The organism is Marinomonas balearica (genome assembly GCF_004362145.1).
Classification (GTDB): Bacteria; Pseudomonadota; Gammaproteobacteria; order Pseudomonadales; family Marinomonadaceae; genus Marinomonas; species Marinomonas balearica.
Genome location: NZ_SNXC01000010.1, coordinates 288,358 through 346,028, shown reverse-complemented (window position 1 = coordinate 346,028; position 57,671 = coordinate 288,358). Strand labels below are relative to the sequence as shown.

48 protein-coding genes and 8 tRNA genes (2 of these 56 only partly in view) are annotated in these 57,671 nt (G+C 44.8%); 26 read left to right on the top strand and 30 right to left on the bottom strand.

From position 1 onward, the window contains the following. On the bottom strand, positions 1 to 2,193 hold the 5' portion of the coding sequence (locus DFP79_RS06725; protein ID WP_133503164.1) for a bifunctional diguanylate cyclase/phosphodiesterase. The gene continues 57 nt to the left of window position 1, outside the view; the window shows 2,193 of its 2,250 coding nt (coding positions 1-2,193); its start codon is at positions 2,191 to 2,193; its stop codon lies beyond the left edge, outside the window. Between the two features lie 397 nt (positions 2,194 to 2,590). Here DFP79_RS06725 and DFP79_RS06720 point away from each other — a divergent pair, with 397 nt between their 5' ends. Further along, the gene (locus DFP79_RS06720) at positions 2,591 to 3,274 is read left to right on the top strand and encodes a nucleotide-binding protein (protein ID WP_133503163.1); all 684 of its coding nucleotides are present in this window, start codon (positions 2,591 to 2,593) and stop codon (positions 3,272 to 3,274) included. A 185-nt stretch (positions 3,275 to 3,459) separates the two neighbouring features. Then, on the top strand, positions 3,460 to 4,440 hold the full coding sequence (gene acuI / locus DFP79_RS06715) for an acrylyl-CoA reductase (NADPH) (RefSeq protein ID WP_133503162.1): 981 nt from the start codon (positions 3,460 to 3,462) through the stop codon (positions 4,438 to 4,440). 86 nt (positions 4,441 to 4,526) lie between these two features. Here acuI and DFP79_RS06710 read toward each other — a convergent pair whose 3' ends face one another. Beyond that, on the bottom strand, positions 4,527 to 6,143 hold the full coding sequence (locus tag DFP79_RS06710) for a sensor histidine kinase (RefSeq protein WP_133503161.1): 1,617 nt from the start codon (positions 6,141 to 6,143) through the stop codon (positions 4,527 to 4,529). Between the two features lie 44 nt (positions 6,144 to 6,187). After that, positions 6,188 to 7,003 (bottom strand): phosphate/phosphite/phosphonate ABC transporter substrate-binding protein, encoded by an 816-nt coding sequence (locus DFP79_RS06705; protein ID WP_133503160.1) that lies wholly within the window; start codon positions 7,001 to 7,003, stop codon positions 6,188 to 6,190. A gap of 284 nt (positions 7,004 to 7,287) precedes the next feature. Between DFP79_RS06705 and DFP79_RS06700 the strand changes: the two genes are divergently transcribed. The 7 genes from DFP79_RS06700 to efpL all read left to right on the top strand — a co-directional run bounded on the left by DFP79_RS06700 (position 7,288) and on the right by efpL (position 14,654). Then, a complete protein-coding gene (locus tag DFP79_RS06700; RefSeq protein WP_133503159.1) occupies positions 7,288 to 9,108 on the top strand; it encodes an ABC transporter permease in 1,821 nt (606 codons plus the stop codon). Positions 9,109 to 9,112: 4 nt separating this feature from the next. Then, complete coding sequence (locus DFP79_RS06695; protein ID WP_133503158.1) at positions 9,113 to 10,291, top strand: ABC transporter ATP-binding protein; 1,179 nt, start codon at positions 9,113 to 9,115, stop codon at positions 10,289 to 10,291. After that, positions 10,288 to 11,394 (top strand): ABC transporter substrate-binding protein, encoded by a 1,107-nt coding sequence (locus DFP79_RS06690; protein WP_133503157.1) that lies wholly within the window; start codon positions 10,288 to 10,290, stop codon positions 11,392 to 11,394. The genes DFP79_RS06695 and DFP79_RS06690 overlap by 4 nt, the downstream gene beginning before the upstream one ends. A gap of 82 nt (positions 11,395 to 11,476) precedes the next feature. After that, positions 11,477 to 12,286: an inositol monophosphatase family protein gene (locus DFP79_RS06685; RefSeq protein WP_133503156.1), complete on the top strand. Its 810-nt coding sequence runs from the start codon at positions 11,477 to 11,479 to the stop codon at positions 12,284 to 12,286. Then, a complete protein-coding gene (locus DFP79_RS06680; RefSeq protein ID WP_133503155.1) occupies positions 12,283 to 12,924 on the top strand; it encodes a dual specificity protein phosphatase family protein in 642 nt (213 codons plus the stop codon). Before DFP79_RS06685 ends, DFP79_RS06680 begins: the two co-directional genes overlap by 4 nt. A gap of 3 nt (positions 12,925 to 12,927) precedes the next feature. Continuing rightward, positions 12,928 to 14,052, top strand: coding sequence for a LacI family DNA-binding transcriptional regulator (locus DFP79_RS06675; RefSeq protein WP_133503154.1), 1,125 nt, complete (start codon positions 12,928 to 12,930; stop codon positions 14,050 to 14,052). A gap of 35 nt (positions 14,053 to 14,087) precedes the next feature. Continuing rightward, on the top strand, positions 14,088 to 14,654 hold the full coding sequence (efpL, locus tag DFP79_RS06670; RefSeq protein ID WP_133503153.1) for an elongation factor P-like protein EfpL: 567 nt from the start codon (positions 14,088 to 14,090) through the stop codon (positions 14,652 to 14,654). Positions 14,655 to 14,774: 120 nt separating this feature from the next. Here the strand turns inward: efpL and DFP79_RS06665 are convergent, their stop codons facing one another. The 5 genes from DFP79_RS06665 to DFP79_RS06645 form a co-directional block, all read right to left on the bottom strand. Continuing rightward, entirely contained in the window at positions 14,775 to 15,530 is a 756-nt protein-coding gene (locus tag DFP79_RS06665; protein ID WP_133503152.1) for a GntR family transcriptional regulator, read from the bottom strand. A gap of 73 nt (positions 15,531 to 15,603) precedes the next feature. After that, positions 15,604 to 16,698, bottom strand: coding sequence for an ABC transporter ATP-binding protein (locus DFP79_RS06660; RefSeq protein ID WP_133503151.1), 1,095 nt, complete (start codon positions 16,696 to 16,698; stop codon positions 15,604 to 15,606). Positions 16,699 to 16,728: 30 nt separating this feature from the next. Then, the gene (locus tag DFP79_RS06655; protein ID WP_133503150.1) at positions 16,729 to 17,592 is read right to left on the bottom strand and encodes a carbohydrate ABC transporter permease; all 864 of its coding nucleotides are present in this window, start codon (positions 17,590 to 17,592) and stop codon (positions 16,729 to 16,731) included. Between the two features lie 11 nt (positions 17,593 to 17,603). After that, complete coding sequence (locus DFP79_RS06650; RefSeq protein WP_133503149.1) at positions 17,604 to 18,539, bottom strand: carbohydrate ABC transporter permease; 936 nt, start codon at positions 18,537 to 18,539, stop codon at positions 17,604 to 17,606. Positions 18,540 to 18,611: 72 nt separating this feature from the next. After that, complete coding sequence (locus DFP79_RS06645; protein WP_133503148.1) at positions 18,612 to 19,877, bottom strand: ABC transporter substrate-binding protein; 1,266 nt, start codon at positions 19,875 to 19,877, stop codon at positions 18,612 to 18,614. Between the two features lie 204 nt (positions 19,878 to 20,081). Here DFP79_RS06645 and nagB point away from each other — a divergent pair, with 204 nt between their 5' ends. Genes nagB through nagA form a run of 3 tightly spaced genes read left to right on the top strand, consistent with a single transcriptional unit; the run spans position 20,082 to position 22,886 of the window. Continuing rightward, positions 20,082 to 20,867, top strand: a complete 786-nt coding sequence (gene nagB / locus DFP79_RS06640; protein ID WP_133503147.1) for a glucosamine-6-phosphate deaminase — start codon at positions 20,082 to 20,084, stop codon at positions 20,865 to 20,867. A gap of 10 nt (positions 20,868 to 20,877) precedes the next feature. Then, positions 20,878 to 21,759, top strand: a complete 882-nt coding sequence (locus DFP79_RS06635) for a glucosamine kinase nucleotide-binding domain-containing protein (RefSeq protein WP_133503146.1) — start codon at positions 20,878 to 20,880, stop codon at positions 21,757 to 21,759. Beyond that, complete coding sequence (nagA, locus tag DFP79_RS06630) at positions 21,756 to 22,886, top strand: N-acetylglucosamine-6-phosphate deacetylase (protein ID WP_133503145.1); 1,131 nt, start codon at positions 21,756 to 21,758, stop codon at positions 22,884 to 22,886. The genes DFP79_RS06635 and nagA overlap by 4 nt, the downstream gene beginning before the upstream one ends. A 151-nt stretch (positions 22,887 to 23,037) precedes the next feature. Here nagA and recD read toward each other — a convergent pair whose 3' ends face one another. The 4 genes from recD to DFP79_RS06610 all read right to left on the bottom strand — a co-directional run bounded on the left by recD (position 23,038) and on the right by DFP79_RS06610 (position 32,293). After that, positions 23,038 to 24,975: an exodeoxyribonuclease V subunit alpha gene (gene recD, locus DFP79_RS06625; RefSeq protein ID WP_166637660.1), complete on the bottom strand. Its 1,938-nt coding sequence runs from the start codon at positions 24,973 to 24,975 to the stop codon at positions 23,038 to 23,040. After that, positions 24,962 to 28,678, bottom strand: a complete 3,717-nt coding sequence (gene recB / locus DFP79_RS06620) for an exodeoxyribonuclease V subunit beta (RefSeq protein WP_133503143.1) — start codon at positions 28,676 to 28,678, stop codon at positions 24,962 to 24,964. The genes recD and recB overlap by 14 nt, the downstream gene beginning before the upstream one ends. Continuing rightward, positions 28,675 to 32,124, bottom strand: coding sequence for an exodeoxyribonuclease V subunit gamma (gene recC / locus DFP79_RS06615; protein ID WP_133503142.1), 3,450 nt, complete (start codon positions 32,122 to 32,124; stop codon positions 28,675 to 28,677). Before recC ends, recB begins: the two co-directional genes overlap by 4 nt. Positions 32,125 to 32,217: 93 nt before the next feature. Further along, positions 32,218 to 32,293 (bottom strand) — tRNA-Ala (locus tag DFP79_RS06610). Between the two features lie 241 nt (positions 32,294 to 32,534). Here DFP79_RS06610 and DFP79_RS06605 point away from each other — a divergent pair. Both DFP79_RS06605 and DFP79_RS06600 read left to right on the top strand, forming a co-directional pair. Next, on the top strand, positions 32,535 to 33,767 hold the full coding sequence (locus tag DFP79_RS06605; RefSeq protein WP_133503141.1) for an EAL and HDOD domain-containing protein: 1,233 nt from the start codon (positions 32,535 to 32,537) through the stop codon (positions 33,765 to 33,767). A gap of 104 nt (positions 33,768 to 33,871) precedes the next feature. After that, positions 33,872 to 33,956: transfer RNA gene (locus tag DFP79_RS06600), tRNA-Leu, on the top strand. Positions 33,957 to 34,017: 61 nt separating this feature from the next. On the opposite strand, the gene DFP79_RS06595 is transcribed toward DFP79_RS06600, so the two are convergent. Next, on the bottom strand, positions 34,018 to 34,443 hold the full coding sequence (locus DFP79_RS06595) for an acyl-CoA thioesterase (protein ID WP_133503140.1): 426 nt from the start codon (positions 34,441 to 34,443) through the stop codon (positions 34,018 to 34,020). A gap of 309 nt (positions 34,444 to 34,752) precedes the next feature. Between DFP79_RS06595 and DFP79_RS06590 the strand changes: the two genes are divergently transcribed. Both DFP79_RS06590 and DFP79_RS06585 read left to right on the top strand, forming a co-directional pair. Beyond that, positions 34,753 to 36,384 (top strand): methyl-accepting chemotaxis protein, encoded by a 1,632-nt coding sequence (locus tag DFP79_RS06590; protein ID WP_133503139.1) that lies wholly within the window; start codon positions 34,753 to 34,755, stop codon positions 36,382 to 36,384. A gap of 309 nt (positions 36,385 to 36,693) precedes the next feature. Beyond that, the gene (locus DFP79_RS06585; RefSeq protein WP_133503138.1) at positions 36,694 to 38,340 is read left to right on the top strand and encodes an SNIPE associated domain-containing protein; all 1,647 of its coding nucleotides are present in this window, start codon (positions 36,694 to 36,696) and stop codon (positions 38,338 to 38,340) included. Positions 38,341 to 38,805: 465 nt separating this feature from the next. Here the strand turns inward: DFP79_RS06585 and DFP79_RS06580 are convergent. From DFP79_RS06580 to DFP79_RS06530, 11 genes are all read right to left on the bottom strand, one after another. Next, a tRNA-Leu gene (locus DFP79_RS06580) sits at positions 38,806 to 38,892 on the bottom strand. 13 nt (positions 38,893 to 38,905) lie between these two features. Then, positions 38,906 to 38,979 (bottom strand) — tRNA-Cys (locus DFP79_RS06575). Positions 38,980 to 39,008: 29 nt separating this feature from the next. Continuing rightward, positions 39,009 to 39,083, bottom strand: a tRNA-Gly gene (locus DFP79_RS06570). 86 nt (positions 39,084 to 39,169) lie between these two features. Then, positions 39,170 to 39,256, bottom strand: a tRNA-Leu gene (locus tag DFP79_RS06565). Between the two features lie 14 nt (positions 39,257 to 39,270). Further along, positions 39,271 to 39,344 (bottom strand) — tRNA-Cys (locus tag DFP79_RS06560). 23 nt (positions 39,345 to 39,367) lie between these two features. Further along, a tRNA-Gly gene (locus tag DFP79_RS06555) sits at positions 39,368 to 39,442 on the bottom strand. A gap of 73 nt (positions 39,443 to 39,515) precedes the next feature. Further along, entirely contained in the window at positions 39,516 to 40,097 is a 582-nt protein-coding gene (pgsA, locus tag DFP79_RS06550; protein ID WP_133503137.1) for a CDP-diacylglycerol--glycerol-3-phosphate 3-phosphatidyltransferase, read from the bottom strand. A gap of 126 nt (positions 40,098 to 40,223) precedes the next feature. Continuing rightward, positions 40,224 to 42,047, bottom strand: coding sequence for an excinuclease ABC subunit UvrC (gene uvrC / locus DFP79_RS06545; RefSeq protein ID WP_133503136.1), 1,824 nt, complete (start codon positions 42,045 to 42,047; stop codon positions 40,224 to 40,226). A gap of 53 nt (positions 42,048 to 42,100) precedes the next feature. Continuing rightward, entirely contained in the window at positions 42,101 to 42,742 is a 642-nt protein-coding gene (locus DFP79_RS06540) for a response regulator (protein WP_133503135.1), read from the bottom strand. Between the two features lie 148 nt (positions 42,743 to 42,890). Next, positions 42,891 to 43,670, bottom strand: a complete 780-nt coding sequence (locus tag DFP79_RS06535; RefSeq protein ID WP_133503134.1) for a replication protein P — start codon at positions 43,668 to 43,670, stop codon at positions 42,891 to 42,893. After that, positions 43,621 to 44,592, bottom strand: coding sequence for a DnaT-like ssDNA-binding domain-containing protein (locus DFP79_RS06530; protein WP_133503133.1), 972 nt, complete (start codon positions 44,590 to 44,592; stop codon positions 43,621 to 43,623). The genes DFP79_RS06535 and DFP79_RS06530 overlap by 50 nt, the downstream gene beginning before the upstream one ends. A gap of 190 nt (positions 44,593 to 44,782) precedes the next feature. Here DFP79_RS06530 and hpf point away from each other — a divergent pair, with 190 nt between their 5' ends. From hpf to DFP79_RS06500, 6 genes are all read left to right on the top strand, one after another. Then, positions 44,783 to 45,100, top strand: coding sequence for a ribosome hibernation-promoting factor, HPF/YfiA family (gene hpf / locus DFP79_RS06525; RefSeq protein ID WP_133503132.1), 318 nt, complete (start codon positions 44,783 to 44,785; stop codon positions 45,098 to 45,100). A 257-nt stretch (positions 45,101 to 45,357) separates the two neighbouring features. Next, positions 45,358 to 46,014 (top strand): Bax inhibitor-1/YccA family protein, encoded by a 657-nt coding sequence (locus tag DFP79_RS06520; RefSeq protein ID WP_133503131.1) that lies wholly within the window; start codon positions 45,358 to 45,360, stop codon positions 46,012 to 46,014. Between the two features lie 101 nt (positions 46,015 to 46,115). Then, positions 46,116 to 46,559 (top strand): sulfurtransferase complex subunit TusD, encoded by a 444-nt coding sequence (gene tusD, locus DFP79_RS06515; protein ID WP_243730216.1) that lies wholly within the window; start codon positions 46,116 to 46,118, stop codon positions 46,557 to 46,559. Positions 46,560 to 46,585: 26 nt separating this feature from the next. Continuing rightward, positions 46,586 to 46,939: a DsrE family protein gene (locus DFP79_RS06510; protein ID WP_133503130.1), complete on the top strand. Its 354-nt coding sequence runs from the start codon at positions 46,586 to 46,588 to the stop codon at positions 46,937 to 46,939. 10 nt (positions 46,940 to 46,949) lie between these two features. Further along, positions 46,950 to 47,243, top strand: coding sequence for a DsrH/TusB family sulfur metabolism protein (locus DFP79_RS06505; RefSeq protein ID WP_166637659.1), 294 nt, complete (start codon positions 46,950 to 46,952; stop codon positions 47,241 to 47,243). A gap of 79 nt (positions 47,244 to 47,322) precedes the next feature. Further along, positions 47,323 to 47,649: a TusE/DsrC/DsvC family sulfur relay protein gene (locus tag DFP79_RS06500; RefSeq protein ID WP_133503128.1), complete on the top strand. Its 327-nt coding sequence runs from the start codon at positions 47,323 to 47,325 to the stop codon at positions 47,647 to 47,649. A 21-nt stretch (positions 47,650 to 47,670) separates the two neighbouring features. Here DFP79_RS06500 and DFP79_RS06495 read toward each other — a convergent pair whose 3' ends face one another. The 5 genes from DFP79_RS06495 to DFP79_RS06475 all read right to left on the bottom strand — a co-directional run bounded on the left by DFP79_RS06495 (position 47,671) and on the right by DFP79_RS06475 (position 53,106). Further along, positions 47,671 to 48,363 carry a 4'-phosphopantetheinyl transferase family protein gene (locus DFP79_RS06495; RefSeq protein WP_133503127.1) on the bottom strand — a complete coding sequence of 231 codons (693 nt, stop codon included), beginning with the start codon at positions 48,361 to 48,363 and terminating at the stop codon, positions 47,671 to 47,673. 94 nt (positions 48,364 to 48,457) lie between these two features. Continuing rightward, entirely contained in the window at positions 48,458 to 49,279 is an 822-nt protein-coding gene (dhbA, locus tag DFP79_RS06490; RefSeq protein ID WP_133503126.1) for a 2,3-dihydro-2,3-dihydroxybenzoate dehydrogenase, read from the bottom strand. Next, positions 49,276 to 50,172 (bottom strand): isochorismatase, encoded by an 897-nt coding sequence (locus DFP79_RS06485; RefSeq protein ID WP_133503125.1) that lies wholly within the window; start codon positions 50,170 to 50,172, stop codon positions 49,276 to 49,278. The genes dhbA and DFP79_RS06485 overlap by 4 nt, the downstream gene beginning before the upstream one ends. A 37-nt stretch (positions 50,173 to 50,209) precedes the next feature. Continuing rightward, positions 50,210 to 51,943: a (2,3-dihydroxybenzoyl)adenylate synthase gene (locus DFP79_RS06480; protein WP_133503124.1), complete on the bottom strand. Its 1,734-nt coding sequence runs from the start codon at positions 51,941 to 51,943 to the stop codon at positions 50,210 to 50,212. After that, positions 51,940 to 53,106, bottom strand: a complete 1,167-nt coding sequence (locus DFP79_RS06475; RefSeq protein WP_133503123.1) for an isochorismate synthase — start codon at positions 53,104 to 53,106, stop codon at positions 51,940 to 51,942. The genes DFP79_RS06480 and DFP79_RS06475 overlap by 4 nt, the downstream gene beginning before the upstream one ends. A gap of 246 nt (positions 53,107 to 53,352) precedes the next feature. Between DFP79_RS06475 and fepB the strand changes: the two genes are divergently transcribed. The 4 genes from fepB to DFP79_RS06455 are packed head-to-tail and all read left to right on the top strand — an operon-like array spanning position 53,353 to position 57,375. Then, positions 53,353 to 54,459: a Fe2+-enterobactin ABC transporter substrate-binding protein gene (gene fepB / locus DFP79_RS06470; RefSeq protein WP_133503122.1), complete on the top strand. Its 1,107-nt coding sequence runs from the start codon at positions 53,353 to 53,355 to the stop codon at positions 54,457 to 54,459. After that, on the top strand, positions 54,446 to 55,522 hold the full coding sequence (locus DFP79_RS06465) for a Fe(3+)-siderophore ABC transporter permease (RefSeq protein ID WP_133503121.1): 1,077 nt from the start codon (positions 54,446 to 54,448) through the stop codon (positions 55,520 to 55,522). Before fepB ends, DFP79_RS06465 begins: the two co-directional genes overlap by 14 nt. Beyond that, on the top strand, positions 55,519 to 56,580 hold the full coding sequence (locus DFP79_RS06460) for a FecCD family ABC transporter permease (RefSeq protein ID WP_243730215.1): 1,062 nt from the start codon (positions 55,519 to 55,521) through the stop codon (positions 56,578 to 56,580). The genes DFP79_RS06465 and DFP79_RS06460 overlap by 4 nt, the downstream gene beginning before the upstream one ends. Positions 56,581 to 56,592: 12 nt before the next feature. Beyond that, positions 56,593 to 57,375, top strand: a complete 783-nt coding sequence (locus tag DFP79_RS06455) for an ABC transporter ATP-binding protein (RefSeq protein ID WP_133503120.1) — start codon at positions 56,593 to 56,595, stop codon at positions 57,373 to 57,375. A gap of 127 nt (positions 57,376 to 57,502) precedes the next feature. Here DFP79_RS06455 and dnaQ read toward each other — a convergent pair whose 3' ends face one another. Continuing rightward, positions 57,503 to 57,671, bottom strand: the 3' end of a protein-coding gene (dnaQ, locus tag DFP79_RS06450) for a DNA polymerase III subunit epsilon (protein WP_133503119.1). It continues 539 nt past the right edge of the window; only the last 169 of its 708 coding nucleotides appear in the window; its start codon lies beyond the right edge, outside the window; it ends in the stop codon at positions 57,503 to 57,505.

Here is a 57,671-nt window from a genome sequence, read left to right as displayed (position 1 = left end):
TCCTCTGATATCGAGATCCATTCGACTAAACTCAGGCTCACGAACCGCCTTACTCACTAAGTATCCCTGCCCTGTGTCGCAGCAATAGCCTTCTAACATTTGCATCTGTTCTGGCGTCTCGATGCCTTCTGCTATTACTTCGATATTCAGCTTATGCGCCATCGCAATGATCGCTTCAACAATCATGCGATCGTTTTGATCGTGTTCGATGTCTTTCACAAAACTGCGATCAATTTTAAGGATGTCGACCGGTAAATTCTTTAACTGACTCAAAGAAGAAAAGCCTGTTCCAAAATCATCAATCGCAATACGCACTCCCAGCGCTTTAATCGCACAGAGAACTTTCACGGCTTGATTTAAATCTTCAACCAACACGGTCTCAGTAATTTCTAGGCCAATAAGATCACCGGGCACTTGGTACAGGTAGATCATCTTTTTCACGAAATCGAGCAAATGAGGGTCATTCACGTGGATAGGTGACACGTTAATATGCAAGCACATCGGCGGCATACCTTGCGCCATTCTTTTCGCCTGATATTGAAAGGTTTTTTCAATAACATAATTACCCAACGCAACGATTAACCCAGTTTCTTCTGCGGTAGAAATAAAGCTGTCTGGAAACAAAAGTCCGCGTCTAGGGTGATTCCAGCGAATAAGCACTTCAGCACTGACAATACTCTTACTGGCTAAATCAAATTGAGGTTGGTAATACAGCTCTATTTGTGAATTTTGAATGCCGCGTTCTAATGTTATCCGACCTTGGTTTAACTCTACTGTGCATAAGCGCATACCTTCCGTGAATACTTCGTAACGATTCCTTCCTTTGCGTTTTGCTTGATACAGAGCCATGTCTGCGTTTTGCATTAGACTGAGTACCTTTGAACCGTGTTGAGGGATATACGCAATACCAAGAGAAGTGCTTAGCCTAAACTCTCTTTGACGTATTTTTAACGTATATTGGACGGAATCCAATATGGTATCGGCCATTTTTAGGATGCTTTGTTCGTCTTTGGCGCTTTCTAACAGAATGCCAAACTCATCCCCGCCCAATCGGATCACTTTGCCCGTGTCGCCCACGACATTTTTTAACCTTGCAGCCACTTGCGTAAGCACTTCATCGCCAATATCGTGACCGATCGAGTCATTGATCGACTTAAAATTATCAAGATCAAAATAGATGAACGCACCCAGTTTCTTATGCTTAATGATATGCTGTATTAACGAAGGCACCCGTTCATTGAGATACCGGCGATTAGGAAGCCCAGTTAGAGGGTCGCCGTGTGCCAGCTCCTGAAGCTCTTTGGTTTTATTTATTACTTGTTCTTTGAGTCGACGCGGTTGTAGCAATATAGAGTACAGCGCGATGGAAAATCCTAACGCGACTAAAAATGAAATCAATGCTCCGTTGACTGAACGACCGTAAATAGCCTGTTGAGCACTCAGTGACAATGTTAATGTCCAAGTTGTAGATGGCAGCTTAATTTGAGACGTTGCAACAACATCATGCTCAAGATCCGCTTTTGAACGATAGATCTCTAATGGCTCATGCGTATCGCTGTGTTCGCGAGTTAGCCTAAAGCTATACCCTTCACTCTCCAGCTGATCAAAACCAGAATCTTTTAACAGTGTGTCTAACCTTACCAGCGCTGTCGAAAAACCCCAAAATGATTCCTCACCGTGCTCATCTTCCATAAAAATGGGATAGCGCCCGATAACGGCAACACCACCCTGACGCAACGGTACAGGACCCACAGTTATCATATTTTTGGTTTTGATCGAGTGGGTAGCCGCTTCACGATACTTCGGATCTTTCATAACATTAATGCCTAACGCTATACGGCTCGTCTCCAATGGGTAAACCTGCGTTATCACTCCGTTAGGCGCGAGATTCAAACTGGCGACGCCTTCTATTGAGCGGCTGATGTTTCGCGCATAATCTTCAAAATCCGGTAACGTGCCTCCCGCTCGCTTCACCTCGTGGGCCAACACACGAACAGAGGTAAAGGAATATGAGATTCGTCTTTCAATATTTGATGCTTTTGAACGTGAGATTCCTGAAAGAAGCAATCGCTGACTGCTTAAAAAATTATCGTTTGATAACTTGGTGATATATAAACCAGCAGCCAGTATAGAAAAAAAGACGGTGAAGGCGATGATCAACTCTCTTACATTTTTAGGCAATTGTTCGACCATATTTCTCTTTCCAACTATAAGCAAAATTTTTCACTCGAGTGTACTTAACGACTGGCGAATCGCCTATCCCCTCCTGAACGAGCATTGATCCACGTCAGTGTTATAGCATGGTGTTATCCGCCTTATGTGGGTTGTCTATTCAACTAACGTCTTAACATCACGGTTATTGAAGGCTCATGAACAAGTTAGAAAAAGTAGAAACACGAAGGCTCGTCTCTGAATCGACATTTGATAACGAAACGTTCTTATCGATTTTATTCGTCACATTCTTACTGTATGGTGGTTAGAGGTCTCACACCTACATTGCTTACGTACCGCAAAGCAGGCTGTTGTAAAAGGTTTTCGAGACGGCTGCCAAGCGGTGCCTCGCATTAAATACAATATAAAGGAGCAAAAAATGCGTAAGGTACATTTTATTGGTGGAGAAAAAGGCGGTGTTGGCAAATCCATGACAGCCCGTTTACTGGCTCAATATCACATCGACAAAGATCTGGATTTTGTGGGATTCGATTGCGATTCCTCCCACGCAACCTTCTCTCGTTTCTACAGCGACTTCGCTTCTTCTGTGGTTATTGGCGACGACGACAGCTTGGATGGAATGTTAGCCACAATTGAAGAATTCCCTGAAAAAGACCTGATTATCGATCTAGCAGCACAGTCTGCGAAACCACTCGATAAATGGATTGCCGAAACCGATGTGTTTGGATTACTTGACGAGCTAGGCTATCAAGTGTGTCTATGGCATGTAATGGATGACGGTGCAGATTCTGTCTCTTTACTCGATAAATTACTGAATCAATACAAAGATTCGGAAGTGGATTTTGTCGTTGTACAAAACTACGGGCGTGGATCAGACTTTTCTCGTTTCAAGGCTTCCGCTACGTTTAAAGCAGCCGAAAAACAGGACGCCCTAATACTCGATCTGCCAAAGCTGCAAACCAAGCTCACCCAAAAGATGGATTTCAATAACAGCAGTTTTTGGGCCGTTGCAAATAATAAAAGCCTGATGAATATCGCAGAGCGCCAACGTATGCGAGTATGGCTGCGCAATGCGTATGAACAACTGGATCAGCTCGGTTAACCCGCTCATAACCCCCAACCAAAGAAAGCCTCAGCTTTCTTTGGTTACTGTTTTTTTTATAACCTATCTGAATAAAGATCCTAATTCCTTACTAATTATTGTCTACTAATATACCCCTGCAACAACATCGTTTGATGTAAGCTTTTCCCTGCAACTTAAAGTTAAAGGTTTATGGAGTAACTTAGATGAAAGCTTTGCTAATTGAAAACAACAACAATGAATATCAAACAGAATTAAAAAACTTCGATGAAAATTTATTACCAGAAGGTGATGTCACCGTCGAAGTTGAGTACTCGGGCCTAAATTACAAAGACGCGTTGGCTATTACTGGTAAATCCCCCGTTGTTCGTCAATTCCCAATGATTCCCGGGATTGATTTCGCAGGCAAAGTTATTCAATCCGATTCTCCGAATTTCAAAGAAGGCGACACTGTCGTTTTAAATGGCTGGGGTGTCGGCGAACGCCATTGTGGCGGTTTAGCTGAACGAGCACGAGTAAAATCGGATTGGCTTATTCCTCTACCCGCGGCGTTTAATGCCCGTCAAGCGATGGCAATTGGCACCGCAGGTTACACTGCCATGCTATGTGTTTTAGAGCTTGAAAAGCACGGCGTTAAACCTGAAGACGGAGAAATTCTGGTAACGGGCGCTGCCGGCGGTGTAGGCAGTGTGGCCATCGCAATCCTTGCTAAATTAGGCTACAAAGTTATTGCGCTAACAGGACGTGCATCACAGGCTGATTACCTTAAATCACTTGGCGCGCACGATATTTTAGATCGAGCAGAAATGTCTCAACCGGGACGTCCTCTTGGCAGAGAGCGCTGGGCAGGTGTCATCGATGTTGTTGGTTCTCATGTACTAGCAAACGCGTGCGCAACAACCCAATACGGTGGTGTAGTCGCGGCCTGCGGACTGGCTGGCGGTATGGATTTCCCAGCGTCTGTTGCTCCGTTTATTTTACGTGGCGTGAAACTGGCTGGGGTCGACAGCGTTATGTGCCCTTATGAGAAACGCATGGAAGCATGGTCGCGTTTGGCTACGGACCTTGATTTAGAGTTGCTTGAATCACTGACAACAGACATCGCTCTGGATGAGGCCATCGAGAAATCCGAAGCGCTTCTCGCGGGTGAAGTTAGAGGCCGACTGGTCGTAAAAACAATGTCGTAGTACAGCGTTAAGATTAGAGTGTAAGTAATACGATACAGGTCGCTTACACTCTTCTCCCTCATCGCTAAGATGCGGTTTTCCCAAGCTTAGATGTGACTTTGGATCGGAAAATACAGCGTAAACTTTGAGCCTTTTTTGGGGGTACTTTCCAGATCGATCCTTCCTCGATGATCTTTCATAATGCCATAAACAATGGACAGCCCAAGACCTGTGCCTGACCCAACGCCCTTGGTAGTAAAAAACGGATCAAAGATTTTCTTCTTAATTTCAGCCGGAATTCCGCAACCATTGTCCCGCACAGACACAAATACGTCTTGGCCTGAAACACCACTTCTAATCTGAATTAAACCGTTTTCTTCGACCGCATGATTCGCATTGATCACCAAATTCAACAGCACTTGCTGAATTTGACCTATATTGCATTCGATAGGCGGTATCTCAGCAAGAGATGTCGTTACACGAGATTTGTATTTAAGCTCATTGTGCGCGACTTTTAGTGTTCGCTCTATTGCCTCATTTAGATTCGCAAGCTGCATAACTTTGTCTGGCGCAGAGTGGGAAAACTCTTTCAGACCAGAAACGATATCGCGAATTCGCTCTGTGCCATCTACCGTATCTTTGATTAACGATGCGGTATCCGATTGAATAAATTCGATGTCTTGCTCTTTTAGCCACTCCTCAATGTTTTCAATGGCTTCTATTAGTTCAAGTTCGGAGGATTGACTGTCTAAAGCCTGCAATTTAGTAATTGTCTCACTGTAGATGCCTACATATTCGCCCAGCGTTCTAACATTGCTCATCACATAGCCGACCGGATTATTGATCTCATGCGCGACCCCGGCAGCCAAGGTGCCTATTGATGCCATTTTCTCAGACTGGATCAATTTAGCGTGCGTCTGCTGCAATGCGTCATTGGTTTTTTCAAGCTTGGCAACGTTATCTTGCAACTGCAAAGTTCGACGCTCGACGCGTGTCTCTAACGAGCTGTTGAGGGATTTCAATTCTCGCTCGTAAACACTTCTCCGCTGAGATTCTCGTTTCAAACGCGATGACATTTGAATAAAAGCCTGTGCAACTTCTGCAACCTCATCACTCCCCTTAGTGTCCAACTTTATGTCCATATTGTCATGCGAAATGTCGTTGGCGGCTTGCCTGAGTTTACTTAAACGATTGGTAAGATAAGAACCTAGGATGTAAGAAAAAAGCGCCACCAGCAGCATTTCACCGAAAGCGATAGTAGCACTCCAGTATCGCGCTTCGGTAAGGGCTTGAGTTAAACCTGACGTATCGATCCCAATACGTATTTCTCCAAAAGATTGCCCTCCTTCGTTAATTTCAGCGCGCACATCAAACACACCGTCGTTGATCATTGCCACATCAGTATCTTCAATAAAATCTCTTTCTAGGTATTTTTTTTCGCCCGCTTGAGCAAAGATCTGCCCGTCGGGGTTGAGCACCTTAACGTAGACTAAATCAGGGTTTTTCATCAGCTCACTTGAGAAGGCATCCAGTGACGCAAGATCATAGGAAATAACGGCGTCTTTTGTGGTTGTAGAAAATAAAGTCGCCGTTGTGGTTGCTCGTTTATAAAGCCCCTCATAGTTGGTCGTTTCTAAATAGTTCAGTGTCATCGAGATCAACACTGCAAGTAGAATCGCTTCTATAAAAGCGACTCCTAGAATCGTTTTAAGCTTGAGAGACATCGTTGTATTCCTATCTTGCTTTTACATCCTGCCTTTGCTTGAAGTCATTCCTCAATCATGTGCTCCAGTAGATGTATGTTTAAGCCTCTAATATCATCCCAGCGGTCATTGGTTGCTTCCTCTAATCCCTTAAAATTTAGTGTTTTTAATAACGCAATGCCTTGTGGGTCATCGTTCATCTGCAGCATAGCCTGTAAAATTTTCTGCACTTTTTCCTTTGCCACACGCGGATGAGCCGCAATAGCATGAGACGTGTACGGCTGCGTGGTCCAAAGAACTTTCAACTGTTTACGAACCTCAGGAGAGGTGTTGTTGAATGTGCGCAACACGCCACCGCCTGCCGGAAAAAAGCCTTTCGAGACATTTAAATACACGGAATCATGAGAAGACACGTATCGCGGAGTAAACGCAATATTGTCTTTCGCTAGTTGAGCACGGGGCAAAATACTCGCGGCAAACGCCGCAGGCGACGGGAACGCTAATTGCGCGTCTTGTAATTCCGATAAACTATTAATCGTGCTGTCTTTGCGGACAACTACAATTCCTTTAATTTGCTTATTCTTTTGCTTAGCGACCGCTTCGTATCCCGGTTTTTCATGAAAAACGATGTAGTGATATGGGTTCATATAAGCAAGATCATATTCTCCCGCCAACAAACGTTTTTCAAATTCAGGGATATTTTTCGCAGTTGTAAACTGTATATCGACACCTGAGGCATCGCTGATGTACTTCAAAACAGGCGACCACTTTGCCGCCAGCTTTTTAGCAGACTGTTGGGGGACAACGCCAAAGGTCAAGCCTTGTGCACTCACAACTGCTGAGAATAACAATGAAACCATCATCAAAATACGAATCGTCATATTTCCTCCTTTTGCATGACATGCTTGCGACTGAATCGTCGTTTTGTATTCTAACTATAGATTCCCTTCACCAAATTTCCTGCAATATAACAATACTTTACATGATCAAAGCGCTAAGGAAGCTTATACCCGTAACGCATGCGCCCTTCGGTATAAATCCGACGAGCAAAGAACCCTAATTGCAACTAGTTTCACCTTGTTTTGCATCTAGTTGCAAAATGTCACGTCTCTGCAACATTCAGCTTCTATTGTTGTCCGCAAATCAACCAACATAAGAGGATGGCATGATCGCTGTTACCGATTCCAAACACTTGTCGCCCATGAGAAGACTGCGGCACAAACTTGTCATTGCTCAACGAGATCCAACCCTTTTGATCGGGCTCATATTACTGTTTATTTTCGCTTGGTTGATTGCCGCGCCGATTCTAAACGTGATGCTTGAGATCATGACGGTCCAATCTGGCGACGAAATGCGCACTGGCACAGAAGCAGGCGGCATAACGACCTATTACCTTGAGCGCGTTTTCTCTTCTCGCATGTCATCGATCATTTTTTGGCGACCGCTTTGGAACACGCTTATGGTGGCTTTCACATCCATGATCCTCGCGATGGTGATTGGCGCGATACTCGCTTGGTTGCTCGTTCGCACAAACTTAATGGGTCGCCGCTGGTTATCTACTGCTCTGATCATTCCATTTATGTTACCGGCTTGGACCTTTGCACTTGCTTGGACCACTCTGTTCAAAAACGCAACGATAGGCGGTCAACCCGGTTGGGCTGAAGCAATGGGGCTCCAGCTTCCTGATTGGGTCTCGTATGGCGCGTTTCCAACGATCGTCATTATGACGCTCAACTACATTCCATTTGTTATCTTGCTGGTGGGCAATGCATTACGCCGCTTAGACAGTCAGCTTGAAGAAGCGGGACAGATGCTCGGCGCAAGTAAAGGCAGTGTCGCGCTATCGATTGTATTTCCATTAATGCGTCCCGCCATTATGTCTGCTGCTTTATTAATCTTTGCGGACGCCATTGGGGAGTTTTCCGTTCCTTATGTGCTTGGCCTTCCTGTTCAATTTGAAACACTTGCCACCTCGCTTTACCGCGCAATAGGCACACAACAAAACGGTGTCGCAGCCGTCTTTGCTGGCGTTATTTTAGTGGTTGGAATGGCAACGCTCGCACTAGACACATGGATGATGCGAGAAGCACGCCGCTTTGCCATTATCGGTTCAAAAGGCGCGATGGAACGCCGCCAGTCTCTGGGAATTCTAAAATGGCCCGCCTTTTCGATTGCATTACTCATGTTTTTTATCAGTGTCGTCGTTCCGATGGGCGCACTCGCCCTTTCCACTGTCATGCATTTACCGGGGCGATTCAATTTATCTAACTTCACCCTCGATTATTGGATCGGGACAAACCTCGACACCATCGCGTTACGCAACGGCATTCTATTGTCATCCGAATTTTGGAATGCGGCATGGAGCTCTGTTCGAATCGTCGGCAGCGCCTCTATTTGTGCTGGTATCTTAGGATTGCTCACAGGTTACATCGTATTGAGATCGCCTTTACGTAGCGTATCAATCACGTTACGCCAGATTACGTTCTTCCCTTACCTTGTTCCGGGGATTGCATTCGCTGCGGCATTTTTAACCTTATTCGCGGTACCACATGGTCCTATACCGGCATTATATGGCACCCCTATCATTCTATTTTTAGCCTTAGTTGCCGACCAAATGCCTTTTGCCAGTCGCGCCGGAATCTCCGCCATGACGCAACTCGGCAGCGATGTCGAAGACAGCGCTCGTGTGGCAGGCGCTGGCTGGTTACGACGCATGTTTTCGATCATATTACCGATTCAACGAAACGCCCTTGTCACTGCCGTACTGATGCCCTTTATTTCCGGCATTAAAGGCGTCAGCTTGTTTATTATTCTCGCTGTTCCCGCAACGGATGTATTAACCACCTTCTCAATTCGTCTTATCGATTTCAATTATACCCAGGCCGCTAACGCCGTTGTGTTGATGATTGCACTGATCGCTCTATTAGGCACCTTGCTTATTAATCGTCTCACCGGAACGGGCTTAGCCCAAGGACTTGAGAGCTAACCATATGTCGAACATTACGCTTACCAATATTTCTAAACGCTATACCGCGGATCATCCACCTGCTGTCGACAACGTATCGATGGAAATCGAAGACGGTGCTTTTATGTGCGTCCTCGGTCCTTCAGGCTGCGGAAAGTCGACGATACTGCGGATGATTGCAGGCCTTGAACACCTTAGTGATGGGGAAATAGCCGTTGACAGCAAGCCGCTTGATAACGTTTCCAAAGGCATTTTCATACCGCCTGAAAAACGTCATATCGGCTTAGTCTTTCAGTCTTATGCGCTTTGGCCTCATATGACAGTGAGCCGCAATATAGAATTTGGCCTCAAATTAAAAGGCATGTCCAAAGAAGAGCGCCTTGAGCGCGTCGCGAAAATGATCGTCATGCTTAAGATCGAAGGCTTAGAGGATCGTTATCCTGCTCAACTTTCTGGCGGACAGCAACAACGTGTCGCACTGGCTAGAACACTGGCGATGAATCCGGGGATTCTTCTTCTGGACGAGCCCTTATCCAACCTAGATGCAGCGCTTCGTTTATCAATGCGCGCTGAACTCACCCGCCTGCATCAGGAGTTTGGAACCACGATTGTCTTTGTTACCCACGATCAATGGGAAGCCATGACATTAGCCACCAAGATTGCGGTTATGAGCAAAGGCGAGTTACAACAACTTGGCACACCAGACGATATATATGAACGCCCAGCAAACCGTTTTGTGGCCGAGTTTATTGGAAACCCTCCAATAAACATGATCCCAGCCAATACAAGCGCAGCGCAAACCTTCTTACAAGCAATAGGCTACCAAGATACACCACCGATTGGCGCTCAACTGGGGCTACGCCCAGAAGGTATAGACCTTCGACGAGATGCCAGCTTATCCAGTGTGCTCGCAACCGTGACCGACATATTACCGACAGGCGGAGCGTGGATTATTGAGCTGAATGTCGGAAGCAACGAAACCGGTAGCGAAGGCTACCACCTCGTCCATACGACACAGACTCCGCCACACTGGAAACAAGGAGAGGTCGTTTACGTGCACGTTGCCCCACACGCCGTGCATTTATTTTCCGCTGAAGGGGATCGATTGTCCCTCGAAGCACAACCTGAAGTCATGGTTTCGTCTTCCAATTCGGAACTTGCTTCGCCTACTTTCGTTCAAACAAAACTTGAGGACACCCCATGATTCGTAATGCAGCTAACGCACTCTTGGTCAGTGCGCTTGTTTCCACCTCCGCGATGGCTGAAGATTTCAATATCGATGCCTTGATCCTAGCCGCTAAAGCCGAGCCACCTCTTTCGGTGTTCGATTCAACCGGTAAAATCAAAAAACAAGCAGCCGCTTTTGCTAAGAAGTACGGAATTGAAACAACTGGGACGAAAATAAAAGCAGGGGCAAACATCAAAATGGTAACAGGCGAGACCAAAGCCAATAACGTCAAATCCGACGTGGTTATTATCTCCGACGTACCCGCTGCTGCCGTTCAGTTGCTTGCTACAGGTTACACAACGAGCTATTTGCCAGCCGATATGACGGATAAGATTCCGGCGGAATTCCGTGATCCATTGGTAGTATCAACCTCACCTGTTGTTTGGTCATATAACACAGCACTAAACGACAGTTGCCCAGTAGATAACATTTGGGCGCTGACAGATCCAAAATGGAAGGGTCACATTGCGATGCCTGATCCTCTGAACAAGTCGATCTACACTGACTGGTTCAATCAGTTTGCCATGCATCATGATGCTGACATTGCCGCGGCCTATGAAGCCCATTATGGAAAACCGCTTAAAACAGACCTAGACAGCGCAACAGCGGCTTTTGTTGCAGCTTTGGCTGGTAATCAGCCATTGCTCACTAACTCGGATAGTGATGTTGCCTCCGCCGTTGGCGCACCCGATACGAAAGAAAATTTCATTGGTATCATGTCCTCAGCGAAATTCCGTGAAAACAAAAACGGTATGAAGTTAGGCATTTGTGACTCAATGAAACCGATGGTCGGCATGCTGTATCCTAAGTTTATGATGATTACGGCTGGCACAGACAGCCCGAATGCAGCGAAACTCTTTGTACATTACATGCTAACCAGCGAAGGCTTCGCTCCTCAGGCAATCGACGGTAAGATTTCAACAAACATCGACAACAAGATTCCGACACAAGAACCTTCTGGTGTTGCCGCTCATCTTGATCAACTCTTTAAATACAATCCAGCAACCTCGAAAGACGATTGGGCAAGCCGTCAGGATTGGCAGGATCTTTGGGCCCTTGCGCGAGCAGGTCAGCTTTAAGGCGACGCCAGCACACCCGAAGCAGGCTCGTTAAGGGCCTGCTGATTTCATGCCATAAAAACATGCCATAAAAAGGAGGCTTATGAATATAAAAAACACGGTTGAAACTCGGGCAACGTTTTTGAAGTCACTTATCCAACGTGCGGCTGATTGTGCATTGGATGGCTACAACAATCGCAGCACGGGCGACTATAGCTTGAAAGGTCCACAAGATTACCTTACTGAAACCGATCTAGCCGTTGAGAACCTAATTCGCGACGAAATCAGTCGTGCCTTCCCCGAAGATGCGATATTGGGAGAGGAAACAGGAGGTGAGCCGAATGAAATGACGTGGATTATCGATCCAATAGACGGCACCGAAAATTTCGCTCGAGGCACGCCCCATTTTTGCGTCATCATCGCATTTTGTTTAAATGGACGAGCGGTACTTTCCGCCATCGCTCAGCCAGTACTAAAGACAATTTACTTTGCTCAGCAAGGCAAAGGTGCCTATAAAAATGACCAGCCGATCCACACCTCAAAAACCGCCTCGCTGGATCAAGCGAGTCTGGAATTTGGTTGGTCTCGCAACATAACAATAGACGAACACCTTAGCGTCCAGCGATATTTACTTGAACAAGGCGCCAGTATTCATCGTCGCGGCTCTGGCGGTCTCGCGTTGGTCTGGGTGGCAGAAGGATGGTCTGACGCGTACCTAGAACTGTCAATGAACAGCTGGGATTGCGTCGCGGGCATGCTACTCGTCGAAGAAGCTGGTGGTCGCGTAGGTCATTGGCCAAATTCCGTTGCCGACTTAGCCAAGAAAGGCCCTGTTATCGCGTCTTCCCCTTTAATTGCAAACGCAATTGAAGGCATCAACTACCCTAATATGAAACTGAAGGACAGCTTATGAGCACTGTCGAAATAGCCAACAAAAAGCAAGTATTTCAAGAAGCGGACGAAGCCCGTGGACCAATGCACCTTATTCATGAAAACTTTCTAGGCCGAGGCATCGACCTGTACATTGGTAATAAGCAAGCGGCTTCTGATCCAAGCTTACTCAAAAAACACAATATCGGTACCGTATTCAACTGCGCAGTCAACCTAGATATAAACATTGTGGAAAAGAACGACCCACTGAGCAAAGTACAAGCGTTCGGCTGGGCATCGGTTCGATACTACAAGCATGGTATTGTAGACGGTCCCGGTAATCCGCACCCAATGATACTGGCAGGATACTATCAACTGCGCAGTGTCATTGATCAAGAGTTGCCAGATAAACCAAGCTACCCTTGGAATGGCACAGGTAATATTTTGATCAACTGCCGTGGTGGCCGCAGCCGTTCCGTTACCTTAACCGCACTTCTTTTGCACCTTGATGAGACTGAAACGTATCCAACCCTTGACGCCGCCATCAATCACATTAGAGTAGCAAGACAACTGATTAAAGAAGAATGGCCAGAAGCACCGAAACCGATCTTAGTGGACGCTGCACGTTGGGCCGCAGAACAAGTAAAACGAATCACCCCCTATCTACCGAAAGAGAGTTAATCTATGCGCAAGCCGAAAGGCCCTAGTAAAAGCCGTGCGGCTTCCGCTGCTGATGTCGCTCGACTCGCTGGCGTCTCGCGCTCGGCTGTCTCAAGAACCTTTACCGACGGCGCGAGCGTGTCGACAAAGACACGGGAGAAAGTGCTCGCCGCCGCCGAAGAGCTGAACTACCACGTCAATCATCTGGCACGTGGCTTGTCTCAGGAAAAAAGTCGCCCTGTTTGCTTACTCGCAGCAAACCTTGATAAGCCCTATCACAACCTTTTGCTTGATGCGTTAACACGTCAATTGCAAGCAGATGGCCGTATGGTCATGGTTATTAATGTCAGTGCCGACCCTACCAGCGCAGGCGAAGCACTCAATAGAGCGCTGCATTACCGAGCGGCGGCCAGCATCGTGATGTCAGGAACACCACCAGAAGAAATGGTGCAGTCCTGTATAAAAGCGGGGCAAAAAGTCATACTGATCAACCGCCACAATGATCTACAAGACGTGCACCACATACAAATAGACTATGCACAGGCGATGCAGGAAGCGGTCGAATTTTTCGTTCAAGCAGGCTGTCAGACATTAACACTGATTAGCTCTTCAAAGGGAACCCCTAGTTTGCTTGCCCGCGAACGCTTTTTTATCCGCTCTGCACAGGAACGAGGTCTGCAATTGACTATCTGGCGGGGTGAGAATACAAATTACGAAGACGGACAACTCGCCGCCACGACATTGTTATCGAAACCAACACGAGACGACGGCTATTTCTGTATTACGGACCTAGTGGCCTGTGGATTTATCGATACGGCGACTCATGAGTATGATGTGGACATTCCTAACGACCTCTGTGTGCTCGGCTTTGATGACATTCCTCAAGCCAGTTGGAAAAGCTACAACCTGACAACATTCGCACAACCTTATAACGCCATCGCAGAACGTGTGACCGACATTCTAAACTGTGATCAGGTTAACCTAAACGATCAGGAAAGCAACGAAGAACCCAGCACCGACGCAGAGCGTCAAAACCACACCCAAACTGAAAAACGAGATTTGCGATCAAAACTGCAAGCTACCCCAAAATGGCGTGACACGGTTAGAAGCACTGAATCTACACTGGAACAATACGCTGAAGTCGATTAGCATCGTTGCAACACAAACATCAGTAGGAAATTGATATGCCAAAGGCAAGTGACATCAAAAAGAACATGGCGATCCAATATCAGGACAAAACATGCATTGTTAAAGACATCGAGCGCTCCGTACCGCAGGGCCGTGCGGGCGGAAGCCTTTACCGCATGCGCATGTACGATGTCGTATCAGGCCGTAAAATCGATGAAACGTTTAAAGATTCTGAAATGCTGGACCTTGCTGACCTTATTCGTCGTCCAGCGAACTTCTCCTACATCGACGGCGAAGAATACGTATTTATGGATGAAGAAAACTACACGCCTTACAACCTGAACAAAGAAGCCATTGCCGACGAAGTCTTGTTTTTAAACGAAGACACTCAAGGCATGCAAGTCATCTTGGTTGACGATGCGCCAGTGGCTTTGGATATGCCAACGGTTGTTGAACTAGAAGTCATCGAAACAGATCCGTCTATCAAAGGTGCTTCTGCTACGTCCCGTACGAAACCTGCGACGCTATCAACAGGTGCAACGGTACAAGTACCTGAGCATATCTCGACCGGTGATCGCATACGCGTCAACGTTGAAGAGCGTAAATTTACAGGCCGCGCTTAGTTCCGACTTAAAGATAAAAACCAAGACAAAAACCAAAAAAAAACCACCCTGATCAATCAGGCGTGGTTTTTCTTTTTTCATGATGTATGGCTTAAAATGACGCGTAGATCTGTCGTCTCATTAATGCGTATCGTGAATTTCAGCGACAAAGTCATAAGAGTCTCCTGGAAACCACGACCTCGTAAACTCAACGGGCACCCCTTCTTTATCGACGCCAGTCCTTTCTATATACAGCACCGCCGCAAGCTCTGGAATATCAAGCAGTTGTGCTCGCTGATCGTCTACTGTAATTGCACGCAGCCGTTGGAAAGCGCGTACCGGACGCTTTCCCTGTTCTTCGAGTACTTCGTACAACGAACCATCAATCGCAAAAGGGTTATCCAAGTAATGACTGGGAACCGTCGCAAGTTCAAGCGCCATCGGTTTACCATCCGCGTAACGCAAACGATAGAAACGCACAACATCTTGATCAGGTTCTAACTGAAGTGCTTGGCGCTCATCTTCATGAGGAATACCGAGAGATCGATCCAGCCATTTTGCCGTGGTCTCTTTACCACGGTCACGCATCACTTCTGTGAAACTGCGTAGATGATTGAGGGGTTGCTCCACTCGCTCACTTACAAAGGTGCCTGCGCCTTGTCGCTGAGTCAGCGTTTCTTCCTTAACTAACTCATCGATCGCCTTTCGGATAGTTACTCTCGACACATCCATATATTTAGCCAAGTCTCGCTCAGGTGGCAATACGTCTCCGTTCAAAAGGCGACCTGCTACGATGGCAGATTGAATGGCCTTTTTGACTTGAATATACAATGGAATGCCTTTCTCTCGAAGCGAATCAGGATTACCAAACAAGTCATTTACACGATGTGCTGTCATATATTTTTCCTAAACTGGCGCTCCGTGCCATTTTTTTCTTCATTACGGTACATATATCAATAATCAGATTACGTCATTGAAGCTTTACTCTATCAAGCGCCGCCCCTTGCTCATCAAATACATAGACTTTACGCGGATCGATCCCAAATGAAAGCTCATCTCCCGCGCGATGATCATTGTCACCGTCCACTTTCGTCACCAACTCACCCTCTCCGTTTAAATCCATATAAAGGTAAGAGACTTCTCCGAGATGCTCTACAAGAGACACTTGCCCGACCAGAATATTGTCCACACACTGGCGACTAAAATGTTCTGGGCGCAATCCGATGGTGACCGTTTGTCCCTGATGCAGGTGAGAACTGTCGACCGATGCCACAATAATGCGGCCGGATTCTAACATGACTTGGGTTGATTCTGTGCCTTGAAGGTGGATTTTCCCCGATAAGAAATTCATTTTCGGAGAACCAATAAAGCCAGCAACAAATTGCGTTTTTGGATGATGATAAAGCTCTAAAGGTGCGCCAACTTGCTCGATACGCCCTTTATTCATGACGACAATTTTATCACCCAATGTCATTGCTTCGGTTTGGTCGTGCGTCACATAGATCACGGTCGCTTTTAGCTCTTGGTGTAACTTCCCAAGCTCAACACGTGTTTGTACTCGCAATGACGCATCGAGATTAGACAAAGGCTCGTCAAACAAAAACACTTTCGGCTCTCGAACAATCGCTCGACCTATGGCAACACGTTGACGCTGCCCTCCTGACAGTTCGCGAGGCAAACGCTCCAACAAATGGTCTATTTTGAGTTTTTTCGCCGCATCGGTGACTTTACTTTTTACAAATGCCTTGTCTTGACCCGCAATTTTGAGCCCAAACGCCATATTTTTATAAACATTCATATGCGGGTATAGCGCGTAAGACTGGAACACCATTGCTACACCTCGCTTCGCCGGTGGCGCCGTATTTACGCGCTGATCATCGATGATTAAATCCCCCTCTGAAATCTCTTCTAAGCCTGAGAGTAATCTCAATAACGTTGATTTTCCGCAACCCGACTCACCGATTAGAACGACAAACTCACCGTCCTTAATATCAAGATCAATACCATGCAAAACATCCACATTACCGAAACGCTTTTGCACATTTTTAAGTTGTAAATTTGCCACTTTGAATACCTCCGGTCGCAATGGAGTCGGTTACTTGACCGCGCCACTCGTTAGGCCACGAATTAACTGCCTAGAAAAAATTGTATAGAGTATAAGTACAGGAACGATCGCCATCGTGAGTGCGGCTAATACCGAAGTCCAATTGGTCACATATTGCCCTACAAACTGCTGAACACCGAGCGTGATCGTCCTTGTTTCTTCACTTGGCGCGAGAATTAGCGGAAACCATAAGTCATTCCATATAGGGATCATGGTAAACACGGCCACGGTTGCCATGGCAGGCTTCAGCAAAGGCAAAATAATACTGAAGAAGATACGATACTCACTGACGGCGTCACAACGTGCAGCCTCAACTAACTCTTTTGGTATCGTTCTAACAAATTCAGACAGGATATATACCGCCAAAGGCAGCCCTTGTGCGATGTAAACCAACACCAACGACGTCAAAGTATTGACCAGGTTGAGTTCGACCATCAGACGCAAAATACTGACTGTGCCTAAGCGAATCGGAATCATAATTCCCATGGCAAACAAAAACGTAATGAGTAAGTTCGTTCTAAATCGGTATTCAGTCAGCGCCCACGCCGCCATTGCACCGAGTAGAAGAACTAAGCCGACCGCTAATACTGTGACAATGATGCTATTCCAGGCAAATAAGCCGAAGTCTGACCTCAGTAATACTTGCTCAAATCCCACCATTGAAAACGTATCGCTCGTTGGCAAAGCCAACGGGTCACGAAAAATACCTTTGCGGTCTTTGAACGAATTGACAATGACGATCAAAATAGGAAACAAGGCAATCACGGTATAAGCGAGTAACACCGCATGCACCGTGGTACTTTTTGAGACATTTCTTACCGATATATTGGATAAGAAACTTTGTGTTAACCTCATGATTTAGCCCCTTAGAACTGGAAGCGTTGAATGCGACGTTGAACGAAAAACAAAAACAACATCACGCCCACCAAAATAATTAAGAACATCAGTGTTGCTACCGCAGCGCCCATTGTGCTGCTGCCTTGCTGAAGCTGAAAACCAAAAAAGGTCCGATAGAAAAACGTTCCTAGCAGATCCGTCGAGAAATTAGGCCCCGCCAATGCACCTTTAACAGCATAAATAAGTTCAAATGCATTGAAGTTAGCAACGAAGGTTAAAATCGAAACCATTGCTATGGTTGGCAAAATTAATGGTAGTTTTATATACAAAAATGTTTGAAAGGCATTTGCTCCATCTACCGTACTAGCATCGATAATGTCATCAGGGATATTAAGTAGCGTTGCATAAATCAGCATCATTGGAATGCCAACAAATTGCCAAACGGAGATAAAGCTCAACGTTACTAAAGCACTGCCTTCTTTTCCTAACCAAGCATCAAAAAACTGCCCTAAGCCAATGTTATATAGAAACTCTTCTGAAATTCCCCAGATTGGACTTAAAATCAATTGCCAGACGAATCCTATAATCACGACAGAAAGCATCGTTGGCATAAAAATCAAGGTTCGATACGTACCAGCAAGCCTTAATTTAGGGGAACTCAGTAAAACGGCCAAAATGAGGCCGATAGGATTTTGCAGTAACATATGAAATGCAAAAAATTGAAAGTTATTACTCAAAGCATTCCAAAATGCGGACGACCAATTCTCATCAGTCACAAGCGTCACAAAGTTTTCTAGCCCAACAAAGTAGCTTTCCCCAGACTGCTCCTGATACAAACTTAAGATCAAGGTATCAAGTAATGGGTAAACGCTAAATGTCACGTAAATCAATAAACCGGGGCCTAGAAACACAATTAAGTGCCAAGGAAACGGTTTTTTTTCTTCAGGTTGTATTGAAGATGACATAACCAGCTCTCATCAATGAATGAAGAAGTGACGAGATATTTCTCGCCACTTATAAGCACTAATTCAACTCAATTATTGTTGAGGCGCGTACCATTGCTCCAGACCTTTTTGCGTTTCGCTAGCAGCTTCTTCAGGTGTCATCGTTCCATTGATCACTTGCGCACTGACATTCCACAATTGGTTTTCAAGGTTTGGCGTACCTCGAGAGAGGATCTGATACGAATTTCGAATAGTGGATTCACACTGACTACGCCAACTAATAAACTCCTTTGCCACCGGGTCTTTTATTGCAATAGTGTGATTAGATAACGGGAAGAAGCCCGGTACCGCATTCGCGAACAACGCACCAAATTCTGCGCTCGCCATCCAGTTCAAAAAGATTTTCGCCGCCTCTTTGTTTTTCGACGCAGCATTAATACCAATACCAATATCAGTATGATCACTGATATAACAAGTATCCCCTTCTTTCAGCACCGGAGGCTTAAAGGCACCGAATTCAAAATCAGCCTGATTATTAAAAGTTTGAATGTCCCAAGAACCTGCTGGGTAAATTGCGGCGCGACCTAAGGTAAATAAATTTTGCGAATCCGAGTACTTTTGAGCTTCAAACCCTCGGCCTAAATACGGCTTCCACTTCGCCAGCTCTTTCCAAGTATCGACGTAAGGTTGATCCGTTAACTTTGCGCTGCCATCGATAAGGCCTTTGCGTCCCGTTTCGCCCTTCCAGAAGTTCGGTCCAATGTTTTGAAAGCCCATGGTTGCAGCTTCCCATTGATCCGCTGTCCCCATATCTAAAGGAGTATAACGACTTTCAGATTTTATCGTTGCCAACGTATCAAAGAATTCCTTTTGGGTATTTGGAACCGATAAATTTAACTCTTCAAAAATTTCTTTGTTATAAATGAAACCATGAATAACCGACGCCATTGGTAAACAAAATTGTTCACTACCATCGTCCGTGACCCATGCACTTTTTGCGACGTCTGAAAAATCATTTAAGCCTTCAAGACCGTTTAAACTTTCAAGATAGCCCGATTTAAACAGTTGTAACGACGCATCAAATGGACGACAAGTAATAATATCGCCCGCGGAACCTGCCTGAAGCTTAGCTTGAAGCGCAGAGTTATAGTCAGTTGGTGGTGTAGGTGCGAATTGAAGTTTGATGTCTGGGTAATGCTTATTAAAAGCGGGAATAATGGTGTCTGACCATATATTGGCATCATCCGAACGCCAGCTTTCTACATAAAGTGTATTAGAAGCACTCGCTGTGCCGGCTAGCATTAAGGCAGCAAGGCAGGTAAGCGTTTTATGGGGTAAAGCGGAACGTACTTTTAGCATGATCACTCTCCAATTGGTTTTATTTGTCGTTCACTTGGTTTTTTACATTTTGACGCTATTATTGGTATTTTTTAGGTATCGTCATTTCCACAATATAATACCAAAAAAATACAATCGTCAAATATATGAAACAATTTATTGATTATTTTTTGCATAAATCATTTTTTTGGTGTTAAATTGGTTTTATTTAATGAGTAAAACCCTATGCGCGTTATCATTCTTGATTCTGCTAAAGACGTCGCTCAGTTTGCAGCTAACACGATCATCGATACCGTAAATCGAAAAATGCGGCCAACCCTCGGTTTGGCGACTGGCTCAACGCCTATTGAAGCCTATCGCGCAGCCATCGATGCGTATAAAGCGAATCGTGTCTCGTTCGCTCAAACTGTTACCTTTAACCTTGATGAATACATTGGTATTAAAGAAGAGCATATCCAAAGTTATCGATATTTTATGAACCAACACTTTTTTAGTCATATTGACATTCCACTCTCAAATACCTTTTTGCCGAGTGCGGCTTCTCTTAACGAAGCTCAGCTCCATAAAAATGCACATCAATATGAAGAGGCGATAAAAAAAGCAGGTGGAATAGACCTACAATTATTGGGCATTGGTGAAAATGGACACATTGGTTTCAATGAACCAACATCAAGCCTTCGTTCTCGTACACGCATTAAGTCGCTCTCTGAGTCAACGATAGAGGCAAATAAACGATTTTTTAAAAACGGGGAGTATCAACCTCGTCTTGCATTAACAATGGGAATTGAAACGATTTTGGAAAGCCGACAACTGCTGTTATTAGCAACAGGCTCTAAAAAAGCGAATGCAGTCAAAGATATGGTAGAAGGTCCTTTAACGGCAATGTGTCCTGCCAGTGCTCTGCAACTTCATCAAGACGCAACCATCGTCATTGATAGCGAAGCAGCCGATAAGCTGGTGATGAAAGATTACTATCTTTGGTGCGAACAACAGCGTCAGGATCTCGAATAAGGAGACTCAGATGAAACAGTTTTATTTAGGTGTCGATGGTGGCGGAACATTTTGTCGTGCTCGCTTGGTCAATGAAACAGGTGAAGTCTTGGGCGAAGCCGTTGGAGGTTCAGGCAATCCAAGAACGGGGATTGAATCTGCATGGCAAAACATCCTTGGCGCATGCTTTGAAGCATGCAAACAAGGCCATATACCAATAGACGATTACACCAACATTTCAGTCGGCCTTGGACTGGCAGGCGTTAATCAGCCATTTGAACAAGAACTTATTTTATCTCAGCACTCTCCGTTTGGCCGACACTATCTTTTAACCGATGCTCATGCGGCTTGCCTAGGCGCGTTTGAAGGCAACAACGGCGGATTACTTATTTTGGGGACAGGCAGTTGTGGTGTCGTGTATATCGATGAGCAATTTGACGTTGTCGGAGGTTGGGGGTTTCCACTTTCAGATCAAGGCAGCGGCGCTCGAATTGGTTTAAGTGCTCTAGAATACTCTCTTGCTGCACTAAGCGGTGTTATTCCTCCGTCTGAATTAACTCACGCCATAAACAACGAATTTGGCCACACCCCAGAACACTATGTGCAATTTCAAAACCACTCTCCGCAACCAAAAGAGTTCGGTGTGTTCGCAATCAAAGTTTTTGAATTTGCCGAGTCGGGGGACCCCATCGCTTTAAAAATAATTTCAGAACAAGTCCAATGGGTGATCCAATATTTAAGGTGTTTAATTAACAAAGGTGCTCAGGACATCGTCTTAGCTGGCGGTGTATCCGCCGCTATTAGCCCGTATTTGCCACAGGAATTACAAGACTATTTACGACCCGCAATAGGAGATGCGATGGATGGCGCCATTAGGATGGCGAAGCAAAAAATAGGGAGAAGTTCATTATGACAGAGCTTAACGTAAAACGATTATTCGATGGCGAACAGTGGCTTACCAATCAAAAAGTAAGCATCCTAGAGGATAAAATCGATGATATTCGCCCTATCGAACAACCCATACCTGATTCCGATTACATCGACATACTGGCACCCGGTTTTATCGATGTACACGTTAATGGCGGCGGTGAAATTTTGTTTAACCATACGCCATCACTTGACGCTCTAAAAGCAATCATAAAGAGTCATGCTCAATTTGGCACGGTTGCTATGATGCCAACACTGATCTCTGACGACTACGACATTATGGTGCAAGCTCACGAAGCCGTTTGTACCGCGCTAAAACAGAACGTTGGCGGAATATTAGGGCTGCATTATGAAGGCCCTTACCTAAACCCAATTCGAAAAGGCGTTCACAACGAAGACAAGCTGCGTGCGCCCAATGAAGAAAGACTTTTCAAAATACTGGATGTTGTAAAACAGGGAAAGCTGATGGTGACATTAGCGCCCGAGAAAGTGCCTCAAGGCTTCATTGAAAAGCTTGTCAATGAAGCCGCGATTGTTTGCATAGGCCACTCCGCAGCGACCTACGATGAAGCAATGGCTGCAGTAGAAAGTGGCGCACGAGGCTTTACACACATCTTTAACGCCATGACCCCCCTTACGAGTCGAGAACCTGGCGTTGTCGGCGCGGCGCTGCAAAACCGCGCTAAGACTTGGTGTGGGCTCATCGCCGACGGACACCATGTTCACCCCGCTACCATGCGAATTGCCACAGCAGCGAAAGGCTGCGAGCACATCATGCTGGTCACGGACGCAATACAAAGTGTAGGCTCAGATAAATCAGAGTTGCCGTTTTTGGGTAAGAAAATTCACCGTAAGAATGGAAAAGTCACAACGGAAGACGGCACACTTGCCGGGTCAGACTTAGATATGGCAAGTGCCGTTCGAAATACAATCAACTTAATTCAACGAACACCCGCAGAAGCCTTACAAATGGCCTCATTAAGACCCGCTGAATTTTTGGGAATCGATGATCGATTTGGTCGAATCAAAACAGGCTATCAAGCGAGTATGGTAGCACTCAACCAAAATTATCACGTAGACCGCACTTGGATTGACGGAAAACAAGTTTATTAGTGTCTTCCTAGTACAAATAGTTGGCCGCGCTTAGCACTTTGGTTTAAAAAAGCACTGGATTAAAAAAGCACTGGATTAAAAAGGCTTGCTGGCAGCAAGCCTTTTTCTCATTTTTAGTAACCTAATGGTTCAATTGCCTAAAAATGGTCGATCAGTCTTTCCAAATGGCTTTGGTCAATCCAGAACGTCGCTGAACGCGTTTTTTTAATGCTCCTTGCAGGATAAGCTCGTTCGCCCAAAGCTCAAAATACTGCTTCGCCCTGGTGATGCCCGTATAAATGAGCTCTTTTCCTAATACGGGCGAGGCGTTATTAGGCAAAATCATTGTGACACGCTCAAACTCTGACCCTTGAGATTTGTGAACGGTCATGGCAAATACCGATTCGAAGCTACTTACTCGACTCGGTAATAGACCTTTTATTTCACCGTTAGCGAGAATAAACCACACTCTAAGAACATTTTGCTCATCCGGCATACACAAACCAACATCGCCATTAAACAAGCCTGTATTTGAATCATTACGGGTCATAATGACGGCTTTGCCCGGATACCAGATGGATTGCGATTCGATGTACCCTTGGCGGTAAAAATACTTCTCAAGTGAATCGTTCACAGACTCAACCCCAAATGTTCCCTGCCTTACGGCGGTCAGCACTTGATACTGGCTAAAGGTTGAATGAAGCTGAGCGGGAGAAGTTCGTTGCCTAACTTGCTTCCAATACTCTTTATAGCCTTGCGCAAGCGATGCTATGTCCAATTCTTCATTGACTAAATCCGTTGGTTTCCAAAGTACTTCATCGTAACCTGAACGCAGAACATTCAAAGTTCGATCGACCTGACATAGATTAACGGCAGAAGCCAATCGTCCGATTCCGCTTTGATCATTAAACCGATAACTTTTGCTTAGTAACGATAAATGTCGCTGAATAGCGGGCGCTTGTTCAATTACCTGCCTAGATAAAAGCGTCAATTCTTCCGCACCCAATGAGTCAGCAAGACCTGTAAACTGCGCACGAGTGACTTTTTCACGCTGAATACCGAAAGTTAAGTCGCCCAAAACATTGCCTGCCTCTACTGAAGATAACTGATCCTTGTCCCCCAATAAGACTAACCTCGCATGTGTAGGCAGTGCGTCGATTAACTTTGCCATCATTGGCATATCCACCATCGATACTTCATCCACTAATAAAATATCAATGTGTAATGGGTTGCCTTTATGATGCTTAAATCGAGATCGCCCAAAATCAGCCCCCAAAAGGCGATGTAATGTGGTTGCCGTTTCAGGTATCGCCTCGAAAATATGAGGCGCTATATCCAGCTTTTGTTTAGCGCCTGAAATAGATTCTGTCAGACGCGCGGCGGCTTTTCCTGTTGGAGCAGCTAAGGCTATTCTGGGGACCGTCTTGCCCACGCTGACATTTGCATCGTCTAGAGACTGCCAAACCAACAGCGCTAGCAGCTTGGTCACAGTAGTTGTTTTGCCGGTTCCTGGGCCGCCGCTGATAATGGAGAAATCCATACTGGCGGCGTTGGCCACCGCAATTTTTTGCCAATCAAGCTCTCTTGTCTCTGCATTAGGAAACAATGCAGCCAGCTTCTGAGCATCTACTTGCCTTCGCCCTTTTACTTCTTGTAATTGAATGAAAGACAACAGACTTTGTTCAAACGAAAAATAACGAGCGGCATACAGTAAACCAGACTCAGTCAGCATCAAAGGTGCGGAATCAGTGTTAGATTCAGTCACAGAGCCAGCATGAGCAAAAACCACCAACGGGCTGTTACTGAGACGATCATACCAATCACCTGCACTGGCAATGCCCCAAGATGAGAGCACAACATTCGGAGCTGGATCGAACTCTAACCCGGCTAAATCGCCGTTATAAATAGAATTCAGGTCGATACACGTATGACCCGCCCCAAGATAAGCGCTAACCAACACGCCCGCCATTAAAACCGCCTCGTCGGAGGTGTTGGTGTGATTTTGAAGGTATTGAACCCACTGTAAATCAATTGGTCGTATTACTTTGGCCGTCAACCATGCGTCAGTCCAATCGGTTTCAGTCTTTAGTAGTGAATTAGAGAAGTCCAAATTGCTTCTCCTCCTGCTGTTCGTTAGCAAACAAGGAATCAATGGCGTCGACATGAGCCCGACTCAACCGATTAGAAAACACGCCGGTCGTCTGACCTTGACGCAGTCCACGCAAAAATAAATAACATACGCCACCGATGTGCTTTTCATAATCATAATCGGGGATTCTTTGTTTTAAGAATCGATGCAATGCCAATGTATAGAGCTGATATTGCAGATCATATCTGTGTTCCGCTATGGCGTTTTGCATTGACTCATTGTTGTAGTCGTCGAAGGTGTAGCCGAGATGATTAGATTTATAATCCAGCACGTAATATCGCCCTTCCCATTCAAATAACAAATCGATAAAACCCGTTAACATCCCCTTTAAGGGACGATCCTGAATCGGTGGGGCACTTTGGGATACCGCATCGTGCAACCGAGCAATACGGTCTAATTGCAAGGCGTTCATTTTGCTTACCGGGAGGTAAAACTCCATTTCTTTTCGACATTGATCGGGGCGAAGGTCTGACAAGGTCACTTCTTGGCCGGCACAATCCACAATAGTACGATCCACAATGATCGGCGCACTCAACATATCTGGCAACCAGCCATTCAAAACGTCAATCCACTCTTCATACCCACGCGCAGAAAAATACGCGCTCAACGAAGCTTGATGACTGACTTTGAGGAGATCTGAAAAGCTCGCATCTTGGGTTTGTTTTCTAAATGAAACACCATTAAATGCTTTGCCTTCTAACACATCATGTAAGAAAGTCCCCGGATTTGCCCCTTTTGGAAAGGTAAAACGACTGTGCTCGTCAGGCACGCTAGGCTCTTCTTGCTGCTCAACGTCCAATGCAGGCGCATTCGACAGCGTTACATCTTCAAGGCCGACTTCATCAAACCCGGGCTGGAATGACACTTCGTGCGGTGCTTCTACCACCAAAGACGAGTAGCTTCCTACCCACCAATCACGCTCAATGTGCCCTGAAAATTGACGAACAGAAGCCTTTAAATCGCCCTTTGGTTTCATTTCATAGCGAGGTAAGGTTTCGTTATCGATACCAAGCGATTCCACTTTTACCAGTGCGTCGCCGTGTTGTTCGACAAACAGCAACAAACTCGGTAATAGATCGCCTGCGTCTAGCGGTTCACCTTGGCATACAAGCGCACCCACACCACTCAAGTGATTATGAGATTCTGCCGCTTTGGTCTTACTGGCAGACTTCCCGACTTCCATTGTGCCGATAAAGCACGCTTCTTTGGAGCGCGTCAATGCCACGTAAGCCAATCGAATTTCAGCTGCATAGGCTTCTTCCAAATGCTTCGCAGCCTCTTCATCAGTAGGATCAAATGAGACCATAAGCTGGCCATTTTTATTATGATATAACGCTTCTTTCGATGCGCTTCGAACCGGCGTGAAAGCAAAGGGTAAATAAACAATGGGATATTCCAAACCTTTACTTTTGTGGACGGTTACGATTCGAATCAACTCCGCGTCGGTCTCCAAACGTATTTTTTGTTCATCACTGTCGCCATTGGGGTTCTGAATAGACAATCTAAGAAAACGCAAAACGCCTTCTTTTGACTCCAGTTCGAGTGATTTTTCCTGTAGTTTTTCACACAAATGCAAAAGATCGGTTAAACGTCGTTCTCCATTTTTTCTCGATAAGAGACCCGCGGGGATGCCTAGATCTTCCAGCAAGGCTCGAAGCATAGGCAATAACCCTTTTTCGTCCCACATTATCCAGTATTGCTGGAATGCGCGCGCCCACCGCTCATAACTCAAGTCATCATGATTCAGTGCATCGATCTTATCGAGGCTCCAACCAACTAGACCGGTTGCTAACGCTGATCGCGTTGCGTTTTCTCTTCCTTGCTCGATAATGGCGTTAAGGATAATTAATAATTCGCTGGCTTCTTGGCTGTCGTAAACGGAACCTTTGTCACTTAAATAGACACTGGGAATGCCTCGTTCAGACAGAGCGCTTTTTAATAATTGAGCTTGTGTAAAGTTGCTCACCAACAAAGCAATGTCTTTAGGGCGAACAGGCGTTCCTTCGATCTTAGCCGCTCCTTCTAACCCTTCGTTCAATAGTCGATGAACGTGTTGGGCGCACCCTTCAGCCATGGCTTCGCGATAGCCTTTAACAGAAACGGGATGATCTTCATTCAAATACAAAAATTGCAATGCCGATTGAGGCTGCCCGTTGCGATAAAAAGCACAGGGAACTTCGCGATCGTTCACTCTAACAAATGGAATACCCTCAACACGAAATGGGTTCGCCTGCGTTGAGAATAACGCATTGACGGACCGAATCATCGCAGCAGAAGAGCGGTAATTTGTCGCCAATGAATAGATTTGATGAGCGTCCTTTTTAGCCGACAAGTAAGTAAAAATATCCGCCCCTCGAAACGCATAAATGGCCTGTTTAGGATCACCGATCATGATTTGACCGATCCTATTTTGGTTTTGATGTGCCTCTTTATAAATGCTTGAGAAGATACGATATTGTACTGGGTCTGTGTCCTGAAACTCATCAATTAGCGCAATGGGGTACGTTTCTCGAATACGTTCGGAAAGTGCATTTTGCCCCGCTCTTTCCGATTCCCCCGTCAACGCGGAATCCAGCGTGGTCAACAAATCGGTAAAGGTAAGAGACTGCGTAGAACGCTTCCAACGCATCATCCGCTCTTGTACTTGTTGCCAAAGCTCAGGAATCAAGACGGACTTTAATTGGCTTAACGCTTCAGACATTACCCGAAGCTCAGCAACGTCGCTAAAAACAGAATGGCTAGGAGCTTCTCCGCCTTTTGATAGACGCGTTTCATGCTCACGAGCATCGATGTATTTTAGACACTCAGGCACTGACAAAGCGCTTGAATGCGCCCAAGCGTCAATCGAACGAATGTCTTTCGAGGGGTCTTTCTTCCAAAAATTACGTTTAATGCCGCTGGTATTCAGCGCTTCTACAATGTCTGCGCCACTCTTGAGCCACGCTTGTTTTACCTTTTGAATCGTCGATTCCAATGTTTGAATATGAGACCGCCAATCAAATTGTAGTTGTTCGTATTGGGCATCAGGCTGGCTCTGTAACACTCGAAGCTCTTTAAGCAACGCCATTGGCTCTGACCAGAATCGCCTTATAAAACTCGCTTCTGTTTCACTCAATTCCGCAACAAAACGTCGCCACACATCCTTAACAGCAACCGTCATCGGTGCCATTTCATCTGTTTCTATTTCCTGACGAAACAGCATTCGGCTTTCAAACGCGTTTTGACTGAGCATACGCTGACAAAAACCATGAATGGTAAAAACAGCCGCTTCATCCATTTGTTTTTCGGCATACAGTAGCTTTTCAATGCCGTCCGCGATCTGCTCGTCATTTAGCTTTTGTCGCCAAGTGGTTAAAAACTCATCCTCGCTGTAACCGCTCATCAAGGTTTTACGCGCAGCGCGAATTCGAGCTCTAATCCGCGCTTTCAGTTCGGCGGTCGCCGCTTCCGTGAACGTCACAACAAGTATTTGATCGACCGTTAAAGGTCGATCCAAATCACATTCATTACCCGCTGGAACAAGCAAACGTAAATAGAGGTTGGCTATTGTATAGGTCTTCCCTGTTCCCGCGCTCGCTTCTATTAAGCGCTTACCAAATAGAGGGAAAGTGTGCGCATCCAATGCCACTGTTTCATTCGTGATAGACACGTCATCATGACTCATGCGCTCTCCTCCATTGGATTTAATTGGCGATGCAATGGCAACCAGATGGATCGAACATTCTGCTCAAACACGGCGCGTTCCTTGTTCAAATCGGGGTAAAAGCGTTGCCAATACGGATCAGAGACTTCAACGGAATGAAACTCGTCGTCCAAGTTTTGGTAACTTGCTAACGCTTTTTCAAAGGCCGTATCCTCACACTCCAACGCTTTTTTATTTAAAAACGACGTACACCAAGCATCGCTCGATTTGGCAGGAACCAGTTGGGGAGCTCGTAACCCTTCATGCAGAAGGTTCAACATGGTTTGTAGAGGCTGAAGAGCTTCCTCAACCGACAATACCGTAAACTCCAGCGTTTTCAGCTTTCCTTTTACATCGTTCACAAAAATATGGCGCTTGGGCGAGCCTTGAGCACATAATAAGAGATGCTCCAGCCAATGAATCATTTTTTGATTGGCCGTGATATCACCCAATCGATAGGAGACTCTCATCGTCGTATTGGTCATCGGCAACCAACCTGTTATCCGGCAGCGCTTTGAACCTGTATTTATGAGCAGATCCACCTCTTGATCGGGCACCTCTTCTACACCATAGGACTTCACCGCGTCGGATAGGCCTCGACATTGCTGAACCACTTCGTCAAATGCGACTTTCCCCATAGAGCCCGAAGGTAAGCTTCCCGTAAGCGGCAGACGTGCAATCAAATCCGCTTCTTCGCCTTTTAGCATCGCTTCTAACAATTCGGTTTTAATTTGATAGCCTGAAAGCCCTGTTAACGAAAAAGGTTCGTCTTCCAGTTCATCTTCTTCATTAAACGTCAGATAGGCTCGCAATCGTTTTTGTGTAAAGTAACGCGCAGGATGGCGCAAAAAACGCCGCAATTCGTCCAAATCCAATTCAGTCAAATCGCCATCGTATTCATCAAGCTGCGCTTTTTCCGCTGCTAATGAATGATCAGAGTCTTTCTGAAACAAAGGCAACCATTGGTCGTTATAGCTAAACAGCCCTGATTGAGAGGCGTCTAAATGCTCTTCTAAGTGCTCTTCTAAATAGTAGCGTGGATTAAAAGGCTGCAACGGATGCTCTGTGACTAAATGTGCCACCATTTTCTTAGCAGAAACATCAGGCGCCTCCATACGTTGCGCTTCAAGGGCGCAGCTTTGCGCAACGTACTCTACCAATTCACTTAAAATGATCGACGGATTTTTTTCACTGTTATCCTGTACGCTACGTCCAATATAACTCAAATAGAAAGTATCGCGAGCGGACATGAGCGCCTCTAAAAAAAGATATTTGTCGTCGTCCCTCGGGCTTCGATCACCGCTCCTATAATCACCGACCATCAAATCAAACCCCATTGGCACAGCATTACGCGGATAATCGCCTTCATTCATACCCAACACGCAAATTACTTTAAACGGAACAGATCGCATCGGCATGAGCGTACAGAAGTTCACTCGACCGGCTAAAAAGCGATGCGATCCAGAACTCTCTTGAAGCCTCGGCGCTAGCACCTCTCGTATTACCGGAAACTCAATGTCTGCATGAAAGTTTGCGCCCTGCCACTCTTCTTGTAGCGTCTCTAAATGACGACTAAAAAGCGATTGGAATGGATCATCTTCAGCCAGTTCAAAGTAATCGGTTAGCAAGGTATTAAGGGTTGTAATCCAACACTCTGGCGATTGAGATTGAGAAAAATGCATTGCTGAGGTTTGCAGTTTATCGAGAAAACCGGCTAGTTTTCCGGCGATGCTTGCTTCTAAGCCTTCAATATCCCCGTAACTCAGTATTCCCTGCCAAATGTGATCATGTCCGATACTGTAACCAAGGAGCATTCGTTTAAGGCCGTGGTGCCACGTATGAATGGTTTGTTTGGGCAGATCATGTTGAGCCGCCGTTTCGTCATTTAGCCCCCAGCGAACACCCACTTCTGTTGCCCATTGACGCACTCTTTCCAACTCTTCGACAGTCAATTCAAATTTCGTCATGACCGCTGGAACTTCAAGAATACTAATCAGCTCTGACAGTGTAAATCGGCTGTCACCAAGACCAAGAAGGTATAAAAATGCATCAACAACGGGGTTTTCCATCCCTCCTGCCTGATCAATCAATGCAAACGGAATACTTTGATTTTCAGCACCGCAAGCATGACCTGACGCATTAGTCGATTCGCGCTTTGATGCCACTTTTTGAGAAAAAACCGCCTTCACATAAGGGCTGTACCGATTCACGTCAGGCAGCATGACAATAACGTCTTTTGGTGTTAAATCTGCGTTCGATTCAAACAATGCAAACAACTGATCGTGTAACACTTCCACTTCGCGCAGTGGGCTGTGGCAAACATGAACCTGAATACTTCTGTCAGACTCATTCACAGCATGACGAAACTCTGCTGTAGCAACAAGCGCGCGTTCTTCCTCCGCACCGTGGTTTTCCATCGTAAAGACATCTTGCTGAACCCTTTGCAAGAGGCTCGATGTCACACCTTCTTCGACATAATCTTCAAAGACCTCAAGCTCGCCATCGGCAACATCCTGAAGCTGAGCAATATAATCTCGCCCTAATCGTCCCCAACTTGCGAGTAACGGATTCGCATCAAGATGCAAGGTATCTGTTCGCATGCCCGGCTTTAATGTTTGGCGCTTAATCGCCCGTCCGACAAAGTGTTTATCGACCACATCTCCCCAATAAAACCGACATGGATTCTGAAGGAATAGATGAATTTCGATCCATCCACTCTTAGCAAGCACTTGCAGCGCATTCAACGTATTGGGTGGTAATGAGGACACACCGAAAATAAATATTCGTTCAGGGACAGACGCTGGCCGAGATTGGCTTTTCGTCATTTCTGCTAGAGCTTCTAATAAGTTGCCACGATGATATAAAGACATATCATCCTGAGCGACATCCGCCATTAATTCACGCCAAAGAGTTCCCTGCCATGGTTGAGCATCAAACTTGTCACGCACCTTTTTTGGTAACGAATCCTCCTGATCCGATTCCCATGCACTGATCCAATCCGGTCGATACACCAAATATTGGTCATAGATATCGGCGATCGTCGCACACAGCTGATAGCGCCGAACCTGACTCCCATCTTCCGCTAAATAATTAGACAGATCGGAAAAGGTCTCATCGTGTTCAAAACGCTCCAGTATCCGCATTAATCGCCATGTTAAATACGGCTTATTAAACGCACTTTGGGCTGGGATATCATCCAAAGCGGACTGAAAAACACGCCAAACAAAGCTCGACGGCAAAGGAAAATCAACGCCTGCAGAAACACTCATCAACTGAGCTAATCGAATGTTTAACCACTGTGCCATACCCGGTGTTTGCACCAAAATGCATTCGCTTTGAAATACATTTTTAGGGGGGCTCACACTCAAAATTTTAGCGAGTAAAACAGACAAATCTTCGAGTTTATTGCCTGTATAGAGTTGAAACATACGATGCCCTTCATTGAAAATACAGTAACTCAATGAATTCTAAACAGAATGAGGGTTTTATTCGATAAAAGACGTAAAAAGATAGGAACTTTTTGGTGGAGCTAAGCGGGATCGAACCGCTGACCTCCTCGCTGCCAGCGAGGCGCTCTCCCAGCTGAGCTATAGCCCCTCAAAAAGTAAGCGGAATTTTATTGAGAGTGCTCTTACCTGTCAAGACTACACATAAAAAAATCCTTTACTTACATTGCCAAAAATACTTATGGAACAACATTAAATTACATGTCGCGATGGCGAATTTGCATTTCACGGATATAGTTAATGGAGATAGGGAATTGTTCAAATTGCAATCAAAGATAATTTTTGATTATATAGTCAGATCCTAATTTCATATGCAGTAGGAAGGAAGCTCGATGAACTCAGAAGAATTAAAACAAACTCTGGGCGACCTATTAATGGCTCAGCAGCCGATTTTCTATGAAGACCAATCCATTTTTGCGTACGAATTATTGTTTCGTGATCGCCCCCAAAACGAAGCCATTTTTAATAGCAATGAAGTCGCTACTAGCCAAGTGTTAGTGAACCTATGCATGGGAATCAGCCAACACGACGATGAGCTGTCTGATCCATTCTTCATTAATATGTCTCGTGATTTGATTCTCTCAGATGCCTTTTTACCGATGCCAAGTGAAACGGTATTTATCGAAATTTTAGAGAATCAAATCATCACAGATGACTTTATTGCGGCGGTACAACGATGGCGAAATGCAGGATACCGTTTTGTTCTTGATGATTATTTCTTTAACGAAGAGTACGACCCATTACTGCCACACATTACGATCATAAAAGTAGATGTCATTGCCACGCCTCCAGATCAACACAAAGACCAAATTTCGAAGTTAAAGGCCATGGGCATTTCTTTAATTGCAGAAAAAGTCGAAGACCAAACGATGTTTGAGCAATGTAAGGCAATCGGTTTTGATCTCTATCAAGGCTATTATTTCCAAAAACCCGAAATCATTAAGGGGAAAAAAATTGAATCCCATGTAAAAGACTCATTAAATTTGGTGAGTATTTTACAAAATGATGATGTTTCGATCGATGAAGTCGTGAGCATTGTAGAACGCAGCCCCCAACTCTCATTTCAATTTCTTAGAATTCTCAAAAGCCCATTGTGTGGCGTTCCTAAACAGGTCGAAACAATAAAAGAAGTCGTGGTATTTATTGGGTTGGCGCAGTTAAAGTGCTGGGCGACTATCCTAACACTTACCGCCAATGACGATATCAAGAATGGGTCTCTCAAAACATCGCTTGTAAGAGCGAGATGCAATCAATTGCTTGCGGAAGACTTACAGCATGTTGATGCAGATAAGGCTTTTATTGTTGGCCTGCTCTCTTCAATCGACCTTCTCTTTGGCATAGAAACACTCGAAGGTCTCAAAAACATCGCATTGAGCGATGAGCTTTGCCATGCCATCAGCCACTATAATGGCAACTTAGGCAAAGTCTTGTATTTTACCTTGGCTCAAGAACAGCAAGATTGGGAAGTGCTAAGTCAACTCCCAAAAGAATCACTGAGCAAACTAAATACGGCTTTTCTGGAAGCTACGCGCTGGTCAAATGAAATCATATCGCTCGCAAAGTAGACAATTATCGTAATTTTTTGAATTGTTTGATTTTTTTAGGTTTTTTTTAACATTGGTGATTGACACTTTGTCAAAAAACCATAGAATACGCACCACGTTTTCGCGCCAGTGTGATGGAATTGGTAGACATGACGGATTCAAAATCCGTTGCCTCACGGCGTGGCGGTTCGAGTCCGCCCACTGGTACCAACGAAGACCTCAAATTTTAAAAGCCACTTAATCTATGATTAAGTGGCTTTTTTCATGCCTTTTAGAAATCCGAATTCAAATCAACGTAATCAGGCAGATCTTCTTCAGCCGGTATCGGCATAGACTTACCATCATCATCAATTGCCACAAACTTGAACGATGCCTCTGTAACCTTCTCCCGATGACCGATTCGACCACGGCGAACCCAAGCCTCTACGTGGATATTCATTGACGTTCGACCAATAGATTCAACGTAGGTGTATACCCCCAAGATATCTCCAACCTTAACGGGACGAATAAAACTCATGCCGTCGATCGATACAGTTACAACTCGCGTCTGAGCGCGTTGCCCTGCACATATTCCTGCTGCCAAGTCCATTTGGGAAACAACCCATCCACCAAAAATATCACCTGCTGGATTCGTATCTGCTGGCATTGCCACTGTACGTGTTGTTAAACGCCCTTTTGACTCTGGTTCACTCGACATAACTTGCCTCTACTTTTTTATACATAAGTTCATTATGACATAAGCACCAATCCCTAGCACTTTGAAGAGCAATGTTTTTTAAGGCAATTTTTAGAAGCCTGATTCACAACTAATGGAGATACCTCCAATAACCTCTAAGCTTCAATTTCCAGATTGAATGATTGAATGAGAAACCACAACAACCTAAAACCCGTGAATTAGCAACTATAGATTTAAGACATAATAGATATATCCTATGGAAATTATAAAAATAACTAATGGCACTTTATAGTCAACGCCGATTTTTTTACATCCAAAGGACGAGACAGCATGCTTAAAAATCTAAAGATTCAAACAAGGTTAAACCTCAATTCCTTACTACCACTTATTGGCATAATTGCAGTCGTCTTGATTTCTTTATCTGACCTAAAGCAAGCTAACGAAGGCGTCGGGCGAATTTATGAAGACAGGGTCATTCCTTTAGAAGACCTAAAAACCATTGCAGATAACTACGCAGTCTTTGTGATCGATGCTGTTAACAAAGCCGACGCTGGACTTATGACGGGCCCAGAAGCACTTAGAGGAATACAGCAAGCAAGAAGCGAGATTAAGCAAAAGTGGCAAAAATACATGGCGACCGCTCTCAAACCCGAAGAAGCAAAGTTAGCCCATGAAGCCGAAGCATTATTTATAGATGCAAACAATTCGTTAGACCAACTAGAAAACGCATTAAAAAATACCACTGAAGCAGATCTAAAGAACACAGTCAGCGCATTTAATGGCCCACTGTATAAAACCATTGATCCAATCAGCGAAAAAATCACCGAACTCGTGGCTTTACAGCTAACCGAAGCTAAGCAAGAACGTGAAGACATCCAATCCGACTACAAAGAGCAGACAATACTGCTTTGGGTGCTGACCGCACTTATTATCGTACTCCTTATTATTTCGGGCTATGTCATAAACAAATCGATCATCACACCACTCGACATACTCAATAATGCCATGCGAAAGGTATCAACGGAATCAGACCTAACAGTACACATTGAAAGCAAAGGAAAGAATGAACTCGCGAGAATTGCAGCAAATTTTAATCACATGCAAGAGCAGCAACGCATTCTAATTTCAGGAATCAGTAATGCCACTCAACAACTGACTAGCGCTGCTTCTCAAATGACCTCGATCAGCTCAATGGCAGGCAAAAACATAAACAGCCAAAGAGAAGAGATTGAACATGTTTCGAGTGCAATGAATGAAATGGTTTCGACTTCATTAGAGGTTGCAGACCAGGCCAAACAAGCCAATCAAAATACAAAAATCATGCAAGATAAAGCAGATAGTGGTAACGCCGTAATGGAAAGCACCGTCCATGCTGCAAGCTCCCTAAAGAACAATATGGAAAACGTTGTTAGCCAAATAAAATCTGTGGATAACGACACTCTTAACATCAACTCAGTGGTTAATGTCATCAACGACATTGCAGAGCAAACTAATTTACTTGCACTCAATGCGGCTATAGAAGCGGCACGCGCTGGGGAACAGGGGCGTGGGTTTGCAGTCGTAGCGGATGAAGTAAGAACTCTGGCACAGCGAACACAGACGTCAACCACTGAAATACAAAGCACAATCGAAAAGCTTCAACAAGGTACACGTATCGCAGTACAATCAGTAGAAACGAGCAGAGAAGAAACTGACCAAGTTGGCATCAAAGCAACTGAAGCCAGCCAAAGCTTTGTTGATATTACGCAATCAATCAGCAATAACACGGAAATGAACACACACATTGCTTCAGCCAGCGAGCAACAACATTTAGTATCAGAGGAGATCAACTCCTCCCTAACAAGAATCAGCAACTCTGCACAAGATACAGCCAAAGGAGCCGAGCAACTTTCAGACGCCAGCGACCAACTCATGGTATTAGCGTCGGACTTAAATGGACAAGTAAGCAAATTCAAAATTTAAACTTGAAAGCAACTTGAGAACCTGAACACAGCAGGAGCCACATTCGTTGAATGGTTAGGCTCCTCATTTCTCCAAACACCTGATATTTATGGTTTTACAAGCATTCGTATCGTGATCTACTGCAAGACTTAACTCACCCCCACAAAACCCAATCACACCAGCGATAAAACTCCTTCCGACCTAAAGATGACTTTGTGCTTTCTACCTCAACGACACCGAAATCCTATTGATTCAATAACGTAATACATCACATTTTATTTCTCTAGAAGTTACGTTATATTGGAACTCCATCGTACAGGGAGCACATTCATGGAACAGAACACATCGACTGCTGGAGCAATTATTGGATCCCTCATCCTCCTCTCTCCTGTCTGCCTAGCAATCTTTTTTTGGATTCGAGCACGTACCTTCAAAAAACGATTTAATAACCTAAGTGACAGGAACTCGAAATGCCAAAGTGAAGTTGAATCATTAAGACAAAAGCTTTCTCCAATTTTTGACGCGGAAGTCGAGGCAGAACAACTCAGGAACGAGGCAACTGAACTTACGGAAACAGCACGCGTTGCTTTAGCTGAAGCAGATGAAAAAGCACGTAAGGCAATTCAAAAGAGCAAAGATGACGCTTATACAATCGTTAATAGCGCCCAAGAAGAGGCCGCATCACTCATACTAGATGCTAAAGAAGAAGCTCAACTTCTGCGACGAAATGGAAAAGAGACCCAAGAAAAAGCACTAGAAAAATCAGAACAACTAAAAAGCGAAGCATTAGCCGAATCAGATAGAATAATCGAATACGCCAACAAACGCGCTCAAGATATAGCTGGCGAAGCACTCGAAGCGAAAAGTAAAGCCGATCACTATCAAGACGCAATCATAGCGATGCAGAATGCTATTGATGGCTACAAAGACGATTACATAATCCCAAACCACACCGTACTAGATGAACTGGCAGAAGAATTCAGCCACAAAGAAGCCGGTGAACAACTAAAAACCCAACGCAAGCGCATTAAAGAGTTAATTAGTATCGGCAGAGCAGCCGACTGCGATTACGCCGAACCAAACCGACGCAAATATGCTATTCATTTTGTAATTGATGCATTTAATGGCAAGGTCGATTCTGCGCTATCAAAGGTGAAGCATGATAACTTAGGAAAGATTAAACAAGAGATTATCGACGCCTTCTCCCTTGTAAATCATAACGGAAAACCCTTTAGAAACGCCCGCATATCACGAGAGTTTTTAGATGCTCGTCTAGATGAACTAAAGTGGGCAGTCGCCACTCATGAACTCAAACAGCAAGCGCTCGCGGAACAAAGAGCTATTAGAGAACAAATCCGCGAAGAAGACAAAGCACGCCGCGAGATGGAGAAAGCTATAAAAGAAGCTGAAAAGGAAGAACGATTACTTCAAAAAGCATTAGAAAAGGCACGAAAAGAGCTATCCGACGCATCGGATGACCAAAAGAAACAATATGAAGCACAACTTGCAGAGCTTGAATTAAAGCTATCTGAAGCGGAGCTGAAAGGACAACGAGCGATCTCTATGGCCCAACAAACCAAGCAAGGACACGTCTATATTATTAGTAATATTGGCAGCTTTGGGGAACATATCTATAAAGTAGGGATGACAAGGAGACTTGAACCACTTGATCGAGTAAAAGAACTGGGCGATGCTTCTGTACCGTTTGGCTTTGACGTACATGCAATGATATTTTCTAAAGATGCGCCATCACTTGAGAAGGCACTACACAAAGCCTTCTACACTCAATCAGTGAATAAAGTTAACCCGAGAAAAGAGTTTTTCAAATTGCCACTTTCAGATATAAAAAGCGCTATTGAAGCAGAAGGCATCACAGATATTCATTGGACAATGAAAGCAGATGCCGAGGAGTATAGAGAGTCATTAGCTATCGAGAAAGAAATGGCGCTACTAAACAACGAAAAAGCCACAGCTTAAGAATAGGAGCCACATTCGTTGAATGGTTAGGCTCCTCATTTCTCCAAATGCCTGATATTTATGGTTTTATACAAAGCCTAGGTAACGCATTAGTGGCTGCGATAAAAGCCAAATAAAGCAACACAGGCACACACAATCGATTCTCAGCTTCACACACAACTCTGGCCAACTATTATTTTATGGCCGAAAGAGCCAAACCTCACCAAACATCTACACCATACTCAAACAGCTAAGCAGTATTTTTGCGAGATCTGCCGCATATCCCCGTATCAACAAAAAGCGCGCCACTAGAATTCTATGGAATAAATACTGCATTCCTTGAAGGGTTCGATAAATTGTTTATTTCGAGGTGCGAGCGATAATTTGCTACGAAGAAGCTTAGAGCGCGCTAGACCTGTTAGGCACCACTACGCAACAGAGCTACTGGAAAAGGAATAAAAGACAGGCATAAAAAAAGGCACCAAATGGTGCCCGGGACCGGAATCGAACCGGTACGATATTTCTATCGCAAGATTTTAAGTCTTGTGCGTCTACCAATTTCGCCACCCGGGCATTGCTTTCTGAATGGAGGCCGGAGTCGGAATCGAACCGGCGTACACGGAGTTGCAGTCCGCTGCATGACCACTCTGCCATCCGGCCTGATATTCAGAAATTTTTTGAGATAAAGATGGAGCGGGAAACGAGGCTCGAACTCGCGACCCCAACCTTGGCAAGGTTGTGCTCTACCACTGAGCTATTCCCGCACACTGCATTTATCTCGGATCGTACTTATTTGATACTTTATGGTAAAGATTAGCTTTAGAAGTGTAAAACTAAAAAAGGCACCAAATGGTGCCCGGGACCGGAATCGAACCGGTACGATATTTCTATCGCAAGATTTTAAGTCTTGTGCGTCTACCAATTTCGCCACCCGGGCAGTACTTTTCTGAATGGAGGCCGGAGTCGGAATCGAACCGGCGTAAACGGAGTTGCAGTCCGCTGCATGACCACTCTGCCATCCGGCCTAATATTCAGAAACTTTTTGAGATGGAGCGGGAAACGAGGCTCGAACTCGCGACCCCAACCTTGGCAAGGTTGTGCTCTACCACTGAGCTATTCCCGCGTCTCAAGAAGTGGTGCATATTTTATGGATTTTAGCCTTGAGGTCAAGGGAAAAATCTAAATAAATTGCCTACTTAGCTATTTTTTTCGTTTGCGTCAGTATCATCTGCTTTGTTTGGCATCAGCTCAGGCCAAGCCGCTTTCAAATACACATACATAGACCAAAGTGTCAGTAAGGCGGCAACAACCAACACCCACTCACCTACGTTTGCCCATTCTGTTTCTGGCTTATTGCCAAGCAAGATAACAATTGCCAACATTTGCATTGAAGTTTTTAGCTTACCAACATAAGAAACGGCCACACTTGCGCGTTTACCGATTTCCGCCATCCACTCTCTCAAAGCTGAAATGACGATCTCTCTGCCGATAATGACGGCGCCTGCCAACGTCATCAATGGGTTAGAATAGCTTGCAATCAAGAGTGCCAACGCAACCGACACCATGACCTTATCTGCGACCGGATCAAAGAATGCGCCAAACGGCGTTGCCTGATCGAGTTTTCTTGCTAAGAAGCCATCCAACCAATCCGTAAACGCAGCAATGGCAAAAATTATTGCGCAGGTGTGATATTTCCCTTCCCAAGGTAGGAAGTACAAACCTACCATTATAGGAATCATAAAAATGCGAAGTGATGTCAGAATATTAGGTATGTTCATTGTTTTCCAAACAAATACAGCTTAATGAAAAATTTTCGGATCTAAACAAGAGTTAACACATGAGTGTTTCATTTTTAAGGTTACACCCTGATCTATCAGTATTGAGGATCCAATCAGGTACTTAGCTTAACTTTTATGAAGGTATTGGTATATCTCTTCTGCCTTTTTTGCACTGATTCCTTTTACTTTTGCGATTTCCTCCTGACTTGCAGCAAGTAACTCCTGATAGCCTCCAAAGGAGGTTAGGAGCGCTTTCCGGCGAGTTTCTCCAACTCCAGGAATATTTTCCAACACAGAATGACGACGCTTTTTATCCCGCCGTCTGCGATGGCTTTTTACAGCAAACCGGTGGGCTTCATCTCGAATATGCTGAATAAGATGGAGCGCGGAGGAGTCTGGAGGCAATACAACCTCATCTTCCTTTGAGCCGATATAGAGCGTTTCAAGCCCGGGCTTTCGAGTATCCCCTTTAGCAACGCCAAGTAGGAATATATCAACCAATCCTAACTCTTTCAGCACATCTTCTGCCTGAGTTAACTGACCTTTGCCTCCGTCTATCAACAACACATCAGGAGCATCAATCTCTCCGTCTTTAACTCTTTTATATCGACGCTGAAGAGCTTGCTTCATCGCACCATAGTCGTCACCCGGCTCGACACCTTCTATGTTAAAGGAGCGATAACGTTTTTTATCAGGCCCTTCCGGTCCAAACACAACACATGACGCCACTGTCGCTTCACCACTTGAGTGGCTGATATCAAAACACTCCATGTGATTTGGGGGCGATTTAAAGCCTAACACTTTTTGCAAGGCCGCAATTCGACTGAAGTGATTGCGCTTATCCATTAACCTAGCCTGCAAACCTTGCTCGGCATTCAATTTGGCAAGATCAAGCCAACGAGCACGCTGTCCTCTTACCTGAGAGGTCAATTCTATTTTCCGTTTTGATGTTTCAAATAGCGCCGCTTGGAGTACGTCTATGTCTTCCATATCGTGACTTAAAATAATCGATTTTGGCAGCTCTTGCCCGCCAGACAAATAAAATTGAGCGACAAAATTACTAAGTAATTCCGCTTCTGATATTTCAATCGGCATTTTAGGGTAGTAGCTTTTGCTTCCTGTTACTTTACCCTGACGAACCAGCATAAGGTGAACACATAGCCCACCGGGTTGGATAATCGCCGCGACAATATCAGCATCGCCGCTTTGCCCATACACATGCTGTTCTTCTTGTATGTGTTTGAGCTGTACAACCTGATCTCTCAACTCCGCCGCTCGCTCAAACTCCATATCAACAGCAGCAGCTTTCATCTGCGTTGTAATTTCACTGACTAATTCTTGGTTTTTCCCTTCTAAGAACATACGCGCATGGCGCACATCGGTTGCGTATTCTGCATCTGAAATCAGACCTTCTACACAAGGGCCAGAGCAACGTTTGATTTGATATTGAAGGCATGGGCGGGCGCGGTTTGCGTAATACGAATCTTCACATTGACGAACTTTAAACACCTTTTGCATGGTGCTCAAACTCTCTCTTACTGCGGTGCCACTAGGGAATGGCCCATATAACTTACCCTCTCCCTTTTTACCACCTCTCCTGAATAGAAGCGCGGGGTGATCATGGTTAGACAATAAGATATAAGGATAGGATTTATCATCACGAAGTAAGATATTATAAGGAGGACGATGCTGCTTGATCAGAGTTTGCTCAAGCAAAAGTGCTTCGGTTTCACTTTTCGTGATGGTCACTTCGATCGCATCAATACGACTGACCAGAGCCATGGTTTTTGTCGTTAAACCTGTTGCCCGGAAATAACTGGAAACTCGATTTTTTAAGTTTTTTGCTTTACCAACGTACAGCAATTCATCCTTACCGTACATTCGATAGACCCCAGGCCTTGCCGTTAAATGACGGACAAAATGCTTAGGGTCAAACTCTGAATTGTCCACGCAGCCTCGTTTTATACGTTTTGATATACTTGCGAAGAAGCAGCCTACTTACATTAACCTAGGCCGAGAATGTTGTAACGCATCGCCAATCGCGCAAGTTCAACATCACTTTCTATGTTTAGCTTCGAGAAGATACGTGCTCTGTATGTGCTTACTGTTTTTGGGCTAACATTTAATTGATCGGCTATTTCGTTCGATTTTTTACAATCCACTATCATCTGCGCTACCTGAAGCTCTCTTTCAGATAAAGCGTGCAACGGAGAATCGCCGTCGACCGATGATGTTTTTGCTAACGCAATTTTTTGGGCCACACTTTTTGATATGTAACGCTCACCCTTCGATACTGTATCAATTGCATCTAGCAGCTCCAATGATTCCGCACCTTTTGTAACGTAACCACTTGCTCCTGCTTCGATCAATTTTGTAGGGTATGGATTGTCGTCCATAGCCGATAAAGCAACGACCTTGATAGAAGGGTAACGACGTGTAATCTCCACTGTTGCCCCTAGCCCGCCAATTCCTGGCATGTGTACATCCATAAGAACGATATTGGGTTGCTCTTTACGAATAAAATCCAGAGCTTCTTCTCCGCTGTGAGCCACACCAATTACCGCCAATTCCGGCGCATCCTGCAACACTCTTTTTAATCCTTCACACACTAAATCGTGGTCATCCACTATGAGTATCTTGTGCACTGTTGTCTCACCACCCAATACATTTATAGCTTTTACAGTCTTTTTGGTTGTCTTTTACTTTGTCTTTATATTATCTCTTAGCGCCGTTTCAGCCTAGATAAATATATGCATTTGGTTACATTGTTTACGTTTTTAAACATTTATCGCCTTAATCAGGGATGTTTTCTTTATATCCCATTGTAATCAGTTGATTTTTTGCACGCTCTCGATACTGCTTACGAATCAATGTATTAGGCGTTTTATGAAGATAGTACATGATTGGCGCAATTTCATCTTCTGATACAGATATTGTCGCTGCAATCTCCGTGATGATCTGAGCAACGTTCAATGTCGCTTTATTTTCAATCAGTGTCACAGTGGGAATGCTGAAGTTTTCGCCTTCAATTACTCGATCAACCAAAGACAAGTAGGCTTTCTCAAATACAGACCAAGTTACGTGTTCTTCTTCGGTCTTCAATTTAAACCAGCCGACGTCACAACCCGCATGAAAAACCACTGGATGAGACCAATTAAACTCTCTTGGATCAATTCGGCAACGAGCGGCTTCTGCGTACGCACTGCGAGGGTCTGCCATTCCATAGGCTTTGTAAGCTGAGTGAATGACTTTTAGAAATTCCGAAATAGAAGGCGGCCACGCAAATTGCTCTTTTGCTCTCTCTACCGCATACGCTAACAAAGGCTCTTTAAAACCTTTAAGAGCAATCGCCCATTCACGTTTGGCAAGCTTAACTTCTTCTGTGGTGCTGTATGCTGATGCAAATTTATGAGTGTATATTGCTTTAAAGCGAGCAAACAGCATATTCACGAGCAGGCGGGTTCTTTGCTCTTCTTCTGTTTGTTGGGCACTGTCTGCCGAATTGCGCCCGGCGTCCGAAGCGTTACCAGTCTGTGTCGTGGATGTTTGTGAGGGCGCTGCTAATTTGCTCACGAGAGGATTTGCCAGATGGTGAGCTGACTGAGGTTCCTTCATAGGACTGCCTATCTGATTGTTTATATTGCCATTGTCGTTTTACGTATTTGAAAAATTCGCTGTTCCACGTACGCACATTTTTACGCTGTTCTCTGATGCGTAGCAAAAATTCAGTCTGGAGCTCCACTGCAAACTGACGAGGGATGCCAGATTGACAAATTTGTTCAATGGTCGCTTCTTCTGGTAGCCATTGATCTGGCTGGCGCGTTCGCTCTTTTTGCTCAAGATAGATATCAAAATCAGAAACACCGCGACGATCTTGTTGCGCAGGATAGCCCGATGAAAAATTCGAATCGGTTTGAGCGCTGTGATTCTGCGCCATTGGCTGAGTATGCCGAGGCTGAGACCCGGGGCTTTTTACCCGCGCAGCTGGCGTAACCCTGTTTGCCGAATATCCTTCGTTCGGGGCCATACTCCCCTTCTCTTTTGCTGCGCGCTGAAGTTTTCCAACTTTTGAAACAACATCGTTTTCTACTTGAGATGAGTAACCATTCGGCTGAGCGCTCTGCGAATGAGCCGCCTCCAAAGAAGCATTGGCAGATTGAGCAGCCCCTGTCTGCGTCGCAAGCTGAACGTCAATTCCGGTTTCTGTTCGTCGGAACTTCAATTGCCCCATCGCTTGTAGGCTATTCAAATGCCTAATGAGGATAGGTGTGGTCCAAAACGACAACAACGAAGTCAGCGTGTCATCTGGGAAATGCAGGACAGTGTTTCTGCTCATAAAAGCATGTTGCCTTAAAAACGACAACAAGACGCTCTCCTCTAACCCAATCTCGCTTGCGAGCTTGAATGATAACGGCAATGTAAACTCAGAATCGTGCATAGGAATCACTAAAAATCGTGGGCGAAGTAGTTTACCAGAATGGGCACCATTTACCACGATAACTCTAAGTTAGAGACGATATCAAGAAGATTTTTTGCTTTTAACATAAGACTATGACGAAGGTATGTCATTGAACTTTTTTGCTGTTGACAGCAAAAACTCGCCCTTCTATGCTGAAGTTGTGTCGCAACAAAAGAGTAGTATTTCATTCCACTTCGCGACACGCCTATACTGAGGAGAAAGTTGTATGCATACAATTAACATCACAGGCCATCACATCGATATCACTCCCGCGATAAAAGATCATGTTAATGAAAAACTTGAAAAGGTATCAAAACTTAGTGATCAAATTACCTCTGTGAATGTCACGTTAATGAAAGATAGCAAGGAACAAAAAGCTGAAGCTAGAGTTCATTTACCAGGCAAGGAAATATTCGCCGCCGCCACCTCCGAAGAAAGACTGTTTCATGCGATTGACGGTATGATCGACAAGCTTGTTAGGCAAGTTGAAAAACACAAAACCAAACTGACCGCGAATACACACAAATCTGTTGTCGCCTCTTAATATTTCGTTTTAACAATCTAACGAATTGAATATTTCAAACACTGCGCCCTCTATAAAGAGGGCGTTTTTGCATCTAAGAGCCCTCTTTATAGTCTTAAACCACAACGAAATGTAAACACAACCCGCACTCAAGTACATTCAGAGAGACCTTCTAAGGCTCGGTTTCATATCTCTATAACAAATTGTTCCTTGAAGTTTAGAACTTAACCCCCCATATTATGTCTATAGTAAAGACCTAAACCTTAAGGAGAACCCCAATGCGTTATACAGACGCTATTTCGGTACCATCATCAGAGGTCGTCAATAAGACACTTCGAAATACATATGGCCTGTTGGCACTGACGCTACTTTTTAGCGCATTCACTGCGGGCTTAAGCGTGACCTTAAACTTACCTCATCCCGGTTTAATTATTACCTTGGTAGGTTTTTACGGTCTTCTATTCCTAACTCATAAATTCCAAAACAGCGCGATTGGCTTGTTGTGCGTATTCGCATTAACAGGTTTTATGGGCTTAACGCTCGGCCCTGTTTTGAATGCCTACCTTAGCATTCCTGGTGGTGCAAGCTTGATTATGAGCGCACTAGGCATCACGGGCTTATCCTTCTTAGGCCTTTCTGCTTACGCTCTAATTTCTAAGAAAGACTTTAGTTTCTTAGGTGGCTTCATTACCGTCGGCTTTTTCGTACTAGTATTTGCAATGATCGCAGGCATCTTTATCCAAATGCCGGCTTTGCAATTATTCATCTCTGCGGGTTTTGCATTGTTCTCTGGCGCTGTCATTTTGCTACAGACAAGCCAAATCGTACGCGGTGGCGAAACAAACTACATCACAGCTGCTGTGACTTTGTATGTTTCTTTGTACAACATGTTCTTGAGCATTCTTGCTCTACTTGGCATGTCAAACGACGACTAATCGATTGACACTGTGATAGTCAATATCATAGAGAAATAACAAAACTAAAAAGGCCGCTGACTGCGGCCTTTTTTATTGATACCATCCATTCGATTCCGTTTGTGTCGGGTCATCATTCGTCCACTGAAGTCAGGCAGTTAATACACTACATCATGAAATACGCTCTTTTAGTCACGGGTCACCCTACTCAATCCAAGGCTTGCCACTCTGCACTTGCGTTTGCAAAATGCATTCATGCCCACCCCGAGCATGAACTTTTAGGCATCTTTTTTTATGAAGAAAGTGTCGCCGTAGCGAACTGCTTCGCCAATCCGCCCCGTGATGAATACAACCTACTCGCACAATGGGAAGATTTTCATAAAACCGCTACCTGCCCGCTGTATATATGCATTGCTGCTGGCATAAGGCGGGGCATATTGAATGAAGCTGAAAGCAAGCGTCATGAGCTTGATGGACAGAACTGCTCAAACAGCTTTCAATTGGAAGGGCTTGGCACTTGGGTAGAATTAAACAGTCAGGCTGATAAAGTCGTTCAGTTTCGTTAGTGAGTCAATGAATTAGGAATCCAGATATGCAAAAAACACTCATTCTTTTTTCCTCCTCTGCGTATGAAACAACCAGCGCAAAAGAGGGCCTTGATCTCGCGCTGGTACTTGGAACCTTCGAACAGCCTGTATCACTCGCCTTTTCTGGAGAGGGTGTCAGCCTGTTACTTGAATCACAATCTCCCGAGAAAGAACACGGAAAGCATTTGTATAAACTGCTGGACGGACTTGAGTTTTACGATATCGATGACGTTTACGCGCTTCAATCTGATATCGAGCTATACAACAGCAAACATGCGCTTTGGGAAGGCGTCACATCACTTGACCAGAATGCTTGGGCAAAGATGCTACAGACCCATTCTCAGATTATCCGGTTTTGAGGAAATGAACATGACGTTACATCAAATCAACAGACCCCATTACACTTCACCGGTAGAGCGAGACTGGCTCCTATCGTTACAAGATGGTGATTCTGTCTTATTATTTGAGTCAGGTGTTCTAAGATCGCTTAAAGCCAACCCAACTATGACGGGTCTGTCGATCGACAAATCCGTAACACTGTACGTTAGATCTTGTGATGTAAAAGCCCACGGTCTGAGTGTCGATGAATCCGTTTATACCATCATTGACGATAACCAATGGTTGGAATTAACCGCTTCGTGCGAACGCATTATCAGCTGGTAATACAAAAACATTCGTTTGATACAATCAAGACCTTAAACCTAAACAATACGAATAACCTCAGTTGGAACACGACTTATACATGCAACCGAAATATGAAAACTTAGCTCTGGATGAAGAAGGCTATTTGCTGAATTTGGAAGACTGGAACGAATCTTTGGCGGAAGAAATTGCCACGATTGAGGGCGTTAGTCTTACACAAGCGCACTGGGAAATTATTCATTTGCTTAGGAAGTTCTACAAGGAATTTGAAGTTTCCCCAGCGATGCGTCCATTAGTTAAAGCGGTGGCAAAGAAACTGGGAGCAGATAAAGGCAAAAGCATTTACCTAATGACACTGTTTCCCGGCAGCCCTCCTAAGCTAAGCGCTAAAATCGCGGGACTTCCCAAACCAGCAAATTGCTTATAATGGCACCTTAGAAGCCCAAGCTCACCAATAACTGTACGAATAGACGCACTCGTTTTCAATCCAAGCTTTAACTCGTAATGTAAAGCCTTTTGGAAATATGTCTGACAGATGAGTGGTAAGACGCACTTGCCACTCATTCGAATCACTGGCAGAAATAAGCTCTGCATCAAGAAAATCAAAATATTTACCATAAGCGGGATACACTGCTTTGAATACGCTTTCTTTAATTGAAAATATCATTGTCAAAGCAATATCTCTTGCGTATCCCCTACTCTCTAACAGAATCACTTCGCCATCGTTCGCGATCATCTTTTGCGTTTCAAACAATAGGTTGGATTTTTCTAAATTTTCAACGTCGATCCCTAAACCGGTTAGATTTTTACTGTTTTTTAGATCATGTGAAATCACGCACGCGACGGCTTGATTGTCAGCGTGCGCAATACTTCCTTTCCAGCCTTTTGGCCAGATTGGGCTTCCATCTTCCGCACGCGAAATGACAACATTGGGAATATTCACATGTTGCAACAAGTTCTGGACTGCTAAGCGCCCTGCTACAAAACTCGCTTTACGTTTAACCACCCATTTTTCATAACCTTCAGGGAAGTCTCCGAAAAATAACGCCTCATAGTCGCTTAGTCTCTCAGGAGAATACTGAAAATATGAAACGGGGACGAACACCCCTGCTTGTAAGTAGAGATCAGATACCTTTGTCATGCCAACGCCTTACCATGCAGGCTCTAGGAGCGTTCAAAAAATTTTATTCACCAGCACTTCTACCTATAAGTTTCAGTGTAATCGCTCGCTTCAGTTAAACATTTAGCGTTGCTCCGCCGTCTACTACAACATCTTGCATGGTAATATGGCTCGACATGGACGAGGCAAAAAACAAGATCGTTTGAGCAATTTCACTTGGTTGGGCTATTTTCCCTAATGGAATCCCCAGTTTAAATTGCTCTGGGAATCCTTGAATGGTGTTGGCTTCTGCCTCTTCACTTGTCCATAACAATCTCTGCATCGGAGTATCCGTTGATCCGGGGCACACTAAATTACAACGAACACCAAAAGGCGCTAGTTCAAGAGCCGCTGTATGATTTAACGCAGACAAAGCGGCTTTCGAAGCACAATATGCGGCCATATTGATGCGCGGTACTTTTGCCGCATTTGAGCTAACTGACACAATACACCCAGATTTTTTCTCTTTAAAATACTCAAGCGTGTTTTTTAGCATTAAAAAAACACCTCCCGCATTCACGTCAAAACACTTTTTAAAATCTTCTAGCGACGTATGTTCCAAGGCGCCCATTTTGAGAATACCAGCCGCATTTATCAGAACATCTGGCCCCTCATTATTGCGGATTAGAGAAGACACCTCACTGGCAACGGACTTTTCATCACTTACATCGAGCAAAATACAAGAATAGGCAAAGCGGCTGTTTCGGTCATCGTGCTCAAATCGAACATCAAAACCTATGACCGTAGCGCCTCTCATCAGAAACTGACGCACAACTTCCCGCCCAATTCCACGCCCTGCGCCCGTTACCCATATCGTTTTCCCTGTAAAATCCAAAGGGTCATAAGCAACAGCACTATTAAATGTCGCCTGCTCCTTGGTCGTTCTATCTGTGGTCATTCGATCACTTCCTTATGCTGCTTACTCTGAACCAGCGCCCACCAGCCATTTAAAGAAGACGCTTGCGCCAATTCAGCAAAAGTCACGTCTATCCCTAGCTCACGCCATTGCGTCACAAAGCTCATAATCTGAATAGAATCCACACCATAATCAATCAGCTCATCACTCTCTTCAAAGTCGGGCACATCGTCATCGTCCAATAGCTCTAAAATCTGTGATTTTAATGCTGAAAACGTCAAAGTGGATGCTTGAGCGTGACTTTTAGCGGATAAAAGAACGTCTTGGGTAGAAACAACTCGACCCGTTCGTCCCGCGGTGTATTTGAGCGCCATCTCATGCTCATCTTCACTAAAATCCGCCATTGCGTCGCCCACCACAAAAGGCTGAATGTCTCTCATAAAGGCATCTGCTGCACTGATCATACAACCTATGTGGGCGTAGATACCGCCAATAATAAGTTGATCTCTTCCCCAGCTCTGCATCATTTCTTGTAAATTGGAGCGATGAAACGCACTGTAACGCCACTTTACCAATACAGTATCTTGCTTACTTGGGGTTAGCTCACTCACGACTGGCTGCAATTCTGGGTAATCATTTAAACCACTGCCCCACATATCATTCAGTAACGCTCGATCCTCCGGCTTTTGATCCTTTGGCTGCGCCGTATAAACAACCGGAATATCGTGCTTATGGCAAAACGCTTTTATATCCGCAAGGTTTCGCTTTAATGTTGTGATAAGTTCTGAGTCTTGATCATAAAAGCGAAGAAAGTACGCTTGCATATCATGGATGAGGAAGACCGCTCGGTTTGGGTCAAGCTTCCAATCAACCTTTCCCTCTGGAAAGCTATCGGCTTCTGGCATTGGGTAAGTCGCAATAGATGAAATAGCCATATCAAATCCTTGTTTACTGTATTTAGTCGTGTCGTTTTTAACGTTCTTTATTGAGGCGTTCGCTAATAATCTGTCTTAGCATCACCTTATTTGGCTTACCAACATGAGTGAGCGGGAGGGTATCAATAAACTCAAATCGATCTGGAATCTTGTAGTCAGCAATGCCATGAGTACGGAGATACTTTCTCAGCCCAACACTTTTAAGCGTGTGAGTTTTTAATTTGGGTACGATAAAAGCACAGCTTTTTTCACCCATTGTTTTATCGGGCATGGACACAAGCGCACTGTGCATAATGAGCTCGTGCTTTAAAAGTAAGTTTTCGACCTCTTCAGCGGCGATCTTTTCTCCCCCGCGATTTATCTGATCTTTATCGCGCCCCACCACCGTTAGATAACCTCGTTCATCCTGTCGAACGAGGTCTCCTGTGTAATAGAAACCCCCTTCATCAAATACTTGACGATTATGCTCAGGCGCATTGTAATAGCCTCGTATCGTATAAGGCCCACGAGTCACAAGCTCTCCAGCCTCTCCGTTCGTTACTTCATTTCCTACTTCATCGACCACTTTTACTTCATCCAGTGAACACATCGGCCTGCCTTGTGTTGTCATAATGGTTTCAATGTCATCATCAAGGCGAGTATAGTTAACCAACCCCTCAGCCATGCCCAGAACTTGCTGCAACTGGCACCCTAGCGTTTGCGGGATTCGACGCGCTAACGAATCGCTCAATTTGGCACCTCCGACTTGAATGAGACGCAGAGAATCAAGCTGCCGCACGCCATCAGGTTTAAAAGAGGCACTCGAATTAGAAGCACTCATGCTGCTTTCTAACGCATCGACCCACATTGCGGCAGCAGGAGGCACCAACGCAGCCATCGTAATGCGATATTTCTCGATAAGATCGAGACATGCCTGAGGTTCTGGGCTTGGTGCCATATACACCGTTCCTCCCGCCCAAAACACCCCAAACGCGCCTGGGGAACTCATCGGATAGTTGTGAGCACATGGCAGCGCACAAAGGTAACGTTCGTCAGAAGTGAGTTCACATATTTCAGCACTTCTTCTAATGCTAAAGTAGTAGTCGTTATGGGTGCGTGGGATTAGCTTCGGTGTTCCAGTACTGCCACCGGAAAGCTGAAAAAATGCGACTTCACCAGAAACAGTGTGCTCGTCTCTTTGCAGTTGCATCGCAAAAATCGATTCAAGGGCGTGTTGTTTTGTCTCGATCGCTTTGGTAAGAACCGTATCAATACTCATCGCCCATTCAGACACCTCAACCAATAGGAAGTGTTCAAGATTTGGCGATAACTTTTTTAACTCAGTTGCAAACGCATCATCCGAGAACAATTTATGTGTGTTACTGCCAATAAATACGGTCGGATTGACCTGTTCACTATAGGATCTAAGTTCACGCTCATTGTGACTAAACAAAGCGTTCACAGGAACTGCACCTAACTTCATTAGGGCAAAGTAAACAATGTAAAATTCTGCGATATTTGGCAATTGTACGAGTACGGTGTCTCCTTCACTCACCCCCAAATTTTGAGCCAAGAAATACGCTAAAACGGAAGACTGCTCTCTTAAATCGCGATACGTAAACGTCCTATGCTCTTCTGTGCTATGCGCCGAGACTCGACCAGTACAAACGATCGCAACTTTGTCATCGTCCCCTTTTAAAATTAAATCTGTTAACGGCTTGTTAATCCAATACCCTTTTTTTCGATACTGAGAAACAAGCTCTTCAGGCCAGCGAGTGAATGAAATCGTCATAGTGCGCTTCTCTCAATTCCAAATGCGTTTAACATGGTTTGCATCTTATTCCCTGTCTCTATCCACTCCATCTCTGGATCGGATTGTGGAACGATTCCAGCGCCTGCGAAGAGACGCACAAAAGCGCCTTTCACCTCAGCACACCGTATGGCGATGGCCCACTCTCCATTTCCTTGTGAATCCGCCCACCCGACGAGACCACTAAAAAAACAACGATCATGCGGCTCTACGTCATCAATGACTTGTTTCGCAAGCTTTGAAGGTGTTCCACCCATTGCAGGAGTAGGATGGATCGACCGAATCAATTCAAAAATGCTTGTATTCGAATCTCGCAGTCGGCCTTCAATTTGAGTTGATAAATGCCACATGGTTGGCGTATTGATCAAAGAGGGAGTATCAGGAATTACCTTGCTACCAACATAGCGAGCTATTGACGAGCGAATAGAATCAACCACCAGACGATGTTCATATTGGTCTTTTGTCGAATTCCAAAGACCATCTGCGGCGGCGACATCAGCCTCTTCATGACACTGTCGCTTTGCTGACCCTGCCAGCGGATTTGAATACACTTTATCCGCCGTTTTACGAATCAACAATTCAGGACTCGCCCCGATGAGAACACCTTCGCGAATAGGAAGATTAAAGTGGTATGCATTAGGGTTCTGTGCCATGACATTTCCCATAAGCCGAGATAAATCCACTGGTTGATCAAGCTCTAGCTCTAATAAGCGAGAAAGAACCACCTTTTTTAATTCCGTATCGCCAAACAAAGTGTGCGCCTGATTAACACCATGAATAAACGCATCGTGTTCGGGGAAGAACTGATGAGCCCGCACCTTATGTTTAAAGCTTCGATCATTGAACAGCGACATATCAAAAGAAGGTACAGATTGAAAAGTAAACCACTCTGGAACAATCAGGTGAGTCGGTTGCTCTAAATCAAAAGGTATTGCGCCCACTACAATTGGATTCTCTACACCGAGCGCCTTTTCTGCTGTAAAAAGCTCATCTAAATGTTGAGTAAACAGTGGGTCTGCCAATGGCCGCTCCAATACCTTCTTTGCTCCCTTGCATCGTACTGAGCTTGAATTTGAGTAAAACAAAAATGGAGCAGATGCCGTAATAGAAGCTGACTTGGAGTAGCCAGAAACGAGTGTATCCATAAGAAAAGTCCTCACTCTTAAATGATCATGTAAACCATTCGCAAATGATAATAATTATTGTTCAATTTATCCAGTCTTTTTATTGAGCTTATTTTTTTGCGTATTATTTAAAGTATGAGGACTTAAAAGCAGGAAGAAATTAGTGTAAATTAGCCTTAATTACGAATGATAATACTTATCAATACTATAAATATGATTTGTAATCGTTTTCCATTGACACGGATACCTAACACTAAGGACATGTTCATGTTTTCCAAAACCTCAATTTCTTTTGCATGCTTCGACATTCGAGTAGCGAATCGAAACATCATCAAAGCGACTGCGGCAGCGGTAATGGCCTTAGCTCTGTGCGCGTGCGAAGACTCAAATACAGCCACAGAATTGAAAATCGATCACGTTTCTAAAGACCCTGACGGCTGGCCACGAACTTTAATGACCAGCAAAGGGCCAGTTACTCTTACAGAAGCACCCAGCCGCATCGTATCGACCAGCGTTACCATGACGGGAACCCTTCTCGCAATTGACGCGCCGGTCATCGCCTCTGGTGGCACCGTGGCAAACACAGCCGTTGCGGACGAAAAAGGGTTTATGCGTCAGTGGAGCAATACGGCCAGTCAGCGGCGTCTAATCCCTCTGTATCAAAGAGAGCCTGATGCCGAAGCGATCGTTGCTCAAAATCCCGATCTGATTTTAATTTCAGCCACAGGAGGAGACTCAGCTCGAAAACTGTACGACCAACTGAAATCCATTGCGCCAACGGCACTTATTCGTTACGACAATAAAAGTTGGATGCAACTTGCAACACTGTTAGGTGACTTTTTAGGGAAAGAAGACAATGCGGAATCGGTCATAGCTGACTTTGAATCGAAAATCAGACGTTTTACAAAACGCGCCGTACTCCCTCCTCAACCAACTACTGCAATGGTCTATTACGCCGATGGCACAGGTGCAAATATTTGGACTCCTCAGTCTGCACAAGGGCGATTACTTAATGAATTAGGTTTTGAACTCGCAACACCTCCTGAGTCGGTAAAAGGCGATATCAGCATGGGGCAGCGCAGCGATATTATCATTGCAACGGGTGAACGATTACCTGATGCAATCAACGGGCAGAGCCTGCTGCTCTTTTCAGCCGAAAAAGAACAAGAAAATAAGGTCAAGTCGAACACTTACCTAAAAGACACTCCCGCAGTTCAAAACCACGCTGTGTATGCTGTTGGCGATGACACATTTAGGATGGATTATTACAGCGCCAGCAATTTGATTTCGAGATTAAGTCGCTTGTTTATTGAGAATAATACGCCTCTTGCTGTCAGCTCACGCACTGAAGAGCCAAACAATGCAGACCTATGAATCATCCGTACCGAGTACAACTAACCTTCAACCTGTACATGCGGAAAAAAACAGACATCAGCTGCATGCTCTCTCTAGAAAAAAACGTTTCTTCTGGTTAATCGCCAGCGTTGCTATGTTGATTCTCGTCGCTTTTGCCAGCCTAACCATAGGCTCAAAACCCATTTCCATTGTGTCAATTTTTCAAACATTAAATGGAAACGATATCGGGCTTGAAAGCGCCATTATTTGGGAAGGCAGAATCCCTAGAACACTCAATGGGCTCTTTGTGGGTATGGCGTTGGGTGTATCCGGTGCATTGATACAAGCGATCACTCGCAACCCGCTTGCAGATCCGGGAATATTGGGGGTTAACGTAGGTGCAAGCCTTGCGATCGCCATTGGCATTGTGTTCATGGGAGCATCTTCATTAATGGATTTTTTTGTTTTCTCCGCTGCGGGCGCTTTGATTACAAGTGTTCTTGTGTACGCAATAGGACAAAGCAAAGGGCGACCAGACCCACTTAGACTTACATTAGCCGGAGTAGCAATCGGAGCCGTGTTAGGCGGCATCAGTTCCGGCCTAACATTATTTAACCCCAGCGCATTTGATGCTATCCGCTTTTGGGTTATCGGTAGTTTGGATGTCAGAACTCTCGACATTCCATTGTTTATTGCTCCTATTGTTATTCTTAGTTGCATCGCTGCATTCTCTCTCACTCCGTCCTTAAACACATTAGGGTTAGGCGACGCTCTGGCCTCGACGCTCGGTACTCACATTATTAAAACACAAGCAGCGTGCTTAATTATCATTACATTACTCTGCGGATGCGCCACTGCTGCCGCAGGCCCAATTGGCTTTGTTAGCCTAATGATGCCACATATCGCAAGATGGATGGTGGGGCCAGATCAACGGTGGATTATCCCATTTTGCTGTTTGCTCACGCCTATTCTTCTTATCAGTTCCGATACGGTTGGCCGAGTCATTTTAACCAGTGAATTGCAAGTATCTGTGGTAACAGCCTTTATTGGAGCGCCCATTTTAATTTATCTCGCACGGCAGAAAGAGGCATCCAGATTATGAAAACGCTCCAATCTCTGAATACTGGCCAACGAGTGAACATGATTGAACGATTACGAATTCCATTCACGCTGACTAAAACACAGATTTTTGTTCTCTTAGGTCTCTTTCTTCTCTCCACTTACTCTTTATTTATCGGGCAACATGTTTCTGGTTCACTGTCTGATTTATTGTCAAACCTGCTGTCAGGTACCTTGTTTGACCCTTTGCAATCAGTTGTTATCTGGCAGTGGCGCGCTCCGCGTATCTGTGCCGCAATTTTCATCGGAGGAGCACTTGGCGTAAGCGGCGCTATTTTTCAGTCGTTAGTCAAAAATCCTTTAGGAAGTCCCGATATTACGGGTTTTAATGTAGGTGCATTTACTGGTGTATTGCTCACTATGGCTTTTATCGGTGTTCATTTTTGGCTGGTTGTCATTGGCGCAATTGGCGGTGGACTATTTGCGGCTATGTTGGTCTACCTGTTTGCCTATCGTGATGGTATGTCGGGATTCCGCTTGATCATTGTAGGAATCGCAGTCAGCGCCATGTTATCCGCTTTCAATATGTGGCTTTCGCTCAGCGTTTCTTTGGAAACAGCGATGACTGCCGCTCTTTGGAGTGTCGGTTCATTAAACGGAATAACATGGGCAAAATTGATCCCTATTAGCCTATTCCTAGGCATATTGTTGGTGTTTTCAGCAATGTTAGTCACGCGAATGAAGTTACTTGAAATGGGGGATGATTTGGCTGCTGCCTTAGGTGTCAGCGTACATAAAACTCGCTTATTGCTTATGCTGATTGGCGTTTGCTTAACCGCTGCACCAACGGCAATAACAGGCCCTATCGCGTTCATCTCCCTTGCTGCTCCTCAAATTGCAAAGCGGTTAAATTTATCCAAGCAAAACTCAAAAAAATGTTCATTATTTTCTGCGGCGTTGGTCGGCGCATTTCTACTTGTAACAGCCGATTACTTAGCTCAATACGCCCTTCCCGAAACAAAGTTTCCCGTCGGTTTGGTGACCATAAGTTTGGGTGGAGTCTATCTTGTGTATTTAATTTCAAACGAATCGAAGAACTAGCGAAATAAACCTATGACGATACTCGACGCTCAATCCGTCACTCTCAGTTATGACAAGCATGAAATCGCCAAAGATCTCAGCGTTTCCATCCCTAAAGGAAAATTCACAGTCATAGTTGGGCCGAATGCCTGTGGGAAATCAACGCTCTTGAGAGCGCTAAGCCGGCTACTACCGCCGCAAAAAGGTCAAATATTACTTAACGGCGAAGACATTCATACACTGCCCACTAAAGATATCGCTAAACGCTTAGGGTTGCTTCCACAAACAGCAACTGCGCCAGATGGTATAAAAGTAACCGATCTTGTTGCTCGCGGCCGATACCCACACCAAAAGTGGTTTCAGCCTTGGAATCAGGACGATCAAAATGCAGTTAACCTCGCTCTTGAAGTCACCGACACCACAAAATTCGCCTCTCAACAGGTAGACCAATTATCAGGCGGACAAAGACAAAGAGTTTGGGTTGCGATGACATTAGCGCAAGATACGCCGTTACTGTTGCTGGATGAACCTACGACGTATTTAGACATTGCTCATCAAATAGAGCTACTGGATCTCTTTAAAGACCTTAATTTAAAAAACGGTCGTACATTGGTAGCGGTTCTTCACGACTTAAATCACGCCTGTCGCTATGCAGATAACCTAATCGCGATGAAATCTGGTCGCATTGTTGCGACAGGCAAACCGAGTGATATCGTCAATGAATCACTTATTGAAGAGGTCTTTGGTTTGAAATCTGTAATTATTAATGACCCTATTTCCAACACCCCAATGATTGTACCTAAAGGCCGGTACTGAGCATTCATAGTGTATGTTGAAGCTGATACTTATATGGGAACGCTTCTTTCGAAAACACCTGTTATCTAAAAAGCGTAAAAACCTGTATCAGCAAACAACATTTAGGAACGGTCGCCAACGAGTAAAATCAACGTCGCCAAATAGCCTGCCCGGCTTTTTTATCAATCAAATCCAAACGTTCTTCATGCCCTGCAAGCTCCTCTGCGTTAGCGCGCAGCACTTTTAACATGGGTCTGTCTGGAGAAAGCCGTCTAATTTCACCCGGATTATCGGATCCACCGCCTTCATTTTCACCG

Bases quoted from the DNA above. Each gene is read 5' to 3' on its own strand.
- hpf (WP_133503132.1), top strand. From the start codon at position 44,783: ATGCATACAATTAACATCACAGGCCATCACATCGATATCACTCCCGCG.
- DFP79_RS06460 (WP_243730215.1), top strand. From the start codon at position 55,519: ATGAAAACGCTCCAATCTCTGAATACTGGCCAACGAGTGAACATGATT.
- DFP79_RS06705 (WP_133503160.1), bottom strand. From the start codon at position 7,003: ATGACGATTCGTATTTTGATGATGGTTTCATTGTTATTCTCAGCAGTT.
- DFP79_RS06690 (WP_133503157.1), top strand. From the start codon at position 10,288: ATGATTCGTAATGCAGCTAACGCACTCTTGGTCAGTGCGCTTGTTTCC.
- DFP79_RS06475 (WP_133503123.1), bottom strand. From the start codon at position 53,106: ATGGATACACTCGTTTCTGGCTACTCCAAGTCAGCTTCTATTACGGCA.
- DFP79_RS06510 (WP_133503130.1), top strand. From the start codon at position 46,586: ATGCAAAAAACACTCATTCTTTTTTCCTCCTCTGCGTATGAAACAACC.
- nagA (WP_133503145.1), top strand. From the start codon at position 21,756: ATGACAGAGCTTAACGTAAAACGATTATTCGATGGCGAACAGTGGCTT.
- DFP79_RS06720 (WP_133503163.1), top strand. From the start codon at position 2,591: ATGCGTAAGGTACATTTTATTGGTGGAGAAAAAGGCGGTGTTGGCAAA.
- DFP79_RS06585 (WP_133503138.1), top strand. From the start codon at position 36,694: ATGGAACAGAACACATCGACTGCTGGAGCAATTATTGGATCCCTCATC.
- dhbA (WP_133503126.1), bottom strand. From the start codon at position 49,279: ATGACCACAGATAGAACGACCAAGGAGCAGGCGACATTTAATAGTGCT.
- DFP79_RS06700 (WP_133503159.1), top strand. From the start codon at position 7,288: ATGATCGCTGTTACCGATTCCAAACACTTGTCGCCCATGAGAAGACTG.
- DFP79_RS06645 (WP_133503148.1), bottom strand. From the start codon at position 19,877: ATGCTAAAAGTACGTTCCGCTTTACCCCATAAAACGCTTACCTGCCTT.
- DFP79_RS06495 (WP_133503127.1), bottom strand. From the start codon at position 48,363: ATGACAAAGGTATCTGATCTCTACTTACAAGCAGGGGTGTTCGTCCCC.
- DFP79_RS06675 (WP_133503154.1), top strand. From the start codon at position 12,928: ATGCGCAAGCCGAAAGGCCCTAGTAAAAGCCGTGCGGCTTCCGCTGCT.
- recB (WP_133503143.1), bottom strand. From the start codon at position 28,678: ATGAGTCATGATGACGTGTCTATCACGAATGAAACAGTGGCATTGGAT.
- DFP79_RS06505 (WP_166637659.1), top strand. From the start codon at position 46,950: ATGACGTTACATCAAATCAACAGACCCCATTACACTTCACCGGTAGAG.
- DFP79_RS06685 (WP_133503156.1), top strand. From the start codon at position 11,477: ATGAATATAAAAAACACGGTTGAAACTCGGGCAACGTTTTTGAAGTCA.
- DFP79_RS06465 (WP_133503121.1), top strand. From the start codon at position 54,446: ATGCAGACCTATGAATCATCCGTACCGAGTACAACTAACCTTCAACCT.
- DFP79_RS06455 (WP_133503120.1), top strand. From the start codon at position 56,593: ATGACGATACTCGACGCTCAATCCGTCACTCTCAGTTATGACAAGCAT.
- DFP79_RS06695 (WP_133503158.1), top strand. From the start codon at position 9,113: ATGTCGAACATTACGCTTACCAATATTTCTAAACGCTATACCGCGGAT.
- DFP79_RS06590 (WP_133503139.1), top strand. From the start codon at position 34,753: ATGCTTAAAAATCTAAAGATTCAAACAAGGTTAAACCTCAATTCCTTA.
- DFP79_RS06605 (WP_133503141.1), top strand. From the start codon at position 32,535: ATGAACTCAGAAGAATTAAAACAAACTCTGGGCGACCTATTAATGGCT.
- DFP79_RS06665 (WP_133503152.1), bottom strand. From the start codon at position 15,530: ATGACAGCACATCGTGTAAATGACTTGTTTGGTAATCCTGATTCGCTT.
- DFP79_RS06520 (WP_133503131.1), top strand. From the start codon at position 45,358: ATGCGTTATACAGACGCTATTTCGGTACCATCATCAGAGGTCGTCAAT.
- efpL (WP_133503153.1), top strand. From the start codon at position 14,088: ATGCCAAAGGCAAGTGACATCAAAAAGAACATGGCGATCCAATATCAG.
- DFP79_RS06650 (WP_133503149.1), bottom strand. From the start codon at position 18,539: ATGTCATCTTCAATACAACCTGAAGAAAAAAAACCGTTTCCTTGGCAC.
- DFP79_RS06480 (WP_133503124.1), bottom strand. From the start codon at position 51,943: ATGACGATTTCATTCACTCGCTGGCCTGAAGAGCTTGTTTCTCAGTAT.
- DFP79_RS06680 (WP_133503155.1), top strand. From the start codon at position 12,283: ATGAGCACTGTCGAAATAGCCAACAAAAAGCAAGTATTTCAAGAAGCG.
- recC (WP_133503142.1), bottom strand. From the start codon at position 32,124: ATGTTTCAACTCTATACAGGCAATAAACTCGAAGATTTGTCTGTTTTA.
- DFP79_RS06710 (WP_133503161.1), bottom strand. From the start codon at position 6,143: ATGTCTCTCAAGCTTAAAACGATTCTAGGAGTCGCTTTTATAGAAGCG.
- DFP79_RS06635 (WP_133503146.1), top strand. From the start codon at position 20,878: ATGAAACAGTTTTATTTAGGTGTCGATGGTGGCGGAACATTTTGTCGT.
- DFP79_RS06500 (WP_133503128.1), top strand. From the start codon at position 47,323: ATGCAACCGAAATATGAAAACTTAGCTCTGGATGAAGAAGGCTATTTG.
- fepB (WP_133503122.1), top strand. From the start codon at position 53,353: ATGTTTTCCAAAACCTCAATTTCTTTTGCATGCTTCGACATTCGAGTA.
- DFP79_RS06485 (WP_133503125.1), bottom strand. From the start codon at position 50,172: ATGGCTATTTCATCTATTGCGACTTACCCAATGCCAGAAGCCGATAGC.
- DFP79_RS06595 (WP_133503140.1), bottom strand. From the start codon at position 34,443: ATGTCGAGTGAACCAGAGTCAAAAGGGCGTTTAACAACACGTACAGTG.
- acuI (WP_133503162.1), top strand. From the start codon at position 3,460: ATGAAAGCTTTGCTAATTGAAAACAACAACAATGAATATCAAACAGAA.
- nagB (WP_133503147.1), top strand. From the start codon at position 20,082: ATGCGCGTTATCATTCTTGATTCTGCTAAAGACGTCGCTCAGTTTGCA.
- DFP79_RS06655 (WP_133503150.1), bottom strand. From the start codon at position 17,592: ATGAGGTTAACACAAAGTTTCTTATCCAATATATCGGTAAGAAATGTC.
- pgsA (WP_133503137.1), bottom strand. From the start codon at position 40,097: ATGAACATACCTAATATTCTGACATCACTTCGCATTTTTATGATTCCT.